This is a genomic window from Candidatus Salinivivens marinus (assembly GCF_965655845.1).
Lineage (GTDB): Bacteria > Pseudomonadota > Alphaproteobacteria > Rhodobacterales > Rhodobacteraceae > Salinivivens > Salinivivens marinus.
Genome location: NZ_CBFHHX010000002.1, coordinates 173,015 through 230,685, shown reverse-complemented (window position 1 = coordinate 230,685; position 57,671 = coordinate 173,015). Strand labels below are relative to the sequence as shown.

Below are 57,671 nucleotides of genomic sequence, written 5' to 3'. Positions count from 1 at the left end.
TTGATGGCTAAAAAACTAGTGGGCACACTTAAATTGCAAATACCTGCAGGTCAGGCTAACCCTTCACCGCCAGTTGGTCCGGCGCTTGGACAGCGTGGCATTAATATTATGGAATTTTGCAAAGCATTCAACGCAAAGACCGGGGATATGGAGCAAGGCGCACCTTGTCCAACCATAATAGAGTATTTTCAGGACAAATCGTTTTCAATGGAAATCAAAACCCCGCCAGCATCCTATTATCTCAAAAAAGCTGCGAAGTTGAAGTCTGGAGCCAATACTCCTGGTCGGGAAACTGCGGGATCTGTAACGGTTGCCCAAGTTAAAGAAATAGCTGAGGCAAAAATGAAAGATCTAAATGCAAACGATATCGATGCTGCAATGCAAATCATTTTGGGTTCAGCAAGGTCAATGGGTATTGAGGTGAAGTAAATGGGAAAAGTGGGTAAAAGAACAAAAAAAGCAATGGAAGCCTTCAATGGTAAAAGTAACGTATCAATTGAAGAGGCTGTAAAATTAGTTAAATCCAATGCAACTGCTAAGTTTGATGAAACAATAGAGATAGCAATGAACCTTGGTGTCGATACGCGCCATGCAGATCAAATGGTTCGAGGTGTGGTTGGTTTGCCAAATGGTACCGGTAAGAGTATGCGTGTGGCAGTTTTTGCGCGTGACGCAAAGGCGCAGGAGGCAAAAGATGCGGGAGCTGATATTGTTGGAGCAGAGGATTTAATGGAAACTGTCCAAGCCGGCACGATCGATTTTGACCGTTGCATAGCTACACCTGATATGATGCCAATTGTCGGACGTTTAGGTAAAGTATTGGGTCCAAGAAATTTAATGCCGAACCCAAAGGTGGGAACAGTGACTGTTGATGTGACTGAGGCTGTAAAAGCTGCAAAGGGCGGTGAAGTTCAATTCAGAGCTGAAAAGGGCGGTGTTGTGCACGCGGGTATCGGTAAAGCCTCTTTCGACGAGAAGCAGCTGGTAGAAAATGTAAATGCCTTTATTGATGCAGTTGCAAAAGCAAAGCCGACTGGTACAAAAGGATCCTACATGAAAGTAATTACTTTGAGCTCAACCATGGGGCCAGGCGTAACCGTAAGTATAGATAAATCAGCGGGTTAGTGTTTTTAAAGAATGTACTTGAAGCAGGCAAAATTTTATATCTGCTTTGAATTCAATGGTATTCGGTAATATTTTTGGAAATGCCTCTTGTTTATTTGGCAAAAATCTCATAGATAGCCGGCGAGAATCGTGTAAAGGTTCTCAACTGTCCGAGATGGAGGGTTGGCGTAAGCTGATAATTCCTTCCTGAGATGGGAACGAGATATAAAGGTCGCAGGGCTCTTGTGATCTTAACCGCTCAGAATCCTATTTCTAGGACTCGAATGCCGGAAATTATTCCGGCAAAATTGAGCTGGGGAATATCCCCAAATTTGGAGTGAAACTGTGGATAGAGCGCAAAAAGAAAAGGTGGTCGAAGAACTTGGCCAAATTTTTGAGAGCTCTGGCGTTGTGGTTGTTGCACAATACACAGGCCTAACGGTTGCCGAGATGCAAGATCTTAGAGCGCGTGCTAGTGAGGCGGAAGCATCTGTGCGCGTGGCAAAGAATAGACTTGCTAAAATAGCTCTGAATGGAAAATCATGTGAAAGCATGGGTGAGTATTTATCTGGAATGACGGTTCTTACCTATTCTGAAGATCCTGTTGCCGCAGCAAAAGTTGCGGAGCAGTACGCTAAAGATAATAGTAAGTTTCAAATTCTCGGTGGATCAATGGGCGAAAACGCTCTTGATCGTGTCGGCGTAGAGGCTTTATCGAAAATGCCTTCTCGAGATGAACTTATTTCTTCCATTGTTGGATGTATTGGGGCACCTGCAGCAAATGTTGCTGGTGTTCTTGGTGCTCCATCGAGCAACATTGCAAGTATCATTTCTACAATTGAAGAAAGAGCTGCATGAGGCAACTGAAGGGCGTGTTATTCGTAACGAAGCACGTTGGAACACAACTTAAAACGGAAAGAGTCGAAAATGGCTGATCTGAAAAAACTGGCAGAAGAGATCGTTGGTCTTACCCTGCTTGAAGCACAGGAACTAAAAACTATCCTCAAAGATGAGTATGGTATCGAACCCGCCGCTGGGGGCGCAGTAATGATGGCAGGACCTGCTGGAGATGCTGGTGGTGCAGCAGCGGAAGAAAAGTCTGAGTTTGACGTAGTTCTTAAGAGTGCGGGCGGTAACAAAATTGCTGTCATAAAAGAAGTTCGTGGCATTACTGGTCTAGGCTTGAAAGAGGCTAAAGACCTTGTAGAGGCTGGCGGAAAATTAAAAGAAGGTGTGGAGAAGGCTGAAGCTGAAGAAATAAAATCTAAGCTTGAAGCTGCTGGTGCTGAAGTAGAGCTGGCATAAACTCACATTTGAACTACTTACTGGCTGGGCGTGATATTTCAGGCCCAGCCACGTCTGTCTTATAAAGCATCATTTGACAGGGTGTTTCATAAGGAAGAATGGAAGAACCGGGAGACTTTCTAACGGGAAGAAAGTCAAGAATAGGTTTTCGTAGTTCCTCTCTCGTGTGGGAATACATCTGGAACCCGACAGATTGTATTACCGGTGAGATAAATAAAAAGGTGTGTAATATCATGGCACAAACCTACATCGGCCAAAAACGTCTTAGAAAGTATTACGGAAAAATTAGAGAAGTTTTAGATATGCCGAACCTAATTGAGGTTCAGAAATCTTCTTATGACCTATTTTTAAAATCTGGCGATCAGTCTGAACCTCTCGATGGCGAGGGGATAAAAGGGGTCTTCCAGTCTGTTTTTCCAATCAAGGATTTTAACGAAACTTCGATACTTGAGTTTGTAAGTTATGACTTGGAAAGTCCTAAATATGATGTGGAAGAGTGCCAACAGCGGGATATGACTTACAGTGGCCCACTTAAGGTAAAACTCAGATTAATCGTTTTTGATGTTGATGAAGATACTGGGGCTAAATCGGTAAAGGATATTAAAGAGCAAGACGTGTTCATGGGTGATATGCCTCTTATGACCCCGAATGGTACATTTGTTGTTAATGGCACTGAGCGTGTAATTGTTTCACAGATGCACAGATCTCCTGGGGTATTTTTTGATCATGATAAAGGGAAAACGCATAGTTCTGGAAAATTGCTCTTTGCCTGCAGAATCATTCCATATCGAGGCTCCTGGTTAGACTTCGAATTTGATGCGAAAGATATTGTTTACGCTCGAATTGATCGTCGTAGAAAGCTGCCCGTAACAACCTTGTTGTATGCACTTGGCATGGATCAAGAGCGTATAATGGATGCTTATTATGAAACAGTACCCTACAGACTAAACAAGAAAAAAGGATGGGTAACCAAGTTTTTTCCTGACCGAGTAAGAGGAACCCGTCCTGCCTTTGATCTAGTGGATGCGGCCACGGGAGAAGTAATTGCTGAAGCAGGAAAAAAAGTAACACCGAGAGCCGTAAAGAAGCTTAAAGATGAGGGTAAAGTAACTGAGTTATTAATTCCCTATGACCAAATTATTGGTCGTTACGTTGCCAAAGACATAATAAACGAAGATGATGGAGCTATTTATGTAGAGGCAGGAGATGAGCTTACTGCTGAATATGATAAAGAAGGTGTACTAATCGGTGGCACGCTTAAAGATCTAGCGGATGCCGGTGTAGATGAGATACCTGTTTTAGATATCGATAATGTCAATGTTGGGGCTTACATACGTAACACCATGGCTCAGGACAAAAATTTGAACCGAGATACGGCATTATTAGATATATATAGGGTAATGCGCCCTGGTGAGCCGCCAACAGTCGAGGCTGCGTCTGCACTGTTCGATACACTATTTTTCGATAGTGAACGTTATGATCTCTCTGCTGTTGGGCGTGTTAAAATGAATATGCGTTTGGCACTTGATGCCGAAGATACTCAACGCACCCTTCGCAGTGAAGATATTGTTGCTTGTATAAAAGCTCTGGTAGAGCTTCGCGATGGTCAGGGAGAGGTAGATGACATCGATCACTTGGGAAATCGGCGGGTCCGGTCTGTAGGTGAGTTAATGGAAAATCAGTATCGCGTTGGTCTACTTCGAATGGAAAGAGCGATCAGAGAGCGCATGTCTAGTGTTGAGATAGACAATGTGATGCCTCAGGATTTGATTAATGCTAAGCCTGCTGCTGCCGCTGTTAGAGAATTTTTTGGATCTAGTCAGCTGTCTCAGTTTATGGATCAAACTAATCCTTTATCAGAAGTCACTCACAAGAGGAGACTTTCGGCTTTAGGGCCTGGTGGACTAACTAGAGAACGTGCAGGTTTTGAAGTGCGTGATGTTCATGCAACTCATTATGGTCGTATGTGTCCGATTGAAACACCAGAAGGGCCGAATATTGGTTTGATTAACTCTTTGGCCACTTTTGCTCGTGTCAATAAGTATGGGTTTATTGAAACCCCATACCGAATAGTCAAGGATGGGCAGGTCACCGATGAGGTGCATTATTTATCGGCTACGGAGGAGATGAGACACACTGTTGCCCAGGCCAACGCGAAGCTGGACCAATCTGGGAAATTTATCAGCGATTTAGTATCTACCAGGCAGAATGGTGATTATACATTGGCACCGAATGAAAGCGTGGACCTGATAGACGTGAGCCCCAAACAGTTAGTTTCTGTCGCGGCGTCGCTTATACCATTTTTGGAAAATGATGACGCAAATAGGGCCCTAATGGGTTCTAACATGCAGCGTCAGGCGGTACCTTTGCTAAGCGCGGAAGCTCCGTTAGTGGGCACAGGTATGGAAGGCGTGGTCGCAAGAGATTCTGGTGCTGCTATTATGGCAAAGAGGGCCGGAATTATTGATCAAGTTGACGCACAACGTATAGTTATAAGGGCGACTGATGATCTTGAGTTAGGTGACGCTGGAGTTGATATATATCGACTCAGAAAGTTTCAAAGGTCAAACCAGAATACTTGTATCAATCAGCGCCCATTAGTTAAGGTTGGGCAATCAGTTGGTAAAGGTGAAGTAATTGCGGATGGCCCCTCAACTGATTTGGGCGAATTAGCTCTTGGTAAGAATGTAGTCGTGGCATTTATGCCGTGGAATGGATACAACTATGAGGACTCAATTCTTATCTCTGAGCGAGTCGCGAGAGATGATGTGTTTACATCGGTACATATAGAAGAGTTCGAGGTCGCCGCTCGTGATACAAAATTGGGTCCCGAGGAAATAACCCGCGATATTCCTAATGTTGGCGAAGAAGCTCTTAGAAATCTTGATGAGGCAGGGATTGTATACATCGGCGCAGATGTCGAACCTGGCGATATTCTGGTTGGCAAAATAACGCCAAAAGGTGAGAGCCCAATGACACCGGAAGAAAAATTGCTCAGAGCGATCTTTGGGGAAAAGGCTTCTGACGTAAGAGATACGTCCCTTCGGGTAAAGCCTGGTGATTATGGTACCGTTGTAGAGGTGCGCGTGTTTAATAGGCACGGGGTCGAAAAAGATGAGAGAGCACTTCAGATTGAGAGAGAAGAAGTAGAGCGTTTAGCTAGAGACCGGGATGACGAACTAGCGATATTAGATCGTAATATCTATGCAAGGCTAAAAAACACATTAGTTGGTAAGAAGGTCGTTAAAGGGCCGAAAGGCGTCAAACCAAATACTAAAATCGATGATGAAGTGCTTGCTTCGTTAACGAAAGGACAGTGGTGGCAGCTTGCGCTATCAGAGGAAAAAGACGCTCAAATCGTTGAGGCATTGAATGACCAGTATGACGCTCAAAAACGCGCACTGGATGCTCGCTTTGACGACAAAGTAGAGAAAGTGCGTCGTGGGGATGATTTACCTCCAGGCGTTATGAAAATGGTGAAGGTTTTTATAGCGGTAAAGCGCAAGCTCCAGCCTGGTGACAAAATGGCGGGGCGTCATGGAAATAAAGGTGTAATATCCAAAGTTGTCCCGATGGAGGATATGCCGTTTCTTGAGGACGGAACCCCAGTCGATTTTTGCTTGAATCCGCTTGGTGTTCCTTCTCGAATGAACGTGGGTCAGATTTTGGAGACGCACATGGGGTGGGCTGCAAGAGGGCTTGGCTTGCAAATAGACGAGGCTCTCCAAGATTACCGTAGAACTGGTGATTTGTCCCCGGTCAAAGAGGCCATGCGCCTTGCGTATGGACAAGACGTTTACGATGAGGGTTTAAGTGGTATCGATGATGAGTTATTACTTGAGGCAGCTGGAAATGTAGCTCGGGGTGTCCCTATTGCTACCCCAGTTTTTGATGGCGCCAAAGAGGGTGATGTTGATGATGCTCTCCGACGAGCTGGATTTGATCAGTCCGGGCAATCTATCCTGTATGATGGCCGCACAGGTGAACAATTTAGCAGACCTGTAACCGTTGGAATTAAGTATCTTCTTAAGCTTCACCATCTTGTTGATGACAAAATCCATGCTCGGTCCACAGGACCTTATTCGCTTGTGACGCAACAGCCGCTAGGTGGTAAAGCTCAATTTGGCGGTCAGCGTTTTGGGGAAATGGAAGTTTGGGCTTTAGAGGCTTATGGTGCTGCTTATACTTTGCAAGAAATGCTTACAGTAAAATCTGACGATGTGGCTGGTCGCACAAAAGTTTACGAGTCCATCGTCAAAGGTGAAGATAATTTTGAGGCTGGCGTTCCTGAGTCATTTAACGTTTTAGTTAAAGAGGTTCGTGGACTAGGGCTCAACATGGAACTTCTTGATGCAAAGGAGGACGATTAAAGCAACTAAGCTTTATTTAAGATAATCCTATTGCTCATATCGAGGTATAAAAAATGAACCAAGAAATTACAAATAATCCTTTTAACCCTCTGGCCTCCCCCAAGGTTTTTGATGAAATAAAAGTTTCTCTAGCATCACCTGAACGAATTCTTTCATGGTCTTATGGAGAAATCAAAAAGCCTGAGACGATTAACTACAGGACTTTTAAACCAGAACGAGATGGTTTGTTCTGTGCTCGTATCTTTGGCCCAACCAAAGATTATGAATGCCTTTGTGGTAAATATAAGCGTATGAAATACAGGGGTGTCGTCTGTGAAAAATGTGGTGTCGAAGTTACTTTGCAAAAGGTTCGGCGCGAAAGGATGGGACATATAGAGCTTGCGTCGCCTGTTGCTCATATTTGGTTCTTGAAGTCGCTTCCATCACGGATAGGACTAATGCTAGATATGACCTTGCGAGATCTTGAACGTGTCCTCTACTTCGAAAATTATGTAGTAATAGAACCTGGCCTTACCGATCTCTCATATGGACAAATGCTCTCAGAAGAAGAGTATATGGATGCCCAGGATACCTATGGCATAGATGCGTTCACCGCAAACATTGGTGCTGAGGCTATTCGCGAAATGCTCGCTGTAATAGATCTGGAAGCTGAGGCTGACCGCTTAAGAGAAGAGCTGAAAGAAGCTACGGGAGAATTAAAGCCAAAGAAAATTATAAAGCGTCTAAAAGTTGTTGAAAGTTTTCTTGAGTCTGGAAACCGTCCTGAGTGGATGATTTTGACAGTGGTACCAGTTATCCCGCCGGAGTTGAGGCCGTTAGTACCGTTAGATGGTGGTCGCTTTGCTACATCGGATCTTAACGATCTATATCGCAGAGTTATAAACAGAAACAATCGCTTAAAGCGTTTGATAGAACTTAGGGCACCGGATATCATAGTACGTAATGAAAAACGGATGCTTCAGGAATCTGTTGATGCTCTTTTTGACAATGGTCGGAGGGGACGTGTAATCACTGGAACTAACAAGCGCCCACTTAAATCTTTATCGGATATGCTTAAAGGTAAGCAGGGCCGTTTTAGACAAAACCTTTTAGGTAAACGTGTTGATTTTTCTGGCAGATCGGTAATTGTTACAGGACCGGAGCTGAAACTACATCAGTGTGGGCTTCCCAAAAAAATGGCATTGGAACTCTTTAAGCCATTCATTTATTCTAGGCTTGAGGCTAAAGGGCTTTCATCTACAGTAAAGCAGGCTAAAAAGTTAGTCGAAAAAGAGCGGCCGGAAGTTTGGGATATCTTAGACGAAGTGATACGTGAGCATCCGGTTATGTTGAATAGGGCTCCTACGCTTCACCGTTTAGGCATTCAAGCTTTTGAACCAGTTTTAATTGAAGGAAAAGCTATTCAGCTCCATCCTCTGGTATGTGCTGCCTTTAACGCTGATTTTGATGGAGATCAAATGGCAGTTCACGTGCCTTTAAGCCTTGAAGCTCAATTAGAGGCCAGGGTATTGATGATGTCGACAAACAATGTTTTGTCGCCTGCAAACGGAGCTCCCATTATCGTTCCGTCTCAGGACATGATACTTGGATTATATTATACAACTATAGAGCGTGAAGGTATGAAAGGTGAAGGAATGTCTTTCAGCTCTACTGAAGAAGTTCAGTATGCGCTAGATACTGGAACAGTACACCTTCATGCAAAGATTCAAGCTAGAATTGGTCAGATTGATGAAGAGGGAAATGAAATTTTCAAACGGTTCGATACCACTCCAGGCCGTGTAAGAATTGGATCACTGCTTCCAAAAAATGCAAAAGCACCTTTTGATTTGGTTAACAAACTTTTGCGTAAGAAAGACGTCCAGAGCGTAATCGATAATGTGTATAGATATTGTGGTCAAAAAGAATCTGTAATTTTCTGTGATCAGATCATGGGAATGGGGTTTAAAGAGGCTTTTAGAGCAGGGATATCATTCGGAAAAGACGATATGGTTATCCCAGAAGATAAGTGGGGGTTAGTTGAAGAGACTAGAAGCCAGGTAAAGGATTTTGAGCAGCAATATATGGACGGCCTTATAACTCAAGGTGAGAAATATAATAAAGTAGTGGATGCATGGTCAAAATGTAATGATAAAGTTACCGATGCAATGATGGGAACAATTTCGTCTGGTACCCGTGATGAGGGCGGTGCGGAAGCAGAACCAAACTCAGTTTACATGATGGCACATTCTGGCGCTCGGGGTTCAGTTACTCAAATGAAGCAGTTAGGTGGGATGCGCGGTTTAATGGCTAAGCCAAATGGAGATATTATCGAGACCCCTATTATTTCGAACTTTAAAGAGGGTCTAACTGTTTTGGAGTATTTTAATTCTACTCACGGGGCAAGGAAAGGCTTATCTGACACAGCTCTAAAGACTGCTAACTCCGGGTACCTAACACGCCGTCTGGTGGATGTGGCGCAGGATTGCATAGTACGAATGCAGGATTGCGGTACCGAGAATTGTATAACTGCAGAGCCAGCAGTGAATGATGGAGAAGTTGTCGCTTCGTTATCAGAGCGTGTCTTGGGCCGTATCGCTGCGGAGGATATTTGTAATCCAGAGAATGACGAAGTCATAACCGCCAAGGGTGATATGGTAGACGAGCTCATGGCAGATCGTATTGATGAGTGTGGATTGCAGTCAGCACGAATACGAAGCCCACTGACCTGTGAGGCGGAAGAAGGTGTCTGTGCAAATTGTTACGGTCGCGATCTTGCTCGAGGTACGAAAGTAAATGTTGGAGAAGCGGTAGGAATTATAGCAGCACAGTCTATTGGTGAGCCTGGTACTCAGCTTACAATGAGAACCTTCCATATTGGTGGCGTAGCTCAAGGTGGGCAGCAATCATTTCTGGAAGCTAGCCAGGATGGTGTCATATCTTACGAAAATCCCATGACACTTAAGAATTCCTCCGGAGAAACATTGGTTGTTGGTAGAAATATGAAGCTTCGAATTGTTGACGAGCAGGGAAATGAAAGAGCAAGTCACAAACTTGGCTATGGTTCAAAAATCTTTATAAAAGAGGGTGCTAAGGTATCGCGTGGTGATAAGTTGTTTGAGTGGGATCCATACACGCTACCTATTATTGCTGAAAAGGCGGGTACTGCTAAATTGGTTGACTTAGTAAACGGTATTGCAGTGCGAGAAGAAACCGATGATGCAACCGGTATGACACAAAAAATTGTTGTCGATTGGCGTGCTGCTCCCAAAGGAAATGATTTGAAGCCTGAAATAATATTAGTGGATAAAGCCGGGGAGCCTGTTCGCAATGATGCTGACAACCCAATAACTTATCCGATGTCTGTAGATGCTATTTTATCTATTGAAGATGGTTCGGAGATTAAAGCTGGCGATGTGATCGCCCGAATACCACGGGAAGGGGCTAAAACCAAAGATATCACAGGTGGTTTACCGCGTGTGGCTGAGTTATTTGAGGCTAGGCGTCCGAAAGATCATGCAATTATAGCCGAGATAGACGGTTACGTAAGATTTGGGCGTGATTATAAAAATAAAAGGCGCATTACAATAGAGCCTGCTGATGAAACATTAGAGCCCGTGGAATATATGGTGCCAAAAGGTAAGCATATACCAGTGGTGGAAGGTGATTTCGTTCAAAAAGGCGATTATATTATGGATGGTAATCCTGCGCCACATGATATTCTTGCAATTATGGGTATAGAAGCGCTTGCAAATTATATGATTGACGAGGTTCAGGATGTTTATCGTTTGCAGGGTGTTAAAATCAACGATAAACATGTAGAAGTTATTGTTCGTCAAATGCTACAGAAATGGGAAATTGCTGAAAGCGGTGACACAACCCTACTTAAAGGAGAGCATGTTGATAAGGCTGAATTTGTTGCTGCTAATGAAAAGTCTCTCGCTAAAGGTGGACGACCAGCACAAGGTGAGCCTATCCTGTTAGGTATTACTAAGGCGTCTTTGCAGACACGCTCATTTATTTCCGCAGCTTCTTTTCAGGAAACTACTCGGGTACTAACCGAGGCATCTGTTCAGGGTAAAAAGGATAAGCTCGTTGGTTTGAAAGAAAATGTGATTGTAGGAAGATTGATACCGGCGGGTACTGGCGGTGCAGCATTAAGAGTTCGGCGTATAGCTAGTGCGCGAGATAAAGTCGTGATAGACGCTAGGATTGAGGAAGAAAATGCTGCCGCTCAGTTGGAGGCTCCCTCTTCGGAAGAAGTTGTTGGGTCAGAGGCAGAATAAATAGAAAAAAGTTTATAAAAACCCGTGGTCTTGCCGCGGGTTTTTCTATAAGTGTCTAACAATCGTTCTCACGTTCTACTAGTCGGGGCTCGTTCAGTGCTCTTTTAATTAATTGAGACTGTAATAGCTTATTTTCTGTATTCTGCTGGTCATCTGCCATTTAATTATTTGATAAATAAAAAATTCCCCACTGTTGACAAATTAACCGACTCCTCATATATGCACGCGTAATTCGGATGGGTATCTCATTTCGTATCCAAATATGTAGTAGTCAAGATCCGGGTAGTTCCCCGATCCTCTGGAAACCTACCGCTTAGTTCTCGCAAGAATGGGAGCAAAAGCGGCATTTGCGTTTGTGTGAACATAAAGCGCGAAAAATTCGTCGCATCTAGCTTTTGGTAGGTGCAAAATAAAATGTAAGAGCCAAACGGGGAATGCCTGAATGCCTACAATACAGCAGCTGATACGTAAGCCACGACAGCCAAAGATAAAGCGTTCCAAGTCAATGCACTTAGAACAGTGTCCTCAAAAGCGGGGTGTGTGCACCAGAGTGTACACAACTACACCAAAAAAACCAAACTCTGCCATGAGAAAAGTGGCGAAAGTTAGGCTTACTAACGGATATGAAGTTATTTCATACATTCCTGGTGAAAAACATAACTTACAAGAGCACTCAGTTGTTCTCATAAGAGGTGGCCGTGTTAAAGATTTACCTGGTGTACGTTATCATATTTTGCGTGGAGTGTTGGACACCCAAGGCGTAAAAGATAGAAAGCAACGTCGTTCGAAGTACGGCGCCAAGCGGCCTAAATAGGGGGAATAGAATATGTCTCGACGTCATGCGGCCGAAAAACGTGAAATTCTTCCAGATGCAAAATTTGGAGATCGTGTGCTTAGTAAGTTCATGAATAATCTCATGGTGGATGGTAAGAAGTCTATAGCCGAGAAAATTGTATATAATGCTCTTGACCGTGTTGAGGGAAAACTAAAGCGTGCTCCGGTAGAAGTGTTCCATGAGGCCTTGGATAATATCAAGCCGACAGTAGAGGTCAGGTCTAGACGGGTAGGTGGTGCAACTTACCAAGTCCCTGTAGAGGTTCGCCCTGAGAGAAGAGAGGCTTTGGCTATTCGCTGGTTAATATCTGCAAGCCGTGGCCGAAATGAAAATACTATGGAAGAGCGTCTGGCTGGAGAGTTGATGGATGCGGTTAATTCAAGGGGCTCTGCAGTTAAAAAACGCGAAGATACACACAAAATGGCTGATGCGAACAAGGCATTTAGTCATTATCGCTGGTAAAGGTAGGGGCAGAAAAAATGGCACGAGAATATCCATTAGAGTTATATCGTAATTTTGGTATCATGGCTCACATTGATGCTGGCAAAACAACCTGTTCTGAGAGAATTCTGTACTACACAGGAAAATCCCACAATATAGGTGAGGTGCATGACGGCGCTGCGACCATGGATTGGATGGAACAGGAACAGGAGCGTGGTATCACAATTACTTCTGCCGCTACGACTACGTTTTGGGAGCGAACCGAGGATGGAGAGAAAGCAGACACCCCTAAGCATCGTCTCAACATTATCGATACTCCTGGGCACGTAGATTTCACTATCGAAGTTGAGCGGTCTTTGGCAGTTCTAGATGGTGCTGTATGTGTTTTGGATGCTAATGCAGGCGTCGAGCCACAAACTGAAACGGTTTGGCGTCAAGCTGATAGATATAAGGTTCCGCGGATCGTTTTTGTGAATAAAATGGATAAAATTGGTGCAGACTTTTTCAATTGCGTAAACATGATCGAAGATCGGACTGGAGCGCGGGCAGTGCCAGTAGCAGTTCCAATTGGTGCGGAAACAGAACTGGAAGGTCTTGTGGATTTAGTCACAATGAAGGAATGGTTGTGGCAAGGCGAAGATTTAGGAGCATCGTGGATTCAGGCTGATATTCGTGATAGTCTCAAAGGTATGGCAGAAGAGTGGCGCGGTAAGATGATCGAGGCTGCTGTCGAAATGGATGATGATGCCATGATGGCATACCTGGAGGGTGAGGAGCCTGATGTCGGCACACTAAGGGACCTTTTAAGAAAAGGGACTCTGAGTCTTTCATTCGTCCCGGTCTTAGGCGGCTCTGCTTTCAAAAATAAAGGGGTTCAGCCACTTTTGAATGCCGTTATTGACTATCTTCCGAGTCCGTTGGATGTCGTTGATTACATGGGCTTTGCACCCGGGGATGATGCGGAAGAACGCAACATTGCGCGCCGAGCGGATGACGGCATGCCATTTTCCGGACTTGCGTTTAAAATAATGAACGATCCTTTCGTAGGCTCTTTAACGTTTACCCGTGTTTACTCCGGGGTTCTGAACAAGGGTGATACTGTTCTGAATTCAACTAAGTCCAAGAAAGAACGTATTGGGCGAATGATGATGATGCACTCAAATAACAGGGAAGAGATAGACGAGGCCTTCGCTGGAGATATTATTGCCTTGGCTGGCCTTAAGGACACAACTACTGGTGATACTATTTGCGATGCAAAAGAGGCTGTTGTCTTGGAGACCATGACGTTTCCAGAGCCAGTGATCGAAATTGCGGTAGAGCCCAAAACCAAAGGTGACCAAGAAAAAATGTCTCAAGGTCTTGCAAGACTGGCAGCCGAAGACCCTTCTTTCAGAGTAGAGACTGATATGGAGTCGGGTCAAACCATTATGAAGGGGATGGGGGAGCTCCATCTCGATATTTTAGTTGATCGATTGAAGCGTGAATTCAAAGTTGAGGCTAACATTGGTGCACCGCAGGTGGCCTACAGAGAAACAATTTCGCATGAAGTTGAGCATACGTACACTCATAAAAAGCAATCAGGTGGTTCTGGTCAGTTTGCAGAAGTTAAAATGATAATTACACCCACAGCGCCAGGCGAGGGATATTCATTTGAAAGCCGTATCGTGGGTGGAGCAGTTCCGAAAGAGTATATTCCTGGGGTTGAAAAGGGAATAAATTCTGTCATGGACAGCGGTCCGTTGGCCGGCTTCCCCGTTATCGATTTTAAAGTAGCCTTGATCGATGGAAAATTCCATGATGTAGATTCTTCTGTCCTTGCATTCGAAATTGCTGCGCGGATGGGAATGCGAGAGGGCATGAAAAAGGCTGGTGCAAAGCTTTTGGAGCCTGTGATGAAGGTAGAGGTTGTTACTCCTGAGGAATATACAGGCGGAATAATTGGTGATTTGACTTCTCGACGGGGCCAAGTAACTGGTCAGGAGCCTCGGGGTAATGCTGTGGCAATAAATGCTTTCGTACCTCTTGCTAATATGTTCGGATATATAAATAATTTGCGTTCGATGTCGTCAGGACGAGCTCAATTTACAATGCAATTCGACCATTATGATCCAGTGCCGCAAAACATCTCGGACGAAATTCAAGCGAAATTTGCATAATTAGAAATCTGCCACTGAGGTCATCTCGAAGGCAAAACTTAAAAGGAGGCCACGATGGCAAAGGAAAAATTTGATCGTAGTAAACCGCACTGCAACATTGGAACGATTGGTCACGTTGACCATGGTAAGACGACATTGACAGCAGCGATTACAAAATACTTTGGTGATTTTCAGGCATATGACCAAATTGATGGTGCCCCGGAGGAAAAAGCGCGTGGGATAACAATCTCAACTGCTCACGTTGAGTATGAGACTGATAATCGTCACTATGCGCACGTCGACTGCCCAGGTCACGCTGACTATGTTAAGAACATGATTACTGGTGCGGCCCAGATGGATGGAGCCATTTTGGTTGTTAATGCTGCAGATGGTCCAATGCCGCAGACACGTGAACATATTTTGTTAGGTCGCCAAGTTGGTATTCCTGCGATGGTTGTTTTCATGAATAAAGTAGACCAAGTGGACGATGAAGAATTGCTTGAATTGGTTGAAATGGAAATTCGTGAATTGCTAAGTGCGTATGATTTTCCAGGTGACGATATTCCAATCATAGCTGGCTCTGCGCTAGCAGCGATGGAAGGTCGTGACGCAAATATTGGGGAAGATAAAATCAAAGAGCTTATGGCTGCTGTTGATGAATATATTCCACAACCACCACGTGCAGTTGATGAGCCATTCTTAATGCCGATTGAAGATGTGTTCTCTATCTCTGGTCGGGGTACTGTTGTTACAGGTCGTGTTGAGCGCGGTGTAATCAATGTTGGTGACGAAATAGAAATCGTTGGTATCCGTGACACATCAAAAACAACTTGTACTGGTGTTGAAATGTTCCGCAAACTACTTGATCGTGGTGAAGCAGGTGACAATATTGGTGCGTTACTTCGCGGTGTTGACCGTGAGGGCGTTGAGCGTGGTCAGGTTTTGTGTAAACCAGGTTCAGTTACACCTCACACCAAGTTTGAGGCAGAGGCATATATTTTGACTAAAGATGAAGGTGGAAGACATACGCCATTCTTTGCAAATTACCGTCCTCAATTTTACTTCCGTACCACTGACGTAACTGGGACTGTAGTATTACCAAGCGGAACTGAAATGGTTATGCCGGGTGACAACTTGAAGTTCACTGTTGAGCTGATAGCGCCTATCGCAATGGAAGAAAAACTAAGGTTTGCTATTCGAGAAGGCGGACGTACCGTCGGATCAGGCGTCGTCGCCAAAATTATCGAATAGTCATCAAAATAATATGTAAAGCTCACTTCAGTGAGCTTTACTAAACATTGGGGAAACCCATTTCTTAAAGTTTGTTTGTAAGATCTGGTACTGCGTCAAACAGATCAGCTACTAAACCCAAATCAGCAACCTGAAAAATTGGCGCTTCTTCATCTTTATTAATCGCAACTATAACCTTACTATCTTTCATTCCTGCAAGGTGCTGGATTGCACCGGATATACCTACCGCAACGTATAAATCTGGGGCTACTACCTTACCAGTTTGGCCGACTTGCCAGTCGTTCGGAGCATATCCACTATCAACAGCTGCCCGTGAAGCCCCAACCGCAGCGCCCAATTTATCAGCAAGTTTTTCAATCATTGCAAAGTCAGTGTCTGACCCGACACCTCGTCCACCCGATACTACTGCGCCGGCAGATGTTAACTCTGGTCTGTCTGACGCTGCGACTTTATCTTCCATCCACTCAGAAAGAGAAGAAACGACCTCAGAGTTTATATTTTCAATATTTGCATTACCAGATGCTGCAACAGCTTCAAAATTTGCTGTTCGAACCGAAATAACCTTTTTCTGATCAGAAGATTCAACCGTTTGAATTGCATTTCCTGCGTAGATAGGCCTTTCGAAAGTGTTGGAATTAATAACTGCCGTGATATCGGTAATTACCATCACATCCAAAAGCGCGGCTACTCTGGGCAGTATGTTCTTCGCAGAGTTCGTGGCCGGTGCGATAATATGTTCATAATCATCAGATATAGAAACAACTAAATCGGCGATTGGTTCAGCCATGCCGTTACCAAAAACTCCACTATCAATGCATAAAACTTTAGCCACGCCACTCAATTTTGCTGCCGATTGCGCTGCGCCAGAGCAATCAGATGAGGCGCATAAAATATGAACCTCACCAAGTTCCTTGGCAGCAAAAACTGCTTTTGCAGTTGCATCCTCAGACAACTCATTTCCATTTAATTCAGCTAAAATTAGAACTGCCATTACACCGCTCCCATTTCTTTAAGTTTTTCGACCAGTTCATCCACAGAACCAACTTTTATACCCGCCGCACGCGCTTCGGGCTCTCCAGTATTTTTAATTTTCAGTCGAGGCGATACATCGACCCCTAAATCCTCAGCACTCATTACGTCTAACGGCTTTTTCTTTGCCTTCATTATATTCGGTAGGGATGCATATCGTGGCTCGTTCAGCCTTAAATCGACAGTTACAACGCTGGGCAGGTTGACCTTTATTGTTTGAAGGCCCCCATCCACTTCTCGAGTTACGATCGCTTTGTCCCCCTCAATACTTAGTTCTGAGGCAAAGGTCGCCTGAGACCACCCTAATAAAGCTGAAAGCATTTGCCCTGTCGCGTTCAAGTCATTATCTATTGCCTGCTTCCCACAAATAACTATGCCTGGTTCTTCTTTTTCAACAATATTTTTAAGTATTTTTGCAACTGCCAGCGGCTCAATATCATTGTGAACATCGTCAGTAGCCACAATTAATATTGCACGATCTGCGCCCATAGCTAATGCAGTACGTAAAGTTTCTTGCGCTTTTTCAACGCCAATAGAAACGACCACCACTTCATCCACTTTTCCCGCTTCTTTAAGTCTTATTGCCTCTTCGACCGCAATCTCATCAAACGGGTTCATGGACATTTTTACATTTGCAAGGTCAACCCCTGCACCATCCGCTTTGACGCGCACTTTGACGTTATAGTCAATCACTCTTTTGACAGGCACAAGCACCTTCATTGTCATTATCTCCTTGTATCGCCAATTACACTTTAAGCCAAACTTTCCGACTTATCTCCTATCAAAGTAGACCTGCGGTAAATAGCGAAAAAGCGTCGACTCGTTAACAATCGACGTCGCGTAACATTATTTTATTTCGATTTCAAATACCAAAGAGTCACGGCAGTTCTTATCGATTTGCCCCTGGAATCCATTTTAAATCATCAACTCCATTATTATTTGCAGCTCGAGATGCAACAAAAAACCAATCTGAAAGTCGGTTCAAGTATTTAGTTGCCTCTGGGTTTACATGATCATGAAACGCCAGCTCTACTGCTAAACGTTCTGCTCTTCGGGCGACCGTACGACAAACGTGAAGATGCGCTGCAAGTTGACTTCCCCCTGGCAAAATAAATGTTTTTAGTGGTTCAATGGGCTCGTTCATAGTGTCAATTTCCTGCTCAAGCCTCTCCACTTGCGAACGGACTATACGCAAAACTTCATAATCAGCTTCTACATCCTTATCCATATTTGGCCTGCATAAATCTGCACCCAAATCAAAAAGATCATTTTGAATAGACGATAATTTAGCAGCCATATCACCTGTAGAAACAAGCCTTGCCATTCCAAGATGAGAATTCAATTCATCAACCGTTCCATAAGCTTCAACTCGCAAATCATATTTGGCTACACGCTCAAAATTCCCCAGAGACGTCTCGCCGTCATCTCCAGTTTTTGTATAAACTTTGTTTATTGTGACCATTTTTTATCCCCTTGATCCGCTTAAATACACAAATAATAAAATAATTGCGACTGCTAAAAACTGAGCAAGAATCCTTAAACGCATAAGTTTATTTGCATATTTTCTATTGAACTCACCGCCTCTTCCAAAACCACCGATTCCAATCATTAGAACAATAAGAACAGCAGCCATAGAAAGAATGACAAGAATAAATAATGGATCTTGAGACATGAGATTTCCTAATAGTCGGTTTTACCACTGTGAATTTAGTGGTAATTTGGCAAAAGTGAACACGTGATGCTGACTTAAATAAATTAAATTTTGACAAGCAGTTTTTCCAACCAAATAGTTGGCAATATGCGACGCATCAGAGCCATGAAATACGTCGGTTTCGTTATATAGTATGCAGGTGCTGGTTTTTTACTTTCTAATGCTAATACAAGTTTTTTTGTTACCGCTGATGCAGGTAGTTCGAATTTATTTATAGAACTTTTTTGCCTCAGACGACCAACAAGCGTCGCTTTGTAGTGCTCCGCTCTTTTTGAATTTTCCCAGTCAATCCATTTTTCGAAATGTGGTATAGAATTTTCTCGAATTTTAGAAGTCACAGGACCCGGGTTAATTAATATCACTTTAACCGGAGTATCTCGCATTTCGAGCCTGAGTGTTTGCGTAAGCCCTTCAAGAGCAAACTTTGTCGCATTATAAGCGCCGCGCCATTTTAAAGGTACTATACCGAGAACCGATGAACAATTAATTATTCTTCCATATCCCTGAGCCCTCATAATAGGAATGATTTCTCGTGTTAATTCATGGTAACCAAAAAGATTAGTTTCAAATATTGCTCTTAGAGCATCTCGCGGAAGATCTTCTAGAGCGCCTGGGCATGCAAATGCCCCATTGTTAAACAGAGCGCCCAAAACACCGTTGTTATTATTAAGAATATATTCAACACCAGACTGAATTGAGGTAGTATCATCATAATCCAACCTAAAACTTTCTAAGCCCTCTTTACGTAGGTTCTCGCAGTCCACCTCATTTCTGCAAGTTGCAAAAACTCTCCACCCTCTTGCTTTTAGTCCATGTGCAGCATCATAACCAATTCCTGAAGAGCAACCAGTGATAAGTATAGAACGATCCATCAAGTAAACCTTTCATACGCTTTAATATTAGGACGATGCATCCAATAATATTTGAAATATTTTTTTGAATTCATCAGTCTTCTCCTTTACCCCACTGTCAAGCTTGTTTATCAAACAAATCATGAGTGAAGTATCAGATGAATTGAACGATAAAGGTATTCTAGCAGAACCGCTGGGCCGCGCCATTGGCGAACGATATCTCACCTACGCTCTTTCCACAATAATGAACAGAGCCCTTCCTGATGCAAGAGATGGCCTAAAACCAGTTCATAGACGCATTCTTTATGCAATGCGTGAATTAAAACTTACTGCGAACGGTGGGTTTCGTAAATCTGCTAAAATTAGCGGTGACGTTATGGGTAATTATCATCCTCATGGGGATGCCGCGATATATGACGCAATGGCTAGGCTTGCTCAAGAATTTAATGTTAGATACCCACTGGTCGATGGGCAAGGTAATTTTGGTAACATAGACGGAGACAATCCGGCCGCTAGCAGATACACAGAAGCAAGGATGACTACGGTCGCTGAAGCTTTACTTGATGGATTAAATGAAGATGCTGTAGATTTCAGAGAAAATTATGACGGAACTTTGTCCGAACCCATAGTTTTACCTGCCAGCTTTCCTAACTTACTCGCAAACGGATCAAGCGGAATTGCTGTAGGTATGGCGACTAATATACCACCTCACAATATTTCAGAACTTTGCGATGCGTGTCTCCATATGATAAAAAACCCCGAAGCGCGCGTAGAAACATTATTGAAGTACATTCCCGGCCCAGACTTTCCAACCGGTGGGACTATTGTCGAACCTTATGAAAGTACACTTAACGCTTACAAAACTGGCAGGGGCTCGTTTCGACTAAGAGCGCGTTACTCAGTTGAGGATTTAGGGCGCGGTCAATGGCAAATAGTAGTCACAGAAATACCATTTCAAGTCCAAAAATCAAAACTGATAGAGAAAATTGCAGAGCTAATTCAAACAAAGAAAATACCAATATTAGAAGATATTCGAGATGAGAGTGCAGAAGATGTTCGAGTAGTACTGGAACCAAAAAGCAAAAATATAGATCCAAACATTTTAATGGAGACGTTATTCAAAATTTCTGATCTTGAAGTTCGCTTTTCCCTCAATATGAACGTTCTCATAGACGGCCTAATACCAAAAGTTTGCAATTTGAATGAGGTGCTCAGGGCTTTTCTGGATCACAGACGCAATATTTTAAAACGTAGGTCCAACTTCCGGTTGAACAAAATAGATATCAGACTGGAAATATTAGAAGGTCTTATTATAGCTTTTTTAAATTTAGATCGCGTAATTGATATTATTAGATATGATGAGAGTCCCAAACTAGCACTTATGTCCGAAGACTGGGGGAAAAAGCACGAACGGGCTCAAGATGAAGCAGACTATAACAGACCCGATGTCTCAATCGAAGGTGAGCTAAGCGAAGCACAAACTGAAGCAATTTTAAACATGCGACTACGCTCTCTTCGCAAATTAGAAGAAGTAGAATTGGTTAAAGAGCGGGATAGTTTGATGGAAGAAAGAGCAAACTTGGAAGATTTGCTCGCTGATACAATGCAACAATGGAATAAAATTGCCGAAGAAATTCGCGAAACAAAAAAACAGTTTGGCCAAAATTTTGTGGCTGGAGCAAGACGCACTGATTTTGCAGAGGCACAAGATTTCGAAGAGGTGCCAATCGAGGCAATGATTGAAAAAGAGCCAATAACAGTAGTTTGCTCAAGCATGGGATGGATCCGAGCTATGAACGGGCACATAGATCTTGAAAGAGAGTTAAAGTTCAAAGATGGCGATGGTCCCGGAATTATTTTTCATGCTCAAACCACTGATAAACTAATTGCATTAGGGTCTAATGGTCGATTCTACACAATTCTGGCTTCTAATCTGCCTGGCGGACGGGGCATGGGTGAACCGATTAGGTTAATGGTAGATATCCCAGACGAAGCCAAAGTAGTGAATATAATACCATATATTTCCAACCAGAAACTATTGGTTGCTTCGTCGGCTGGGGACGGTTTTATAGTCAGACATGACGACGTAATTGCCCAAACCAAGAGTGGAAAGCAAATTCTAAATGTAAAAGATAATTCCACAGCAAAAGTCTGTTGTAATATTAATGGGGATCATATTGCAGTAGTTGGAGAAAATAGAAAAGTATTGATCTTTCCAATTTCTGAACTTCCAGAAATGGCTAGAGGCAAAGGTGTTAGACTACAAAAATATAAAGATGGAGGCTTGTCAGACTTAACCACTTTCGATCTTTCAGACGGACTAACTTGGTTAGACCCCGCGGGCAGAACGCGAACTGAATCAAACCTAGCGGATTGGACGGCTAAAAGAGCTAGTGCTGGACGCATGGCTCCGAGAGGTTTTCCTAGGGATAATAAATTTAAGTAATATTTATATAAGTTAAAACGTACTACACAGTTGTTTTTCTTTACACTTTAATCATTCCGCGGCCATATTGCTTTTAACCTGCCTCAGCGCTTCTAAGATCATTTCTGCAATACTTTTACAATCATCAACGCTAAGTCGAGCCGGAAGCCGTACATCGCAGGCGTTCATTAACATTCCTCGCGTTTTTGGTAAATTATATCTTTCTGGTAAAAAATCCCAATTCCAGAAGGCCCTGGCATTATCCTTTGAATTGCCAAAAACCTGAAGTGCAACGCCCATTCTATTTATCAGATCACAAAACTGACTAACCTCCGACGGCGTTAATCCAACCAGGTTGAATTGTATTGAGTCTGGCGCACGAGCTTCTTGCTCAAATTTTTCAGGGACATGTATCCATTCACTATGACTCAGCTTTTTCGCAGCAATATCGTGATTACGGCGTCCATTCTCAATTCTTTCATCCAAATAGGGTATCTGTGAGTCCACGATTAAAGCAGACAGATTATTCAACCGCATGTTGTAGAGCGGTAATTGATTTTGCCATTTCTCAAAAAACTGTCTTTCCCCATGATGTTTCTCCCAATTATGCTCGTAGGCTCCAGACATCACAACAGCTTTAGCAAAGCAGTCTGGATCATCTGTAATCAACATCCCACCTTCACCAGAGTTCAATAGTTTGTAAGATTGGAACGAAAAACAGCCAAGTCTTCCAAAAGTACCAATATTTTTACCCCTCCAAGACGTACCTAGTGAATGAGCCGCGTCCTCGATAACAGGCACACCTAATTTTTCACAGTTTGATAAGATTTTATCCATGTCGGAAGTATGACCACGCATATGACTTATCAGTACAGCATCCACAAGTTGAAGTTTGACTAAAAAATCATCCAGATCGATACGATAATCCGTTCCACACTCACATAACACAGGAATACAATTCGCATGCACTACTGCCGATGGTACAGCGCCAAAGGTGAAAGCTGGTATAAGAACCTTGGGATTTGCAGGGAGATTTAAGGTTTTCAAGGCTAAAAACAGAGCTGCTGAGCATGAAGATACAGCCAGTGCATACTTTGCACCAATCTTACTGGCAAAATTCTGTTCTAATTTGAATACAGCCGAGTTTTCGTTAGTGTAGCGGAACAGGTCACCTGTTGATAATAAGTTTTCTATATCAGACCGCGCTGCTTCTGGGATAGGGTCAGCCTGGGTTATTTTTGGAATATTACTCAACTTTAAACTCCCACAATAAGTCTAACCGATAAAACAATTCGAAGCTAGGTAGTATACAGCCAATTTTAAATAGCATTCTGCTAAGTTTAATAATTATTATTTAAAGGTGGTCTGTAAATAATCTTTTAAACTTTTTTTGATTTTTACGCGATGAGTTAGATTTCATCAAGTTAGTCATGACTTTTATGTTTAAACGCGGCAAAATGAACCAGCTGGCCATACAGTGGGTATATTTCTGGACCTATTTTAAAAAATGTTTTAGCGTCTATTATATTGTTCGAATAAAACAACTCTATAGCAAGGTATTCTCATGGATGGCACTTTGAATCAAAACGACATTAGTCATGTTGTTGAGGCCGATAGGGCTCACATCTGGCACCATTTAATACAGCATAAGCCTTTCGAAAATGGTGAACCAAGGATCATCGTTGAGGGCAAAGGTATGCGAGTTTGGGATCAAAATGGAAAAGAACACATTGATGGCGTTTCGGGAGGTGTGTGGACGGTTAACGTAGGATATGGCAGAGAAAGCATAGCAAATGCAGTGCGCGATCAATTGCTAAAGTTGAACTACTTTGCTGGAGCAGCTGGATCAGTGCCTGGAGCTTTATTCGCTGAAAAACTAATTGAAAAAATGCCGGGACTATCCCGAGTTTATTATTGCAACTCAGGATCTGAGGCCAACGAAAAAGCTTTTAAAATGGTCCGCCAAATTGCTCATAAAAAATATGGTGGTAAAAAAAATAAGATTCTCTATCGAGACCGTGATTATCATGGGACGACAATAGCTGCACTTTCAGCCGGTGGGCAGGATGAGCGAAATGCTCAATATGGGCCATTCACTCCAGGTTTCATCCGTGTTCCTCATTGTTTGGAATATAGGGCTCAATGGGATTTGAGCGGCGAAGCATATGGGAAGCGTGCTGCTGATGCGATCGAAGAAGTTATATTAGCAGAGGGTCCCGACACAGTGGGCGGGTTGTGTCTTGAGCCCGTAACAGCGGGCGGTGGAGTAATCACACCCCCAGAAGGATATTGGGACCGAATTCAAGAAATATGTCAAAAATATGATATACTTCTTCATATTGATGAAGTCGTATGCGGCCTTGGCAGAACAGGTACATGGTTTGGATACCAAAACTATGGAATTAAGCCCGATATGGTCACAATGGCAAAAGGGGTAGCTTCTGGCTATGCTGCTATTGCATGTTTAGTTACCACAGAGGAGGTATTTGATAGTTTTAAAGATAACCCTAGCGACAAAATGAATTATTTCAGGGATATCTCTACCTTTGGCGGATGTACCGCTGGACCAACAGCAGCTATCGAAAACATGCGAATAATTGAAGATGAAAATTTATTGGAAAATACAATCAAAATGGGTGCTCGAATGATCGATAACCTTAATCATCTGGCAGAAAAACATCCAGTAATTGGCGATGTGCGCGGCGCAGGATTATTTTGCGGAGCTGAGTTGGTTAAAGATCGGCATACAAAAGAACCTGAGGATGAAAAATTAGTTCAAGCTGTGGTAGCTGACTGCGCGGCACAAGGTGTATTGATTGGGGCAACCAACCGTTCACTTCCGGGCCTCAATAATACTCTATGTTTTAGTCCAGCACTTATTGCAACTCCCGATGATATCGACCAGATCAGCGACGCAGTAGACAAGTCACTTGCGAAAATATTTGGATAAAGACCACTATAAAGAAACTTAAAACGACACAATCTAAATAGTTTTAAAAACAGAATATTTTTAATAACTTATACCCACCACGCTGGCAGTGCTAGGGCAGTGATGAAAGGAATGTTATCTGAAGTAAAATGAGTGTACCAGTCGAAACATTTTTCATGGATGAAAGCGTTGAGGGTACTCTTCAATCTCGGTTACAACAAATAATTGCTAGAGGGATACTATCTGGAAGGTTCAGGAAAGGAGAAAAACTCCCATCCACCAGAAAACTTGCTAAACATTTGGGAGTTAGCAGGATAACTGTAACCCTTGCTTATACGGAACTACAATCTAATGACTATTTGTCCTCTAAAGGCAGATCCGGTTTTTATGTTTCACAAAATGCTCCCGAAGCCCCTCAATTTAAAATTACAAAGTCGCAAAACCCAGAAACGCTGGTTGACTGGAATAAAGCCTTAGGTCAACGGTTCAGTGGGAAATTTTTATCAGAAAAAAGAAGTGATTGGGCTGGATATAAATATCCATTTATTTATGGGCAAGTGGACGCAAATTTATTTGATCATGCAAATTGGCGTCTATGTGCGCTGCAGGCTCTCGGAACTAAGGACTTTAGAAGTATGACATCCGATTTTTATGATCAGGATGATCCAAAACTTTTGGAATTTGTTGCGCGCCATACCTTGCCACGGAGAGGTATCATCGCAGATGAGGATGAAATTCTTATAACTTTAGGTGCTCAAAACGCACTTTGGTTATCAACTCAGATCTTGTTAACACAGAGAAGAAAAGCCTTGATTGAAAACCCATGCTACCCGGCACTCCTAGATATTCTGAGCCAATCTAGATGTAATATTGAGGCAGTAGACGTCGATCACCAAGGTCTGCCGCCTGAAAAGCTTGATGATGACATAAATGTAATTTTTACAACTCCCAGCCATCACTGCCCCACCGCCGCAACGATGCCACTGTCCAGACGCAAACATCTAATTGAGAAGGCTAGAGAGCTTAATGCAATAATAGTAGAGGATGACTATGAATTTGAAATGTCCTTTTTAGAACCGGCGTTACCGGCGCTTAAATCGTTGGATGAAGATGGCAGGGTAATCTACGTGGGGAGTTTCTCAAAGTCACTATTTCCTGGGATGAGACTTGGCTATCTAGTAGGTCCCGCCCCATTTATCAAAGAGGCCAGAGCCCTTAGAGCATCAGTTCTTCGACACCCCCCCGGGCACATTCAAAGAACTGCGGCATATTTTCTGAGCCTGGGTCACTACGATTCTCTAATCAAAAGAATGTCTAAACAGTACGAAGAGCGACATCTGGAGATGGAGAAAAGCCTGATAAAATTTGATTTAAAAATTTCTGGAAAGGCAAAACATGGTGGGTCTTCTTTTTGGATTGAAACTCCAAAACATATAAAAGCTATCGAATTAGCGCAAAATCTACTTAATATGAATGTAGTGATCGAGCCAGGCGATCCATTCTTTGTAGGAGAAAATTATCCCCAAAATTTCATTAGATTAGCTTACTCGTCAATCCCGACCAGCAAAATTGCGCCGGGTATAGAATTGATTGCTCGGGCAATTTCAGATACTGGACCTATAACGGCATAACTTTTGGCCCTATTAGTATCTTGAAAGAGTAGTACATAACATCTTGAAATAAAAAACACTATGACCCAATGATTCCAATTTTTTAGGAGAAAGAATATGAAAATGACAACGGAGGAAGCGTTTATAAAGGTGCTTCAAGCTCATGGAATACAGCATGCTTTTGGCATCATCGGTTCAGCATTTATGCCAATTTCAGACCTATTCCCAGCAGCTGGTATTAATTTTTGGGATTGTGCTCACGAAGGCTCTGCTGGAATGATGGCGGACGGATACACTAGAGCAACCGGGAAAATGGCTGTAATGATTGCTCAAAATGGACCAGGAATTACCAACTTTGTAACTGCGGTTAAAACAGCATATTGGAACCACACACCCCTTCTTTTAATAACCCCTCAAGCTGCGAATAAAACAATAGGACAAGGTGGCTTCCAAGAAGTAGAACAAATGAAATTGTTTGAGGACATGGTCGCCTATCAAGAAGAGGTTCGAGACCCAACTCGTATAGTTGAAGTTCTCAATCGTGTTATAATGAACGCAAAACGGGCTTCCGCTCCGGCTCAAATCAATATACCGCGAGATATGTGGACCCAAGTAATAGACATTGATCTTCCTGCGATGGTTGAATTCGAGCGCCCAAGCGGTGGTGATAATGCAATTTCAGAGGCTGCTGAAATGTTATCTTCTTCGAAAAACCCTATAATCTTGAACGGAGCAGGGGTTGTTTTATCTGAAGGAGCGATAGATGCATCGAAAGCGCTCGCCGAGCGCCTGGATGCAGCAGTATGTGTTGGATATCAACACAATGATGCATTTCCCGGTTCACACCCACTATTTGCTGGTCCCTTAGGATACAATGGGTCCAAGGCTGCAATGGAGTTGATCACAGATGCTGACGTTGTTTTATGTTTGGGAACAAGATTAAACCCATTTTCTACACTGCCAGGCTACGGGATCGATTATTGGCCAAAAGACGCAAAAATAATTCAGGTAGATATTAACCCTGACAGAATAGGTTTAACTAAGAAGGTAAGTGTAGGTATCATTGGTGACGCGTCACTGGTAGCGAGCAAAATTCTATCTAAGCTATCTGACACTGCGGGTGATTTTAATCGCACTGAAAGAAAACAGAAGATCGCAGAAATAAAATCTCGATGGGCACAACAACTAAGCTCTATGGACCATGAAGAAGATGATTCCGGCACAACCTGGAATCAACGAGCACGGGCAGATAAACCTGACTGGATGTCCCCGCGAAAGGCATGGCGAGCTATACAAGCTGCGCTTCCCAAAGAAGCAATAATATCTTCCGACATCGGAAATAATTGCGCTATTGGAAACGCCTATCCAACATTTGAGGAGACAAGAAAATATTTAGCACCAGGCCTTTTTGGCCCATGTGGTTATGGATTACCATCAGTCGTTGGCGCCAAGATCGGCCGACCAGACGTTCCAGTAGTAGGTTTTTCAGGAGATGGCGCCTTTGGAATTGCCGTAAATGAATTAACTGCAATTGGAAGAGAAGAGTGGCCAGCGGTAACACAGATCGTTTTCCGAAACTATCAATGGGGTGCCGAGAAACGAAACTCAACACTTTGGTACGACGACAATTTTGTTGGTACAGAGTTAGATACTCAGGTTTCGTATGCTGGTATTGCCAAAGCCTGTGGTCTACAAGGGGTCGTAGCAAAAACAATGGATGAACTGACCGAGGCACTTCACACGGCGATCAAAGATCAGATGGAAAATGGGAAAACGACGTTAATTGAAGCAATGATTAATCAAGAACTGGGCGAACCCTTTCGTCGTGATGCAATGAAGAAACCAGTTGCAGTTGCCGGTGTTTCTGCTTCAGACATGCGCGAACAAGTGGTTTAAAACAGTAATGCAACCGGGTCTAAAAAGACCATTGGATCTGGCTATGGAAATAACCAGATCCAGCCCATTCAAAATCTCTCTGAGTGAAGGCGCCGAACCAAGAGTGGTTGAAGCGGCAGTGAAGGCGGTAAATCTCGGCATAGCCAAAATAATTTTAGTAGGACACTTAGCTAAAATCAAAGAACAGCTTGAACAGTACTCATGTTCAAAGCCTGATCATATTGAACTGCACGATCCAATAACATCTCCATTGAAAGAGGAATTTTCAAAGTCTTTTTATAATTTGAGAAAACATAAAGGGATCACAAGGTCTCAAGCCGAAAAACAAGTTGCATCAAATCTTGTATATGCTGCCTTACTTGTAAAACACGGATACGCTGACGGCACTTTGAGCGGCTCAGTAGAGACTACATCAAATGTCGTAAAAACAGCTTTATGGGTAATTGGAAAAGCGACAAACGTGAATACAGTTTCAAGCTGTTTTTTAATTTTTCCAAAAACATATGAACCTATGATCTATGCAGATTGTGGCCTGGTTATAGAACCTAATGAAAGTGAGCTAGTAGACATAACAATGGCGGCCAGTCAAACTTGTAGAGCCCTTTTAAAGTCCGACCCGAGAGTTGCATTACTATCTTTCTCGACCAAAGGGAGCGCAAACCATAGAAATATAGAAAAAACAGTAGGAGCAATGAAAAAATTAAAAGCACTCCTGCCAGATTTACTGATAGACGGAGAACTACAATTCGACGCGGCAATTGATTCTGTAGTTGGAAGCAAAAAGGCACCTGCCTCAAAAGTTGCAGGAAATGCAAATGTAATGATCTTCCCAAATTTAGATGCAGGAAATATAGCATATAAAATCACGCAAAGGCTCGGTGAAGCTGAAGCATACGGGCCAATTCTCCAAGGATTAGAAAAACCCGCGAATGACCTATCACGCGGTGCATCGCCGCATGACATTACTCAAATGATAGCAGTTACTGTACTTCAGGCGGCTGCACGATTACAACCTGACTTTAAGTAAGCCATTTTTATCAAAGCCAAGCAAAGGGTGTACATGAAGGACCAACCATATTTGGACACATCACCAAAGGTAAGCGACGAAATTCGCAAAACCACTTGTTATATGTGCGCCTGCCGCTGTGGCATAAATGTGCACGTAAAGAATAACAAAGTTTCTTACATTGAGGGAAATAAGGACCATCCTGTTAATAAGGGAGTGTTATGCGCAAAAGGGTCTGCTGGGATTATGCAGATAAATGCGCCTTCGCGACTAAAATCTCCCCTTAAACGGGTTGGGCCAAGAGGGTCAGGTGAATTTGAGGAAATCACATGGGAAGAAGCTTTAAATTTAGCGACAACATGGTTAAAGCCTATCCGTGAAAAAAATCCAGAAAAGTTGGCATTTTTTACTGGTAGGGATCAATCTCAATCCTTTACATCTTTTTGGGCACAAAACTTTGGCACGCCTAATTATGCGGCGCATGGTGGTTTTTGCTCGGTTAATATGGCTGCAGCAGGCATCTATACAATGGGTGGCGCGTTTTGGGAGTTTGGACAACCAGACTGGGAGCATACAAAGCTTTTTATGCTGTTTGGGGTCGCAGAGGACCATGATAGCAACCCGATTAAAATGGGCATAGGAAAACTAAAAGCCAGAGGAGCAAGAATTATCGGCATTAACCCGATAAGAACTGGGTATAGTGCTGTCGCTGATGACTGGGTGGGTATTACACCAGGAACGGACGGCTTATTTATAATGTCACTTATCCACCTTTTGTTAAAGGCGGGAAAAATTGATTTAGCGTACTTAAGCCAATTCTCAAATGCACCTGTATTAGTGGATAATGACACGGGCCTGTTGTTAAAAGATAAAAATAATAAGGAGCTTGTGATAGATCAAAAGTCTGGAAAGCTCGTTACCTACGACACGAAAAATATAAGTCCAAGCCTAACTGCAAGCCATAACGGTCACCAAACAGTATTTTATCATATGATAGAGAAATACTTATCAGATGAGTTCAGCCCTGAGTCAGTTGCAGAGCGAACGGGGATCAAGGCTGGGAAGATTAGGGCTATTGCGACTGAAATTGCTAGAGTGGCATTTGAACAAAGTTTCGAGATCGCTGAACCGTGGACAGACTTTAGAGGTAAAAAGCATAAAACAATGGTTGCAAGACCAGTTTCTTTTCACGCTATGCGTGGAATATCAGCACATTCCAATGGATTCCAAACTTGTAGGGCTTTACATGTCCTGCAAATTATTCTTGGAACGGTTGAAGTTCCTGGAGGCTTTCGATTTAAGCCTCCTTACCCTAAGCCGAGTTCGATACATCCAAAACCACACTGTAAAGTAACGCCAGGGGCTCCTTTAGACGGCCCTCACTTAGGTTTTGTGCATGGACCTGAGGATCTATGCCTTAAGCAAGATGGTTCTCCAGCTCGCATTGACAAAGCATTCACTTGGGAAAATCCTATGTCAGCACATGGGCTGATGCATATGGTAATTTCGAATGCACATGCAGGTGACCCCTATAAAATTGATACCCTCTTTATGTACATGGCAAATATGAGTTGGAACAGCTCGATGAATACAAAAGGTGTCATCGAAATGCTAACCGATACGACTGATAGCGGCGATTATGTAATACCTCACATTATTTACTCTGATGCTTATAGTTCAGAAATGGTTGCCTATGCAGATCTGATTTTGCCAGATACAACCTACTTAGAACGACATGATTGTATTAGCTTACTCGATAGACCTATTTGTGAAGCTGATGCTGTCGCAGACTCCATTCGGTGGCCAGTAATCAACCCGGACAGAGATGTCAGAGGGTTTCAAAGTGTGTTGTGTGATTTGGGCGCACGGCTAAAACTACCTGGTTTTATAGATGATGACGGTAATGCAAAGTTTAAAGACTATGCAGATTATATAGTAAACCATGAAAGAAAACCTGGGATTGGCCCGCTAGCTGGCTGGCGTTCAAAATCAGATACGGGTAAGGGTCCACCCAATCAAAAACAACTCGAACTATACATTAAAAATGGTGGCTTTTGGACAAAACATGTGCCCAAAAATGCTAGATACTACAAGCCATGGAATCTTGGATACCAAAATTGGGCCGTAGAAACGGGTTTATATGATAGTCCTCAGCCATATTTATTTTCGTTATATGTTGAACCGATGAGGAAATTTCAATTAGCAGCTATGGGGCATGGAAAGCAGCAACCACCAGAACACCTACGTGAACGTATTCTAACGAGTATGGATCCCCTTCCAATTTGGTATCCACCTTTCGAAGAGACAGTAACAGATAATGATGAATTTACTCTCCATGCTTTAACTCAGCGGCCAATGGCTATGTACCATTCATGGGGAACACAAAATGCTTGGCTGCGTCAAATCCATGGCGTTAATCCTCTATATGTTCCATCAAAACTAATGAAGTCGCATTCTTTAAAAGACGGAGATTGGGTCCGGTTAACGTCTATTCACGGAACAATAACTGTACCTGTAGCTGAAATGGCTGCTCTTAATGAGCATACTGTTTGGACGTGGAATGCAATTGGAAAACGTAGAGGAACTTGGGCACTAGATAAGAACGCTCCAGAGGCAACAAAAGGATTTTTACTGAACCATCTGATACATGAGCTTTTACCCTCAAAAGGAGATGGTTTACGATGGTCAAATTCAGACCCTATTACTGGGCAAGCTGCTTGGTTTGATCTCAAAGTTAGATTAGAAAAGGTTAAACCACCTTCTTCAAGCGAACCTGTGTTTCAAGAAATTAAATCTCCAGTGGAGCCAGGACCAAACATTATTCTACAGGGACAAAGTTAACAAATGGCATTTCTATTAAATATTAAGTCAGAAATGACTATTAGGTATTAGTATGACGACATTACCAGAAAAAACAGAAAGAAAATTAGGCCTTGTGATTGACCTGGATACTTGCGTTGGGTGTCACGCATGCGTCGTTTCTTGCAAAGGATGGAATACTGAAAATTACGGCGCACCACTCGCTGATGTAGATGCTTACGGACAAAACCCTGTAGGAACCTTCCTTAATCGTGTTCACTCATATGAAGTCACACCAGAAGAAGGAACTCCCCAATTAGTACACTTTCCAAAGTCTTGCCTACATTGCGAGGATGCCCCATGCGTTACAGTTTGTCCCACTGGGGCAAGTTATAAGAGATATGAAGACGGAATTGTACTTGTTAACGAAAGCGATTGCATCGGGTGTGGTTTGTGTGCGTGGGCATGTCCATACGGCGCACGTGAAATGGATAGCGTCGAAAAAGTAATGAAAAAATGCACCCTGTGCGTAGATCGGATTTATAATGAAAATTTAGAACCAGATGATCAAATTCCTGCATGTGTTCGTACCTGTCCAGCCGGGGCTAGACACTTTGGCGATTTCAATGACCCTGAAAGCCAAGTGAGTAAATTAGTAACAGAGCGTGGCGGAATTGATTTGATGCCAGAACAAGAAACAAAACCAGTAAACAAATATTTGCCGCCGCGGCCAAAAGATACTTTGGAGGAAATAGATATACTCGCACCATTGCTTAAGCCTGTTGCAGAGAAACCTGATACTTTCATTGGTTGGCTGAATAAACAATTGGATAAGATTTAATGCACCCAACTCCATCCGTAATAATATTTACAGCACTTTCTGGTCTAGGATTTGGTCTTTTAGTATTTTTAGGCTTACAAATGCCTGATGTGACGGGTGGTGCTGCATTTATCTTTTTTGCCATCGGATTTGGGCTAGCCGTTGGTGGTCTTATTTCATCAACTTTCCATTTGGGACGGCCTGAAAGATCACTAAAGGCATTCAAACAATGGAGAAGTAGTTGGCTCAGCAGGGAAGCTATAGCAGCAATTTTTACACTTTCTGTAATGGCAATTTATGCGATAGGCAGAATATTTTTCGACTATGACATTCGAATACTTGGAGTTTTAGGCGCCATTATGTCCCTTGTGACAGTATTCACTACTTCAATGATCTACGCTCAATTAAAATCGATACCAAGATGGAACACAAAATTAACTCCTGTATATTTTTTATCATTGTCCGTGGGCGGTGGTGCACTTTTGGCAGGCCAAATTAAAGTTTGTCTTTTCTTACTTATCATTGCAGGCTTATTTCAGTTGATAGTTTGGATAAAAGGTGACCGGGCATTGGCGTTATCTGGGACCACTATTGGAAGTGGTACTGGTTTGGGTACCCTTGGAGACGTTCGTGCTTTTGAACCGCCACACACTGGTACCAATTATTTGCTAAAAGAATTTGTTTACATTGTTGGTCGTAATCATTCCGCGAAGTTGAGAATAATAACACTTATTTTAATGATTGGGACACCGGTTTTGCTGCTTTCTTTACCGTTTTCCCATCTACTCGCTGCACTAGCAGTTATAAGTCATGTAGTGGGTTTGTTCATTTCTCGTTGGTTATTTTTTGCCGAAGCTGAACACGTGGTCGGGCTTTATTATGGGAAACGATAAGGCCCATCTAAACTTTTGCGAGCCCTATCCCTATACGCAGCAAACGATATTTAATCTTAGATTGCAAAACTACGGAAGCAACTCGCTGGAATCGTCTTACTTATCTAATGAAGTTTATTTTCGATTTCTAGGATTCCAGCATCAATAAGTTTATTGGACTCGGCTGAAGTAAGCTGTTTCGCAACCACTTCACTTGCAGCCGCTATAGCAACTTTAATCGCAGCATCCCGCACTTCTTTCTCAGCAGATGCCTGTGCTGTTGAAATACGCTCTTCAGCAGCAGCCATACGCCTTGCCACAGAGTCTTTAAGGTCAATCTTAGCTTGCTCAGCTGCTGCAGATGCGTCAGCCTTTGCAGTTTCCAGAATTCGTTCGGCTTGCTCCATTGCTTCTTTCTGTTTGCGCTCATAAGACGCCAGAAGAGACTGAGCTTCGTCTCTTAAAGACCGCGCTTCATCAATTTCTACCTGGATACCAGCAGATCGCTTATCTAGCATTCCCCCCAATAACTTTGGTACTTTAAAATAAAAAAGAATTGCTACGAATAGTAAAAACGATAATAAAACTACAAAATCCGTATTTTTCAATGAAAAGAATGGACCTGACGCAGCAAATAGCGGACTCGCTGTAACTGAAAAAGAGAGTAGTAAAGTGTAACGCATGTCTAGCCCTTCATTTTTGAGGAAACAGCAGCATTGATTGTTTTAGCGTCTGCTTTGGCACCCAAAGCTACAACAATTTCTTTAGCAGTATCTTTTGCGACCTTCTCAATGCTAGCCATAGCGTTATTTCTAATTTCGGCTATAGATTTCTCACTTTCACCGACCTTAACGCTTATCTCTGCATCCGCCTTGTTAATGGCAGCCTGCAATTCTTTTTTCATTTCTGCTTTTGAGGCGTCCAATAAACGTGAGGCCTCGCTGCGTGCATCATTTAAAGCCTGCGTGTAAGCGCGCTCCGCCTCTTCTGCTTTTGATTTTAATTCTTCAGACGCGGTTAAATAATTGGTAATTGTGCTTTGCCGGTCTGCCAGCACTTCTGCAATTCGCGGCAACGCTATTCTCGAAAGAATTAAAAAGATTATTACTAGCGTAACAACTAACCAAAAAATTTGGTTGGCCATCCAATCACCACAAAGTTGCGGCATACCAATGGCACTACCGTACCCGTCAATACATTTACTAGCAACCTGATCTGTACTCGCAGCCATAACAAACTCCTGTACTACTTTTTGTAGGACAGAGCGCAGACTGGCTCATGTCCTTGCAAAGTAGAAACCTTATACGGCAAACATTAACAACAATGCTACTAAGAATGAAAAGATTCCAAGTGCTTCAGCAAACGCTATACCAATAAACATTGTGGCCGTTTGGCCAGCTGCTGCTGAAGGGTTTCTGAGTGCGCCAGAAATGTAGTTTCCTACAACATGACCAACACCGATAGCAGCACCACCCATGCCAGTACAAGCTAAACCTGCACCCACATAAGCACCCATTTGAACTATATCGCCTTCCATTCGAAATCTCCTTGATTTTTAAACTGATTAATGATGAGGGTGAAGTGCATCTTTAAGATACACACATGTTAAAATCGCAAACACATACGCTTGTATAAAAGAAACCAACGTTTCAAGGGCATACATTGCTGTTATAGCCACCACAGACAATGGCGAAATCAATGCCACACCTGCAAATGCAGCAAAGACCTTTATAACGGCATGACCTGCCATCATATTTCCAGCCAGTCGAATTGAATGACTAACTGGTCTAACAAAATAAGAAATAATTTCTATCAGTGCCAATGCCGGACGAAGTGCTAATGGCGCTGAAGATATCCAGAAGAGAGAGAAAAATCCAACGCCGTTTTTCACGAATCCAAGGACTGTAACGGCAAGAAAAACGGCAATTGCCATCACTGCAGTGACCGCTATATGAGATGTTGTTGTGAAAGACATAGGCAAAAGACCTAGGAAATTCGATAGAACGATAAACATAAACAACGTCATTATGTAGGGAAAATATGGAACTGCGTCACGACCCGCTACGTCCTCTACCATTTTATGCACAAATCCATATGCAAGCTCACCAATAGATTGTGCTCTTCCTGGAACTAGCGCTCTTTTGGATGTCCCTACCAACATAACCAAAACAAGGGCAACTACACTCAAACCCATCCACAAAGTCACATTTGTAACAGTATACCAATGAATAGGACCTGACCCAAACAGAGGTTGTACAATAAATTGATCCATTGGGTGAAATACAAGTCCATCCGATTTTTCTGACGGTTGCGCTGCTGCAGCCACTTATTTATTCCTCTCACTTTTCTCAGATCGATTTATGACCTGGTCTTTTTGAATCTCGCGCGCCGTTGACAACATGGTTCTAACACCCGCCACAAAGCCAAGCAGCGTAAAAACAATCATTAATATGGGCAACGTCCCAAATAAAACATCTAATCCATACCCAAGACCGAAGCCAATAGCCATGCCGCTTACCAGCTCAATTACCATCCTCCAGGCATGTTGCAACCCCGAATGGTGGCCTTCAACCTTTGGCTCAACCTCATAGCTCTTCTTTGCAGACTGAATCTTTTGCCCAAGGTCTTTTAATGGATCATTGTCCGACATGAACGAATTTCCAAATTTACCTTGTAGTTATTATTTCATTCGATTACTGTCAACCTCTGGTTTAAGCTTATCCATCAAATTTTAACCGATTGTTTTTATTTGGTTTTTATACAAAAAACTGTTCCCACCTGCGACTTTTTCAATAAAGTTGAAATTTTATTATATTTAACCATATGGTTAAGTATTGATAAAAGGATAAGACCAGTATGCAAGCAAAGTTAAATGAACTATTTTCTGCACTCTCAGATGCTACCCGCAGAGAAATACTTATAATGTTGTTGGAGGACGATATGGCAGTAACCGACGTAGCACATCCTTTTGATATGTCGCTGCCAGCCATATCCAAGCATTTAACTATCCTTAGTAATGCAGGTCTTATTACACAAGAAAGGCGCGGAAGAGTTAATTGGTGCAAACTAGAGCCAGATGGAATTCGTGACGCTAGTGTTTGGATGCTTAGTTTTGGTCAATTTGATATTCCAGATATTGAAGACCTTGAGAGGCTAATTGAATCACACATCGACCTAACAAAAAAAAATTAGTTGTCACTAAGTGAATAGAATGGAAAACTTTACTCTGCTTCAAGCCTTGACTTGATACTGAATCTGGAATAAGCGGCAAGTAATTCAGGGAAGTGTGAAACTTCCGGTTCTGTCGAACATGGAATCGACCCCCGTCAGCGAGTTTCGCCCACGGGGGCGTTTGTTGTTTCACATCCAGAGTGCTAAGGGTGAAAGATAGATTTAAAAAGGTCAGTTCATGTTTGAAAATTTGTCAGAACGGTTATCTGGCGTATTCGGTCGCCTTACCAAGCAAGGTGCCTTATCAAACGAAGATGTGGTGACCGCACTTCGAGAAGTTAGGATAGCACTTTTAGAGGCCGATGTTTCCTTACCAGTCGCCCGAGATTTTATAAAATCTGTTGAATCAAAAGCAACTGGTCAGAATGTAACAAAGTCCGTCACACCTGGTCAGCAAGTGGTAAAAATTGTTCATGACGAACTGGTAGCTATGCTGACGGGCACGGGTACAGATGAAAATTTAAAAATTGACCATCCACCGTCACCAATATTGATGGTCGGCTTGCAAGGATCTGGCAAGACAACCACGTCAGCGAAATTAGCCAAACGTCTAAGAGATAAGGATAATAAGCGCGTTTTAATGGCTTCACTTGATGTAAATCGGCCCGCTGCAATGGAACAATTACAAATCCTTGGCTCACAAATCGGTATCGATACACTACCCATAGTTAAAGGCGAGGACCCGCTAACTATAGCAAAAAGGGCTAAAACTCAAGCAGCGCTTGGAGGCTATGACGTATATTTATTGGACACTGCTGGCAGGCTACACATTGATCATGAGCTAATAAATCAGGCAGCAGCAATCCGCGATATTGTAAAACCACGAGAAACCTTGCTCGTAGTTGACGGCTTAACAGGACAAGACGCTGTCAACGTGGCTACAGAATTCAATGATAAAATAGGTGTTTCAGGCGTCATACTTACAAGGATGGATGGCGATGGACGTGGAGGAGCTGCTCTGTCGATGCGTGCTGTGACGGGTCAGCCAATTAGATTTGTGGGTGTTGGCGAAAAAGTCGACGCCCTCGAGACTTTTGAACCTGAACGCATCGCAGGTCGAATACTGGGTATGGGTGATATTGTAGCCTTAGTTGAAAAGGCTCAAGAAACAATTGAAGCCCAGCAAGCCGAAAAAATGATGAAGCGATTTCAAAAAGGCCAGTTCAATATGAATGACCTTAAGTTACAGCTTGAGCAAATGATGAAAATGGGCGGCATGGAAAGTATTATGGGAATGATGCCTGGTGCCGCAAAAATGGCTAAACAAGCTTCTGAAGCAGGTATGGATGATAAGGTATTTAAGCGGCAAATTGCCCTTATCAACTCTATGACAAAAAAGGAAAGAGCTAACCCTCAAATTTTACAAGCCAGTAGGAAGAAAAGGGTTGCGATAGGTTCCGGCATGGAAGTTAGTGAACTGAATAAGCTTCTAAAGATGCATCGTCAAATGTCGGATGTAATGAAGAAAATGGGTCGAGGAGGAATGCTCAAACAGGCCATGCGTGGGATGTTTGGGAAAGGTGCTGACCTCGAAAACTTTAATCCTAAAAATATGGATGCGAAAGACCTGGAAAAAGCTGCAAAACAATTAGGGGGAAGCCTTCCATCGGGGAAATTACCCGGTTTAGGTCTTCCACCAGGTCTTTCAGGGCTCGGTAAAAGAAAATGATTACCTTTTTAATTGCAAATTGGTCTTTAGGTCAGGTTTCACGAGATTTCTCTAGAGTTAAAAAATAATATAATGTCACTAACAAACTCTCCAGTAATAGAAACTCAAAATTTAATCCTACGTGGGCCAGAAAAGGTCGACATAGAGCCTACCATAGCTTTTTTACAAAACGAGGAACGCTCGATCTTCTTTGGTGCTTTGTTAAACCGCGGAGACGCATGGCGCTGGTTTGCATTAAATATTGGACACTGGCATCTGCACGGTTTTGGCTATTTTACAATAGTAACGAAGGGAAAAGAAATAGCCGGTCTCTGTGGGGTATGGTTTCCCGAAGGTTGGCCAGAACCCGAGTTAGGATGGGTTGTTTTCGAAAATTTTGAAGGGAAAAGTGTTGCTTTCGAGGCTGCAAAAGCTGTGAGATCTTGGGCCTATTCTAACTTAGGGTTTACCACGATAACAAGTAACATTGTACCAGAAAACAAACGTTCAATTGCTTTAGCGAAAAGACTAAATGCTACTTATGAGAAAGAGTACCATAATGACAATATGGGGCATTGCTACATGTATCGTCATCCCTCCGCTGAAGATATGAAAACTAATTAAATTTATTATGACCAAAACAGTAGCATATTACTAAAATTTTTATTTTTGCTCTACCTTAAGGATCTAAGACATTGACAATAGAAAATAACTCAGAAAGAGCTGAAAGAATTTTAAAAGATCATCGGAAAAGTATAGATCGGCTTGACGCTATATTGATTTATACTCTTGGTGAAAGATTTAACCACACAAAGGCTGTCGGAAAACTGAAAGCCGAACACAATCTTCCACCATCCGATCCACTTCGAGAAGAAGAACAGATCAAACGTCTTTCGCAACTTGCAGTTGAAGCAAACCTGGATCCTAAATTTGCAAAAAAATTTCTGAGTTTCATTGTTGAAGAAGTTATTCATCACCATAAACAACAACAAAATTAATTTAAATTTCTGAAGGAGATAAACAAATGTCAATGAAAATTCGCTTAGCCCGAGGGGGCAGTAAAAAGAGGCCATTCTATAGAATAGTTGCTGCAGATAGCCGCATGCCTCGTGATGGTCGTTTTATAGAAAAGCTTGGGACGTACAACCCACTTTTGCCCAAAGACAGTGAAGATAGGGTGAAAATGGATATGGATAGAATTAAACATTGGCTGGGTCACGGAGCTAAACCCACAGATAGAATAGCACGGATGCTAGAAGCAGCAGGTGTTCTTCCCAAAACTGAGAGAAACAATCCAAAGAAAGCAGAGTTGGGCACTAAAGCAAAAGAGCGCTTAGAGGCAAAAGCAGCAAAATCTGAAGAAGCAGCTGCAGAGGCACCAGCAGAAGAAGCAGCTGCAGAGGCACCAGCAGAAGAAGCAGCTGCAGAGGCACCAGCAGAAGAAGCGTCGGGAGACAATAAAGAGGCAGCCGCCACTTGAAGAAAATAGATATGTTTTAATCCATATCTCATCCATGCTTATGATATTTTTAGGCTAACTGATCTTACTTATAGAAATATAATAAAGGTAAATTATTGATAGACGGGTCTAAATTAATATGTGTTGGCGCTTTGGCTGGAGCTTTCGGAGTAAAGGGAGAGGTGAGGCTTAAATCCTTTACTTCGAACCCAAACGATATTGCGAATTATGCTCCATTACAGACAGAAAATGGAGATAAATGCTTCGAGATTGTGGTCACTGGACGGTTGAAAAATGGCCTGGCGGCCCGTCTCTCTGGCATAGTGAATAAGGAACAGGCAGATGACCTAAAGGGCACAAAGCTTTTTGTTCCGCGCGACCGTTTGCCATCGTTGCAAGAGGATGAATTTTACTACAGTGACCTGATTGGAATGATGGTTTATGATACTGGAGGGAAGGAATTGGGAAAAGTTCAGGCTGTCTTAAACCATGGTGCCGGAGACCTTTTGGAGATTCATGGAGTAAATTTGAAAACGAGTATATTGATTCCGTTTACCAAAGAAGCAGTCCCCACAGTGGACATCGCGGCTCGGCGCATTGTAACTGATCCACCAGATGGGCTATTGCCGGGAGCTTAGAATGGTAAAAGAGGCAAAATCGCACGGACTTAAAAGGATAAGTTTATCCGAAAAACCGACATCGCTAATTACCAACAATGAAGTTATAAACAGCTCATGGAAAGCACAAATCATTACTTTATTCCCTGAAGCATTTCCGGGAGTTCTGGGTTTAAGTCTGACCGGAAAAGCTTTGCAACATAGAATTTGGACTTTATCTACTATCAATCTGCGAGATTTTGGCATTGGGAAACATAAAAAAGTTGATGATACTCCAAGTGGTGGTGGTCCCGGACTAGTCATACGGGCAGACGTTCTGGGACCAGCTATAGAAAAAGCATTATCTCACGCAAAAACCTCTACGCCATTGGTATACCTATCGCCTCGTGGAAAAACTTTTAATCAGTCACTAGCACAAAACTGGTCAAAGACTGAAGGCATCATTTTGATATGTGGTAGGTTTGAAGGAATAGATCAACGTGTTATAGATCACTACGGGGTTGAAGAAGTTTCTATGGGTGATTTTGTGATGACAGGTGGTGAGATAGCAGCTCAGGCTATGATCGATACCACGGTTCGATTATTACCAAATGTAATAGGGAATCAAGATAGTCTGATGACTGAAAGTCATAGCAGCGGCCTATTAGAACATGATCAATTTACGCGCCCAGATGATTGGAAAGGGAAAAAAGTACCGAAGATACTTACTTCTGGTCATCACGGCAAAATCGAATCGTGGCGAGCAAATCAATCTAAATCAAATACTAAGAAATACAGGGCTGATATGTGGGAAAAAGCTAACCCAATAAATAGTAAGGGTTAGAACTTATCGGATAAACGTTTATCTAGATTTTACAAAGTGCTTGTATTTTTCATTTGCGGCTACTATACGCTGTCCAACCTGAGTGAGCATTATGTATGTATTCTTGGGAGCAATGAGCTTAATGCTTTCTTCGGCATAAAAGGGCGAATTGTGATGAATTAATAATGGTTGTTTTATCTCTGGCGGACTGACTTAATGTTGGGATCCGAATGAAGACCAAGAGCTCTTAAACACTTCAATTTTGTGGGCAAACCACATATCGACAGGAGATCACAATGGATCTTATCGCTAAACTAGAAGCCGAACAGGTAGAGGCGCTTGGGAAAAAAATTCCAGATTTTAAAGCTGGCGACACAATTCGTGTTGGTTACAAGGTAACCGAAGGAACTAGAACAAGAGTTCAAAATTACGAGGGCGTTTGTATTAGTCGCAAAAACGGCGGTGGAATAGCCGGTTCGTTTACTGTAAGAAAAATTTCATTTGGTGAAGGCGTTGAACGTGTTTTCCCTTTACATTCTACGAACATTGAGAGCATCACTGTTGTAAGACGAGGTAGAGTGCGCAGAGCAAAACTTTATTATTTACGCTCTCGGAGAGGTAAATCCGCAAGAATTGCTGAAGATTCAAATTATAAACCAGCCGATAATCAAGCCTGAGGAGTGCGGCTATGAAAAAAGATATACATCCAGACTATCATTTTATCGATGTAAAGCTTACCGACGGCACGATTGTGAAAATGCGATCTACCTACGGTAAGGATGGAGACACACTTTCGTTAGATATTGATCCCAGCTCGCATCCAGCTTGGACGGGCGGTAATACTCGTTTAATGGATCAAGGCGGACGCGTGTCAAAATTTAAGAAAAAGTACGAAGGTTTGGGATTTTAATTTTATATTCTCAAAAGGCCACCATCAGGTGGCCTTTTCTACGCTGATAGTTTGAGTTAAAAACCCTTATGCTATCAACTAACTTCAAAGATTTACACAATGCTAGCTCCAAAGTTTTGGTATCCAGAAAACAATGAAAAAAGTTTTTCTAGCCTAGCACTTGTCCCTTTCGGGCATATCTATTCACTTCTTTCAAAGTTAAGAATGTCAAAAGCTGTAAAGAAGCAATTTGATATTCCTATTATTTGCATAGGCAATCTAAATGCTGGCGGCACCGGGAAAACTCCAACAACCATATCAGCAGCTGAGTTTTTAAAAGACAGAAAGTACAATGTTCATATAGTTTCCCGTGGATATGGGGGTAATGCCATGGGTCCTCTATCTGTCAATGACAAAGAGCACTCAGCAAATGACGTAGGCGATGAGGCCTTGATGCTATCAGCCTTTGCACCCACATGGGTAGCCACCAAACGGTCAGAGGGAATACAAAGCGCAATTAAAGAAGGTGCTGATATAATTTTGCTAGATGACGGCTTTCAAGATCCAAGTGTTTACAAGGATCTATCTATTTTGACCGTAAATGCAAAAAAGGCCTTCGGAAACAACCGATGCATTCCTGCTGGGCCATTGAGAGAAAAACTAAGCAGTGGCTTGGAGCGGGCAGATGTTTTAATTTCAATCGGGAACGAAACATCTCAGAAAACATTCAAATCCATATATAAAAGCTACATTAATATACCACTAGGAATAGCAAATCTTGAGGTTTTAAATACAGGGTTATCTTTGGAAAATATGAAAGTTTTGGCATTTGCGGGAATTGCCCATCCAGAAAACTTCTTCGATACGCTCCGAGCTCAAGGCGCAGAGATAGTTGACTATCAGGCTCTTGCGGATCACCAGAAACTTTCTTCAATAATTATGAAGCGCTTGATCGTAGGCGCTCGAGCAGAAAATGCTCAACTTATTACCACGGAAAAGGATTATGTGCGATTACCAAAGGAGTTTAGAAGCGAGGTAATGACCTTGCCAGTTAGAATTAAATTAAATGAAACTTTGAGCTGGGAGAAAATTTTCAAACCTATTTTAAGTTGTCAGGGAAAATAACAGAATTATGTTCGCCCAAATTTGGGGACGGCTTATCTAAAACTAATTCACTTTCGCTGAACTTTATTGGGCTACGGATACTGGGTATACCCTCCAAAGTAAGTTTCATTCCACGATGGATGATATGCTCATCTGCAAAAACTTCATCTAATGAGTTAATCGGTCCAGCTGGAATACCATTTTCCTCACACTGTTCTAATAAATGCAACTTTTCCCATTTTCTCGTTTTTTGACTAATAATATCGTCTAGCTCATATCGGTTTTCCACACGCTTGGCATTAGTTTCATATTTAGGATCTGTAGCGTGTTCTGGACATTGAAGAATACTGCAGAGCTTTTGATATTGTTGATCATTTCCTGTCGCAATTATAATATGACCATTGGAACATTCAAAAACTTGATAGGGACTAAGGTTTGGATGAAAATTTCCAATTCTACCGGGAGGGCTTCCGGTAGATAGGTAATTCATGCCCTGATTTGCTAATATGGCCACTGCAGAGTCTAAAAGCGACATATCAATATGCTGACCCCTGCCTGTTTCTTTGCGTTGGTGAAGTGCTGCGAGTATGGCCGTTGAAGCGTATATGCCAGTAAAAATATCTGTTACTGCAACGCCTGTCTTTAAAGGACGCCCACCCGGTTCGCCTGTTATTGACATCAGACCTGACATCCCTTGGATTATATAGTCGTATCCTGCTCTAGTGGCATACGGACCATCCTGACCGAACCCCGTTATTGAGCAATAAATAAGCCCTCTATTAATAGCATTCAGGTTTTCATAGTCTAAACCGTATTTCTTAAGACCCCCTACTTTAAAGTTCTCAATTAAAATATCAGAATTTTTTACCAATTCCTTGATGCGATCTTGACCTTTTGAGGTACTTAAGTCGACAGTTACGCTTTTCTTACCTCGATTGCACCCATGAAAATAAGAAGCTGAAATGTCATTCTCTCGCTCAATAAATGGCGGGCCCCATGCCCGCGTATCATCACCTTTTTCTGACTCAACCTTGATTACATCAGCTCCAAGATCCGCCAGCAACTGACCCGCCCAGGGTCCGGCCAGAATACGAGCTAATTCAACTACTTTTATTCCTTCAAGTGGGGCTGCCATTACTGGGAAATTTTACTTTCTATAATCGACGAGAATTCATCATAACCCATATTTGAAAACTTTTCTCCATTAATTACAAAAGATGGAGTAGATTTGATTTCATCATTTGAAGCGTTTGTCTTGAACCACTCAACAAGCGCGCGTAATTTTTCTGTATCTTTGAGACAAGTATTAATTTTCTGGTCGTTTAGCCCAGCAACTCTCGCCAATTTAGATAGCTCGTTTACAATTGCAGCATCATCACCAGCTCGGGTCCATTTTTCTTGTGACTTATATATAAGATCTGTTAAGCCAAAGAATTTTTCTGGGCCTGCACAACGCGCTATCATAGAAGCCCATAATCCATATTTATCAAAGTAAACCTCCCGGTATGTGAAACGGACTTCACCCGTTTCAATATAGTCTTTTTTTAACCTCGGATAAATTTCGGTATGAAATGTGGCGCAATGCGGACATGTATACGAAGCATATTCCACAATATGTACTTCTGCCTCCTCGCTGCCTAGTGTCATCTCAGCGATAGTCACCTCGGCATTTTCATCAGCAAAAGCTAGTAGTGATGAATAGTTTTTGTGACTTTTTCCAATCGAATTTAAATTTGGCTGTTGTAACCAAAAGATGGCGCCGATCACTAAAAAAAATAATCCTGTAGTTCTTATAAATTTCAATCCCATACTATTGCTTTCTAGATGATTTACTTTCTTCAGATTTTGTTAATACTTTTTCTTCCAAATCTGCAAGAGCTTCTCTCAAGTCTTTGTCTTGCACACTTTCTACCTGTTGACTTGTTTTTACCTTCTTACGAATAATTGACGGATTTGGATCCCAATCCTGTCCCTCACTAGACACACCAAGCTTTGTAAACTCGAAGCCTATTTCGGCGGTCTGTGTAATATTTATTCTTGTTACTGCATTATATCCATATGCGGCATTCACCTTTTCTTTGATTTGAGTTTTCATCATTTCAACCTCTAAAGCGTGAGGGCCTGTCGTTAGTATCGTTAGGGTAGCTCCTAATCCGCCGGACGAAAAACTAATTTTTACTGGATGTGTTTTTTCTGCAAGGCCATTACCTACAAAACTACTCCAATGCGTAAGGAGCCTAGTCTCAGAAAAACCCCTTCCCTCACTAGCTTGAGTTATCCTCCGCTTTAGAAGCTCAGACGTTCTTTTAAATCCACCAGATTTTTTACGCGAGTTTTGCATTTCAACATTCCTGCTTTACATATACCTTAAGCAAAAAAACTCGTTATGACAAAAAATATAAGAAAATGAACTTAAAAGTAAAACCTCCACTACTTTTAAATTGGTATGATACAAATGCTCGAGAAATGCCATGGCGTATAAGTCCCTCAGATAGGATAGCGGGTGTTACCCCCAATCCCTATCATGTATGGTTGTCAGAGATAATGCTTCAACAAACTACTGTTGCTACCGTTAAAAGTTACTTCATTAAATTTATTAGTAAATGGCCAACACTAGAAAAGTTGGCGCAAGCCGATGAAGGTGAAGTTACAGGAGCGTGGGCTGGGTTAGGATATTATGCAAGAGCCCGTAACTTACTTAAGTGTGCCAAAATAATATCTTCTGATTACGGTGGTAAATTCCCAAGCGACTATAAAACGCTCCTCAAACTGCCAGGTATCGGCCCCTACACAGCGGGAGCTATTGCTTCTATCGCCTTCGATAAAAAGGAGGTTGTTGTCGACGGTAACGTAGAAAGAGTAATTTCAAGATTGTTTGATATCAAAATACCTTTGCCAGAGTCTAAGAAGGAGATAACAAAAATTGCCAAAAACTTAACGCCTTCAGTTAGACCAGGCGACTACGCCCAAGCTGTGATGGATTTAGGCGCAACTGTATGTACTCCCATTGCACCTAAATGTTTGGTTTGTCCGCTTCAGCAGCATTGCCTCTCCTACAAAAATGGATCACAAAATTTAGTACCTTTCAAACGCAAGAAGGAGAAAAAGCCAACCAGATATGGATATATGTATATTGTCAAACGAACTGATGACGCCTATCTTTTAGAAAGGCGGCCGGACAAGGGTTTATTGGCCGGCATGCTCGGATGGCCTACTTCCGAATGGTCACAAAACCCCGAAGAGTCTCCCCCAATCGTCTCTGAATGGAAAACTCACAAAACAAAAATACGCCATACTTTTACGCATTTTCATCTTGAAATAACGCTTAAGACTGCTTTCGTTAATCTCAATTGCAAACCCAAAAGAGGTTTTTTTGCACTTGTGGGTGAATTTAATTCTAACGAATTACCAACCGTTTTTAAAAAAGCTTTCGACGTTCATCAAGAGGCATAGAAAAAACTAGACCGCAACCATTTCATCACGAATTTGTTGACGCAACTGGTCAATCAAAACTCTTTTACCATCCCGTTTGAAACACCAATAAGTCCAACCGTTACAACTCGGAGCACCCTCCAGTTTTGCACCTACTTGATGAATGGAACCTACCACACTATCGCCAGCAAGAGTTCCGTCAGCCCTTACTCTTGCTGTAAAACGCCCGTTGTTGGACATGAGCCGTTCTCCCGGTCTTAGCATTCCTCTTTCTAACAGCTGACCAAAAGGTATTCGGGGTTCTGAACGTTTCCCCGCTGAAACCTTCAGAGCTGAGTTATCTAAGGATCTAGTATTTTTAATTCTCTTTTCTGCTACTTTTGCGTAACTTTCCTCACGCTCCAACCCAATAAAATTACGACCCAGCATTTTGCACACTGCACCAGTCGTACCAGTGCCAAAGAAAGGGTCTAGAACAAGGTCACCCACGTTTGTTGTCCCGAGCAAAACACGATAAAGTAAACTTTCAGGTTTTTGGGTTGGGTGAGCCTTTTCACCTTTCTCATTTTTCAAACGTTCGTGACCAGTGCATATGGGCAGCGTCCAGTCACTTCTCATCTGCGTACCCTCATTAAGCGCCTTTAGTGCCTCATAATTGAAAGTATATTTTGACTTGTTAGATTTAGATGCCCAAATTAAGGTTTCATGAGCATTTGTAAAACGCATACCCCGAAAATTAGGCATTGGATTGGACTTTCGCCACACAACATCGTTTAAAATCCAAAAGCCTTGATTTTGAACAGCGGACCCAACTCTAAAAATATTGTGATAAGAACCAATTACCCAAATAGCTCCATCCTTTTTTAAAATTCTCCTGGCAGCTGACAACCAAGCATTCGTAAAGTCATCATAAGCTCTAAAACTATCAAATTGATCCCAATGGTCGTTTACTGCATCAACACGCGAATTATCTGGTCTATGTAAATCGCCTTTAAGCTGAAGGTTATATGGTGGATCTGCAAAAATTAAATCTACTGAACATTCTGGAAGAGAATTCATTAATTCTACGCAATCTCCAACCAAAATCCGATCAGTTGGAAGGCTACTCGCCATCCGCTGCAAAGGTTTACTCATTTTACTGCCTCATTAACCGGCGCTTATGCGCTCTTTAATTGTCACTAAAATGATTCATCGACACGAATCCGTCAATTCGTTTTTGAATTAAATCTCTGATTGTTTTAACCACACAAGATATTGTGTATCGGCTTAAATGAACGTCTATGATGAGGGGTAATACCATACTTAAGTATTGCATTCATGTGACACTTTGTGGGGTATCCAGAATTCTTGGCCCACTCATAAACAGGAAAGTCTGAATCCAGATCACGCATTAACCTGTCTCTAGTTACTTTTGCAATTATTGAAGCGGCTGCAATTGATGCAACCTTACTGTCTCCCTTGACTATTGCGGTGGCCATACCACTTAATTGTTCCGGAACTTTATTTCCATCAATTAATATGTGGTTTGGTGTCACGTTTAATTTAGAAACAGCATTTACCATTGCCAACAACGAAGCTTGCAAAATATTAAGCTTATCAATTTCTTCCGGTGAGACGTGTGCAATTGCAAAAGTAGAACTATACAGAAGCTCTTCGTATATTTTTTCTCTTTTTTTCAAACTTAATAATTTTGAGTCATTTAAATTTTCTGGAATATTTAGCGGGTCTAATATCACTGCTGCGGCAGTGACAGGACCTGCTAAAGGTCCTCGGCCAACTTCATCAACACCTGCAATTATTGAGTAACCACTGTGGATTAAATCTTTTTCTAATAAGAAATTTGGAGACACGTTTAAAATTCTTTCAACAATCTTATAATCCAATCCTAACTCTAAGAGATAGATTAATAAAAGTTGATTTTACAATCAAATTACTACCCATTATGAACCAAACCTTTACCCTCTAATATGGGAAATATATTTGACAGTCTCGCCACAGAAGTAATAGATTTATTTACCGCGTGCATCGACGATGGTATACTACCAATAAATAGTTTCTATTCTCTTGGGAAGTTCCAAAAATGCCAAATGACGATTTTCATGCTTGGTCCTATTTTAATCCCGTGAATATAAAATTTAATGTGTCCGCCAGCACTGAATTAGCAACTGAATTAAGAGGCCATCGATATGCCGTTGTAACATATGATGAACCATATTTTGCCAAAATTCGTAAGGAATTAGAGGATTTGGTAGGGCCTGCTGAATGTACAATTAATGATGTGCAGCCTAATCCTGATTGCCAAATACTGCATGATCAATGTGAACGGCTAAACTCTAAGGTGACTAATATAGAAATAATTGTGGCACTAGGCGGTGGTTCAGTAATCGATACAGCTAAAGTGCTTTCCGCTTCAACTCTTGGATTCAGCAATGTTTTAGACTTTGTTACCAATGAAAAAAAAGAACTAAATCTGCCTCCTATTCCAATTATTGCTGTTCCCACTACGGCTGGAACTGGCAGCGAAGTTACATGCTGGGCGACAATATGGGACGAAACAGAGCAAAAGAAATATTCACTAGCTCATCCTGATCTATACCCAAAATATGCTATTATAGATCCATCCCTCATGGTAAATAAACCAGTTGATCTAACAATGGCGACCGGACTTGACGCTCTGTCACACGCGTTAGAGAGTATTTGGAATTGCAACGCTAATCCAGTTTCGGCACGTTACGCTATATTTGCAGCAAAAACCATTATACGCGATTTACCAGAATTGCTTTCGATGCCAAAAAATCTAGCTCTCAGAGAAAATCTCGCTGAAGCCGCATTAATGTCGGGATTGGCATTTTCAAACACAAAGACAGCGATTGCCCATAATTTGAGCTACCCCATTACTCTAAAGTATGGCGTGACACATGGAATTGCATGTTCATTCACACTTCCAACAATTCTAAGGTCAGTTGCTAAAATTGGTGGATTTCGAAGAGAAGCTTTGCAAGAGATCTTTGGCACAAACCTGTTGAAGGGAGCTGATATGTTAACTTCAACCTTAAGTGCTATGCAAGTAAAGATGCGCTTCAGGGATTATGGAGCAAACCAAGAAGAGACTACCAATATTATAGATGCAGCTTTCTTAGGTCAGCGGGGTAAAAACTTTATAGGTAGTAAAGAAGATTTTTTAGTTTCGGCACGAGCGGGCAACTTAGTTTGATGGCCGATTAAAAAATATTTTTTAACTACATACTTGTTGGCGACCCCGGCAGGATTCGAACCTGCAACCTGCCCCTTAGGAGGGGGCTGCTCTATCCAGTTGAGCCACGGGGCCTTTGGTAAGGTATAAATACAAGAAGCTTCGGTCACAATAGCAGTTAGGTTTGTGCTTCGTTCCAAGGATTATAGGATTCTGGTAAATTTAGCAGAGTTTGTCTATCTAAATAATCCCACAATAAATAATTAGATCCTCATTTTACTTTGACTTGTAATGTTTGATCTGTTTGATCTACAACTAAACTATAAAGACAATCTCACAAATAAAAGGACAAGATTTGGCATCAACGAGCAAGCGCCCACTTACGCTAAGGGATGTTTCAGAAGCTTCAGGTGTTTCAGAAATGACCGTTAGTCGAGTATTAAGAGGAAGAGGCGACGTTTCTCAAACTACGCGAGATCGAGTTCTACAAGCTGCAAAGGATTTGGGTTACGTACCAAATAAAATAGCCGGAGCACTGGCAAGCCAGCGTGTAAATCTGGTAGCCGTAATTATTCCAAGTATGTCAAATATGGTATTTCCCGAAGTTATGATGGGAATAAACTCTGTTTTGGAAAATACCGATCTACAACCTGTAGTGGGAATTACAGATTATATTCCTGAAAAGGAAGAAACAGTCCTATATCAAATGTTATCATGGAGACCCGCGGGAATAATTATTGCTGGGTTGGAACACTCGGAGACATCACGTTTGATGCTTAAGAACTCAGGAATACCCGTTGTTGAAATTATGGATGTTGACGGTGATCCTATCGATGGAATGGTTGGGATATCACACCGGCGAGCGGGTAGATTAATGGCTCAGGAAATAATTACATCCGGATACAAAAAAATCGGTTTTTTGGGTACAAAGATGCCACTAGACCATAGAGCACAAAAGCGCTTCGAAGGTTTATCCGATGCACTCAAGGCTAATAACATGGAAATAGTTGGAACAGAGTTTTATTCGGGGGGTTCCGCTCTTGCAAAAGGTCGAGATCTAACTGAGTTAATCTTGAACAAACATAGTGATTTAGACTTTATTTATTACTCAAATGACATGATTGGCGCAGGGGGGTTACTTCATTTACTAGATTGTGGGAAAAATATTCCGGAAGAAATAGGTTTGGCAGGTTTTAATGGTGTAGAATTATTGGACGGATTACCTATGAAGCTCGCTACAATGGATGCATGTCGTTATGAAATTGGGCAAAAAGCTGCTGAAATTATTGCGGCAAGACTTTCCGAGACTGCTACTGCTGAGGGCCAAATAATTGAGTTAGAACCAAATTTTAATCGTGGCGAAACAATACGCAGGAACAAAAATTGAATATCAGAAATTTATTTTCTGAAACTAAATTATATTTATTAAGCTTGAAGGCGGGAAATTTCTTCTTTGATTTTTAATTTCCGCTTCTTCATCTCCGTAACATGTAGATCATCAGTAGCTAAGCCTCTTTGGGCCTCTTCTATTTCTTCTGAAAGTTCTTGATGTTTTTTACGAAGGGTGAGGACATGGGAAGAAACTGTCATCTATTATCTCCTGTAAAAACTTACCTCTTAAGTTGAGCATATAAATGTCTTCATGTCACCTCCGAACTTTCTTTAAACTAATATTTTTAAAGATTTCTTGCATTAAGTTAATTATTTTTGATCCAAGAAGTTAATTCCCCTCGGCCACGCAGAATATCTTCGACCTTATTGGTATAATCATTGCAATCGGCAAGATGCTTGCCACCCTTGTGCAAACATAAGGGCGATTCTAACCGCAAAGCTGCTTTACCAGATTTTCTCATGTGAATTATTATGAGCTCAGCATCTCTACCTGCCCTCGGCACAATAGGTGTCAAAACGAAGCTTCCAAAACGAGCGTTTAATAAAGGGAACAGTTTATCAAATCGGTCAACCCGATATATTAAATGAGCCCAACCTTTTTGCTTCAGCCGCTGAGCCATCACCAATACCCAATCTGCTAACGGGGTATTTATTATTCGCGAAGTATCGCGCCCTTCGTTAAGTGATGCAGTTGAGGATAGTCCATCAAAATAGGGAGGATTTGCAATAATATGGTCAAATTGCATCTGCCTCAAAGATTCAGGCAAATTAGCAATATTTGTATTTATTATATTTAAATCCAGGGAATTTAATTTTGAATTCTCACTCGCCAAAGCGGCATAGTCACTTTGGATTTCAATCCCATAGATATTCAATCCAGAAATCCGCTGGGAAAGACACAAACTTGCGACCCCTACTCCACAACCAAGATCAAGTATATCTTCGCCTTCATAGGCATTTACAGATGCTGCTAGCAAGACAGGGTCAACACCAGCACGATAACCTCGCAAAGGTTGCTTAATTTTAAGCCTGCCCCCTAAAAACTCATCGATAGAAAAATCATTTACCATTAGAAAAATCTGCATCTACACCATTCGAAATAAGGGCATCCAGCGCCGCGTCAAATTCTTGATCAACTACCAGAAGTCGGCGTGGAAGAACTCCATATAAATTGCTTATATTTACGTCCGCTTCAAAGCTAGTTATACCAACGCTGTCTAATACTGTCTTGGCATAAAGTATGACGGTCGGATCCTGTGTTCGCAGTAGCTCTTTCATTGGACAATAGTAGAAATAAAATTAAGTTATGTCGAGTTTACACTGAGGATAAAATGGCGTCAGACCAAAACAATCAAAAGCCGCACGATTTGCTTTCTGAACTTCTAAAGAAAGAGCTAGATGCAGTAGATAAATTAATTCATGAGCGGATGATATCTGAGTATGCACCTCGAATACCGGAGATAGCATCACACTTGATAAACGCAGGCGGTAAAAAGTTAAGACCGTTATTGACCTTAGCATCAGCAAAAATGTGTGGATATGAAGGGCAATATCATATTCACTTAGCTTCAATTGTAGAATTTATTCACACTGCAACTCTTCTTCACGATGACGTCGTAGACGAAAGTAAAAAACGCCGGGGCAAACCTTCCGCTAATCTTTTATGGGATAATAAATCTTCTGTTCTAGTCGGGGATTACTTGTTCTCTAGATCCTTTCAACTAATGGTTGAGACGGGATCATTGGAGGTTCTAAATATTTTAGCAAATGCATCTGCTACTATAGCAGAAGGTGAGGTTCTGCAGCTAACTGTTTCGCGGGATATTAGTACCGATGAAGGAATTTACTTAAAAGTTATACGTGGCAAAACAGCAGCACTGTTTTCTGCCGCCACACAGGTTGGAGCTGTAATTTCTGGGTCTGAGGAACCAATAATCAATGCTCTTTATAAGTACGGGGATGCACTAGGAGTTGCATTTCAAATAGTTGATGATCTTTTAGATGTCGCTGGTGATAGTAAAATAATCGGCAAAAATAATGGCGATGATTTTCGCGAACGCAAGCTAACTCTACCTTTTATTAAAGCCATTTCATCTTGTAATCAAAACGAAAAAGACTTCTGGAAGCGAACCATTGAGAAAGGCGATCAGACATCTGAAGACTTCAATAAAGCACTCGAATTAATGCAAAAATATGAAGCAATAGAAAGAACGAGATTGGATGCCCTAAAATGGGCGAAAACAGCAAAGAATTCTTTGGATGCCGTTCCTGATAATGATATAAAAATAATACTAACAAATTTAGCAGATTACGTTGTAGATCGCGTCAAATAAGTTGACCTTTTTCACACCAGAAAGATGGACAATCTTTTCTAATTTTATCTTTTGCATCCTGCAATAGGTCAAAATTTTCGAACAAGGCAAAACATGTAGCCCCTGAACCAGACATTCTAACCACCTTAGCACCATCGCAAGTAACAAGTTTATCCAGAATGAATCTAATTTCTGGAACTAGATTTATCGCAGAAGAAGTGAGATCATTTCGCATTGAGTTAATCCAATCAAACCATAAATTGAGCTTATCTTCCATGAAAGTATGCGACTTAACTCCAGAGTTGTTTTTCTTTTTGACAGCGTTGAATACCTCGGATGTCGAAAGGGCTTTTCGAGGATTAACTAATAGAATTCCAACGTTTGGAGCAGGAGATAAATTTATAATCTTTTCGCCGACACCCATCATTCGAACAATTCCTTTATGCATACAAACTGGCACGTCAGCACCCAATGAGATTAGTTTGTTTATTGGAGGTTTTGGCTCATCATAAACTTTAGAAATTAGCCGAACTGTTGCAGCAGCATCTGCAGAACCGCCGCCAATACCTGATGCCACTGGAATGTTTTTTTCTAACGTTATCTGAGGAAGTCTTACATTACCGAATATTTCAACCGCTTTGAAAACTAAATTGTGATTGGAACTAGGGAGATCTTTTGCGAAGGGTCCCTCGACAATTAACCCACTTGATCCTCCTGGTGTCATGCGTAAAGTATCACCAACATTTACAAAAGAAACGATACTATCAAGCAAATGGTAGCCATCACTTTTTTGCCCTACAAGGTGCAGTGACAAATTAATTTTTGCTGGAGCAAATTCATTTATCATTAGTGTATAAATCAGATGTTGGCTTTAAACCTTCATTTACAAGAACCCTGTCGAGACCAATCCGTAATTTTTCTCTTATTCTAGTTGCATCCTTTAGCTCAGGATCGAAGGATAATGCCCGTCTCCACTGGAATTTTGCCTCCAGTTGCCTACCCACTGCCCAGTACAAATCACCAAGATGATCCGTAACAATTGGGTCCACAGGCATTAACTCAGCGGCCTTTTCCATATGTGGAATTGCAGTCTCATACTTACCTAATTTAAAAAGGCCCCATGCTAAGCTATCCACTATGTAACCACTTTCCGGCTGTAAGCTGACCGCTTTTTCTATCATTGTCATTGCTTCATCAAGCTTTTCACCTCTATCAATTAAAGAGTACCCTAAATAGTTTAGGACATTTGCCTGATCTGGATTAATAGTGAGAGCGTTCCTAAAATCCGCTTCTGCTTTATCCCATTCCTGCAATCTTTCATGTGTTATACCTCGAGCATACAAAACGAGCCAGGAAACATTATTATTTTCTCTATATATATCAACGGCTCTGTCATATGCTATTTTTGCTTCGCTATAGCGTTCTTCCCGTCGCAGAAAGTCGCCCAAAGAATTATGAACAATGCCACTATCTGAAAACTCTCTAGATAAATAATATAAAACCTCAAGAGCAGCTTCAGTCTTTCCTCCATCACGAAGTGCGCCAACACGACCCAACTCCGAACTTAAAAAATAAGAGCTTGATAGAGAAATTTTTGCATACTCTGCTACTGCCATATCATATTGTCCCATTTGCTCCAACAAATCAGCAGCTAACAATATAGCCTTCTGACTATTCTCGTTGAGGTACTGGGCGAGGCGAACATATAAAAGTGCAGTATTTGGATCTGCATCGTCTTTAAGAATGTCAGCGATTGCATAAAAGGCGTATGCAATACCTGCTTCAAGTGACAGACTTTCTTCAATAGCATAAGCATTTGGATGATCTTCAACTTGCATACGCAAATTTGCTGCGTCAGAATTTACCCCATCACCAAAAATCTTCGAAAAGTACTCAGTAGCTTCCTCTTTATTATCCAGTTTTAAGAGCAGTTGGACTTTCAATGCTCGCGTATCGATAGAGATTCGGTTTGAGTTTTTTTCTAAGTTCTCAATAGTATTTAATGCACTTTCATATCGTCCATAGGCAGCCAGCATTGATGCTTTCTGCATTTGAGAAAACTGAGCAAGCGAGGAACCTTTACCTATCTCATCAAAAATAGTTTCTGCATCTTCAAAATTGCCCTGATCAGCAAAAGCCCACCCGGTTACTATTTTGTCCAATAGCGGATTTATCCCTTGCTCATTCTCAATCTGTTGTTTTGCATTATCAAAATCCCGATTACGTAATTGGATTGCGATCTTTACCATGTTTGATAGTTGGGTTTGAACGCCTAGTAAGTCTAAGTTATCTGAGGAAATCTTTGCTGCACCAATATCCCCTAGTGACACTTGTACACTAATTAGACCATTTAATAGCTCCGGGTTTTCAATGTCATCTTCAATAGCTCTCGATAAATATGTTGAAGCTGCATCGAAGTCTTTTGTAGAAAGTGCATGGCGCCCTGCTAAATATCCTCCAAAACTAATTTCTGCTCTAACCATGCCAGCTATACTTAAAATGATAAGTAGGAAAATAGAATGAGGTAAAAATTTCAACATTTTTGCTTTTTAGTTATTTTTTCAAAAATTTTACAGCAGTTTTTACTGAAAATTAGTGAATTTGCATCGTAGGTTATGTACTCACCAGTAAAGCTCGTAGTTTACATGTTGGGGTAATTAGGTCCATCACCCCCTTGGGGAGTCGCCCAAGTAATATTTTCACTGGGATCTTTGATATCGCAGGTTTTACAGTGAACACAATTCTGAAAGTTAACTACAAATCTATTCTCGTTATCTTCTTCTACAACTTCATAAACGCCAGCTGGACAATACCGTTGAGCCGGCTCAGAGTATTTAGGTAAATTAACATTAATTGGAATTGTATTGTCACTTAGCCTAAGATGAGGTGGTTGAGCTTCTTCATGGTTTGTCATGCTGAATGATACATTTGTGAGCCTATCAAAACTAAGGACACCATCGGGCTTTGGATATGAAATTTCTTTATGATCCTTCGCCTTTTCGGTACTCTCTGCATCTGATTTTCCATGCTTTAAAGTTCCAAGCATTGAAAACCGAAAAATAGATTGAAACCACATATCAAAACCACCAATCAATAAACCGGCTAGTGGACCAAACCGACCGTTTAAGGGTGCTACGTTTCGCACCTTTTTTAAGTCCTTACCAATTGGGCCTTTTTTGAGGCTCTCTTCATACTCATGCAAAATATCCCCTGCTCTACCATCACTGATCGCCTTGAAGGCCGCATCTGCTGCATCAATTCCCGAGTGCATAGCATTGTGGTTACCTTTAATTCGCGGAAGGTTCACTAACCCTGCAGAACATCCAAGAAGCGCACCTCCTGGAAAGGCTACTTTTGGGATTGATTGTATACCTCCCTTAGTGACGGCCCTCGCCCCGTAAGCCACCCTTTTTCCGCCTTTGAGCATCTTTGCAATTTTAGGATGATGTTTAAATTTTTGAAATTCCATATAAGGAAATAAATATGGATTCTTATAATTTAAATCTACTATGTAGCCGACGTAGACTTGGTTGTTGTCCAAATGGTAAACAAATGAGCCTCCAGAACTCTTAAACCCAAGTGGCCAGCCAAGTGTATGTGTGACTTCGCCCTCATTATGGTTTTCTGGAAGTACCTCCCATATTTCTTTCATTCCAAGTCCATATTTCGGAGCATCACTATCCGTGTCCAAAGAATATTTTTTTATCAGTTTTTTTGATAATGAGCCCCGAACCCCTTCTGACAAAAACACATATTTACCATGTAATTCCATGCCTGGTTCGTACGCATCGGTTGGCTTGCCGTCCGGCCCCAGGCCAAACTCTCCTGCAACAACACCCATAAGTTCATCATTCTCACCAAAAACCAAATCTGAACATGCCATTCCAGGAAATATTTCAACACCCAATGCCTCTGCCTGCTCCGCCATCCATCTACATACG

At 41.9% G+C, this 57,671-nt stretch carries 54 protein-coding genes and 1 tRNA gene (1 of these 55 cut by a window edge); 32 read left to right on the top strand and 23 right to left on the bottom strand.

Features of this window, described 5'->3' with window-relative positions:
• The first annotated feature begins 3 nt into the window (after positions 1 to 3).
• From rplK to tuf, 10 genes are all read left to right on the top strand, one after another.
• The gene (gene rplK, locus ACTF5Q_RS03350; RefSeq protein ID WP_153692277.1) at positions 4 to 429 is read left to right on the top strand and encodes a 50S ribosomal protein L11; all 426 of its coding nucleotides are present in this window, start codon (positions 4 to 6) and stop codon (positions 427 to 429) included.
• Positions 430 to 1,125, top strand: a complete 696-nt coding sequence (gene rplA / locus ACTF5Q_RS03345; protein ID WP_438953272.1) for a 50S ribosomal protein L1 — start codon at positions 430 to 432, stop codon at positions 1,123 to 1,125. It begins immediately after the preceding gene.
• A 324-nt stretch (positions 1,126 to 1,449) separates the two neighbouring features.
• Positions 1,450 to 1,962, top strand: coding sequence for a 50S ribosomal protein L10 (gene rplJ, locus ACTF5Q_RS03340; RefSeq protein WP_438953271.1), 513 nt, complete (start codon positions 1,450 to 1,452; stop codon positions 1,960 to 1,962).
• Between the two features lie 69 nt (positions 1,963 to 2,031).
• Positions 2,032 to 2,409, top strand: coding sequence for a 50S ribosomal protein L7/L12 (gene rplL / locus ACTF5Q_RS03335; protein WP_153692274.1), 378 nt, complete (start codon positions 2,032 to 2,034; stop codon positions 2,407 to 2,409).
• Positions 2,410 to 2,642: 233 nt separating this feature from the next.
• Complete coding sequence (gene rpoB / locus ACTF5Q_RS03330) at positions 2,643 to 6,779, top strand: DNA-directed RNA polymerase subunit beta (protein ID WP_438953321.1); 4,137 nt, start codon at positions 2,643 to 2,645, stop codon at positions 6,777 to 6,779.
• Positions 6,780 to 6,832: 53 nt separating this feature from the next.
• Positions 6,833 to 11,041, top strand: coding sequence for a DNA-directed RNA polymerase subunit beta' (gene rpoC / locus ACTF5Q_RS03325; RefSeq protein WP_438953270.1), 4,209 nt, complete (start codon positions 6,833 to 6,835; stop codon positions 11,039 to 11,041).
• A gap of 442 nt (positions 11,042 to 11,483) precedes the next feature.
• Positions 11,484 to 11,855: a 30S ribosomal protein S12 gene (gene rpsL, locus ACTF5Q_RS03320; protein WP_153692272.1), complete on the top strand. Its 372-nt coding sequence runs from the start codon at positions 11,484 to 11,486 to the stop codon at positions 11,853 to 11,855.
• Positions 11,856 to 11,867: 12 nt separating this feature from the next.
• On the top strand, positions 11,868 to 12,338 hold the full coding sequence (rpsG, locus tag ACTF5Q_RS03315) for a 30S ribosomal protein S7 (RefSeq protein WP_153692271.1): 471 nt from the start codon (positions 11,868 to 11,870) through the stop codon (positions 12,336 to 12,338).
• A gap of 17 nt (positions 12,339 to 12,355) precedes the next feature.
• The gene (gene fusA / locus ACTF5Q_RS03310) at positions 12,356 to 14,473 is read left to right on the top strand and encodes an elongation factor G (RefSeq protein WP_438953269.1); all 2,118 of its coding nucleotides are present in this window, start codon (positions 12,356 to 12,358) and stop codon (positions 14,471 to 14,473) included.
• Positions 14,474 to 14,527: 54 nt separating this feature from the next.
• Entirely contained in the window at positions 14,528 to 15,703 is a 1,176-nt protein-coding gene (tuf, locus tag ACTF5Q_RS03305; RefSeq protein ID WP_438953268.1) for an elongation factor Tu, read from the top strand.
• A gap of 64 nt (positions 15,704 to 15,767) precedes the next feature.
• Here tuf and ACTF5Q_RS03300 read toward each other — a convergent pair whose 3' ends face one another.
• The 5 genes from ACTF5Q_RS03300 to ACTF5Q_RS03280 all read right to left on the bottom strand — a co-directional run bounded on the left by ACTF5Q_RS03300 (position 15,768) and on the right by ACTF5Q_RS03280 (position 19,318).
• Positions 15,768 to 16,694, bottom strand: a complete 927-nt coding sequence (locus ACTF5Q_RS03300; RefSeq protein WP_438953267.1) for an electron transfer flavoprotein subunit alpha/FixB family protein — start codon at positions 16,692 to 16,694, stop codon at positions 15,768 to 15,770.
• On the bottom strand, positions 16,694 to 17,452 hold the full coding sequence (locus ACTF5Q_RS03295; RefSeq protein WP_438953266.1) for an electron transfer flavoprotein subunit beta/FixA family protein: 759 nt from the start codon (positions 17,450 to 17,452) through the stop codon (positions 16,694 to 16,696). The genes ACTF5Q_RS03300 and ACTF5Q_RS03295 overlap by 1 nt, the downstream gene beginning before the upstream one ends.
• Before the next feature lie 169 nt (positions 17,453 to 17,621).
• On the bottom strand, positions 17,622 to 18,194 hold the full coding sequence (locus tag ACTF5Q_RS03290) for a cob(I)yrinic acid a,c-diamide adenosyltransferase (RefSeq protein ID WP_438953265.1): 573 nt from the start codon (positions 18,192 to 18,194) through the stop codon (positions 17,622 to 17,624).
• A gap of 3 nt (positions 18,195 to 18,197) precedes the next feature.
• Positions 18,198 to 18,404 (bottom strand): twin transmembrane helix small protein, encoded by a 207-nt coding sequence (locus ACTF5Q_RS03285; protein ID WP_164377073.1) that lies wholly within the window; start codon positions 18,402 to 18,404, stop codon positions 18,198 to 18,200.
• 83 nt (positions 18,405 to 18,487) lie between these two features.
• Entirely contained in the window at positions 18,488 to 19,318 is an 831-nt protein-coding gene (locus ACTF5Q_RS03280; RefSeq protein ID WP_438953264.1) for an SDR family NAD(P)-dependent oxidoreductase, read from the bottom strand.
• A gap of 118 nt (positions 19,319 to 19,436) precedes the next feature.
• On the opposite strand from ACTF5Q_RS03280, the gene parC reads away from it, so the two are divergent.
• Entirely contained in the window at positions 19,437 to 21,740 is a 2,304-nt protein-coding gene (parC, locus tag ACTF5Q_RS03275; protein ID WP_438953263.1) for a DNA topoisomerase IV subunit A, read from the top strand.
• Positions 21,741 to 21,791: 51 nt separating this feature from the next.
• On the opposite strand, the gene ACTF5Q_RS03270 is transcribed toward parC, so the two are convergent.
• Complete coding sequence (locus ACTF5Q_RS03270; RefSeq protein WP_438953262.1) at positions 21,792 to 22,973, bottom strand: DegT/DnrJ/EryC1/StrS family aminotransferase; 1,182 nt, start codon at positions 22,971 to 22,973, stop codon at positions 21,792 to 21,794.
• A 310-nt stretch (positions 22,974 to 23,283) separates the two neighbouring features.
• Here ACTF5Q_RS03270 and ACTF5Q_RS03265 point away from each other — a divergent pair, with 310 nt between their 5' ends.
• The 7 genes from ACTF5Q_RS03265 (at position 23,284) to ACTF5Q_RS03235 (ending at position 33,672) form a co-directional block, all read left to right on the top strand.
• Complete coding sequence (locus ACTF5Q_RS03265) at positions 23,284 to 24,669, top strand: aminotransferase family protein (RefSeq protein ID WP_438953261.1); 1,386 nt, start codon at positions 23,284 to 23,286, stop codon at positions 24,667 to 24,669.
• Positions 24,670 to 24,797: 128 nt separating this feature from the next.
• Positions 24,798 to 26,279, top strand: a complete 1,482-nt coding sequence (locus ACTF5Q_RS03260) for a PLP-dependent aminotransferase family protein (RefSeq protein ID WP_438953260.1) — start codon at positions 24,798 to 24,800, stop codon at positions 26,277 to 26,279.
• Between the two features lie 96 nt (positions 26,280 to 26,375).
• Positions 26,376 to 28,154, top strand: coding sequence for a sulfoacetaldehyde acetyltransferase (gene xsc / locus ACTF5Q_RS03255; protein ID WP_438953259.1), 1,779 nt, complete (start codon positions 26,376 to 26,378; stop codon positions 28,152 to 28,154).
• 43 nt (positions 28,155 to 28,197) lie between these two features.
• Positions 28,198 to 29,181 carry a phosphate acetyltransferase gene (gene pta, locus ACTF5Q_RS03250; protein ID WP_438953258.1) on the top strand — a complete coding sequence of 328 codons (984 nt, stop codon included), beginning with the start codon at positions 28,198 to 28,200 and terminating at the stop codon, positions 29,179 to 29,181.
• Between the two features lie 33 nt (positions 29,182 to 29,214).
• A complete protein-coding gene (locus ACTF5Q_RS03245) occupies positions 29,215 to 32,001 on the top strand; it encodes a molybdopterin oxidoreductase family protein (protein ID WP_438953257.1) in 2,787 nt (928 codons plus the stop codon).
• 52 nt (positions 32,002 to 32,053) lie between these two features.
• Complete coding sequence (locus tag ACTF5Q_RS03240) at positions 32,054 to 32,800, top strand: 4Fe-4S dicluster domain-containing protein (RefSeq protein WP_438953256.1); 747 nt, start codon at positions 32,054 to 32,056, stop codon at positions 32,798 to 32,800.
• A complete protein-coding gene (locus ACTF5Q_RS03235) occupies positions 32,800 to 33,672 on the top strand; it encodes a dimethyl sulfoxide reductase anchor subunit family protein (protein ID WP_438953255.1) in 873 nt (290 codons plus the stop codon). The genes ACTF5Q_RS03240 and ACTF5Q_RS03235 overlap by 1 nt, the downstream gene beginning before the upstream one ends.
• 104 nt (positions 33,673 to 33,776) lie before the next feature.
• Here the strand turns inward: ACTF5Q_RS03235 and ACTF5Q_RS03230 are convergent, their stop codons facing one another.
• From ACTF5Q_RS03230 to ACTF5Q_RS03210, 5 genes are all read right to left on the bottom strand, one after another.
• Positions 33,777 to 34,334, bottom strand: a complete 558-nt coding sequence (locus ACTF5Q_RS03230) for a F0F1 ATP synthase subunit B (RefSeq protein WP_438953254.1) — start codon at positions 34,332 to 34,334, stop codon at positions 33,777 to 33,779.
• Between the two features lie 2 nt (positions 34,335 to 34,336).
• Positions 34,337 to 34,882, bottom strand: a complete 546-nt coding sequence (locus ACTF5Q_RS03225; RefSeq protein WP_438953253.1) for a F0F1 ATP synthase subunit B' — start codon at positions 34,880 to 34,882, stop codon at positions 34,337 to 34,339.
• 69 nt (positions 34,883 to 34,951) lie between these two features.
• On the bottom strand, positions 34,952 to 35,188 hold the full coding sequence (locus tag ACTF5Q_RS03220) for a F0F1 ATP synthase subunit C (RefSeq protein WP_153693781.1): 237 nt from the start codon (positions 35,186 to 35,188) through the stop codon (positions 34,952 to 34,954).
• Between the two features lie 27 nt (positions 35,189 to 35,215).
• The gene (locus ACTF5Q_RS03215) at positions 35,216 to 35,923 is read right to left on the bottom strand and encodes a F0F1 ATP synthase subunit A (RefSeq protein WP_438953320.1); all 708 of its coding nucleotides are present in this window, start codon (positions 35,921 to 35,923) and stop codon (positions 35,216 to 35,218) included.
• Positions 35,924 to 35,977: 54 nt separating this feature from the next.
• Positions 35,978 to 36,301, bottom strand: a complete 324-nt coding sequence (locus tag ACTF5Q_RS03210) for an AtpZ/AtpI family protein (RefSeq protein ID WP_438953252.1) — start codon at positions 36,299 to 36,301, stop codon at positions 35,978 to 35,980.
• A 206-nt stretch (positions 36,302 to 36,507) separates the two neighbouring features.
• Between ACTF5Q_RS03210 and ACTF5Q_RS03205 the strand changes: the two genes are divergently transcribed.
• The 10 genes from ACTF5Q_RS03205 (at position 36,508) to lpxK (ending at position 43,422) form a co-directional block, all read left to right on the top strand.
• Positions 36,508 to 36,843 (top strand): ArsR/SmtB family transcription factor, encoded by a 336-nt coding sequence (locus ACTF5Q_RS03205; protein ID WP_438953251.1) that lies wholly within the window; start codon positions 36,508 to 36,510, stop codon positions 36,841 to 36,843.
• A 217-nt stretch (positions 36,844 to 37,060) separates the two neighbouring features.
• Entirely contained in the window at positions 37,061 to 38,551 is a 1,491-nt protein-coding gene (gene ffh / locus ACTF5Q_RS03200; protein WP_438953250.1) for a signal recognition particle protein, read from the top strand.
• A 72-nt stretch (positions 38,552 to 38,623) separates the two neighbouring features.
• Positions 38,624 to 39,154 (top strand): GNAT family N-acetyltransferase, encoded by a 531-nt coding sequence (locus tag ACTF5Q_RS03195; RefSeq protein ID WP_438953249.1) that lies wholly within the window; start codon positions 38,624 to 38,626, stop codon positions 39,152 to 39,154.
• A gap of 77 nt (positions 39,155 to 39,231) precedes the next feature.
• Entirely contained in the window at positions 39,232 to 39,528 is a 297-nt protein-coding gene (locus ACTF5Q_RS03190; RefSeq protein WP_438953319.1) for a chorismate mutase, read from the top strand.
• Positions 39,529 to 39,554: 26 nt separating this feature from the next.
• Positions 39,555 to 40,010, top strand: a complete 456-nt coding sequence (rpsP, locus tag ACTF5Q_RS03185) for a 30S ribosomal protein S16 (protein ID WP_438953248.1) — start codon at positions 39,555 to 39,557, stop codon at positions 40,008 to 40,010.
• 98 nt (positions 40,011 to 40,108) lie between these two features.
• The gene (gene rimM, locus ACTF5Q_RS03180; RefSeq protein WP_438953318.1) at positions 40,109 to 40,627 is read left to right on the top strand and encodes a ribosome maturation factor RimM; all 519 of its coding nucleotides are present in this window, start codon (positions 40,109 to 40,111) and stop codon (positions 40,625 to 40,627) included.
• 1 nt (position 40,628) lies between these two features.
• The gene (gene trmD / locus ACTF5Q_RS03175; protein ID WP_438953247.1) at positions 40,629 to 41,429 is read left to right on the top strand and encodes a tRNA (guanosine(37)-N1)-methyltransferase TrmD; all 801 of its coding nucleotides are present in this window, start codon (positions 40,629 to 40,631) and stop codon (positions 41,427 to 41,429) included.
• Between the two features lie 275 nt (positions 41,430 to 41,704).
• A complete protein-coding gene (gene rplS / locus ACTF5Q_RS03170) occupies positions 41,705 to 42,085 on the top strand; it encodes a 50S ribosomal protein L19 (protein ID WP_154034016.1) in 381 nt (126 codons plus the stop codon).
• A gap of 11 nt (positions 42,086 to 42,096) precedes the next feature.
• Positions 42,097 to 42,318, top strand: coding sequence for a 50S ribosomal protein L31 (gene rpmE / locus ACTF5Q_RS03165; protein WP_153693772.1), 222 nt, complete (start codon positions 42,097 to 42,099; stop codon positions 42,316 to 42,318).
• A gap of 99 nt (positions 42,319 to 42,417) precedes the next feature.
• Complete coding sequence (lpxK, locus tag ACTF5Q_RS03160) at positions 42,418 to 43,422, top strand: tetraacyldisaccharide 4'-kinase (protein WP_438953246.1); 1,005 nt, start codon at positions 42,418 to 42,420, stop codon at positions 43,420 to 43,422.
• On the opposite strand, the gene ACTF5Q_RS03155 is transcribed toward lpxK, so the two are convergent.
• The 3 genes from ACTF5Q_RS03155 to ACTF5Q_RS03145 are packed head-to-tail and all read right to left on the bottom strand — an operon-like array spanning position 43,397 to position 45,742.
• Positions 43,397 to 44,536, bottom strand: a complete 1,140-nt coding sequence (locus tag ACTF5Q_RS03155; protein WP_438953245.1) for a CaiB/BaiF CoA transferase family protein — start codon at positions 44,534 to 44,536, stop codon at positions 43,397 to 43,399. The genes lpxK and ACTF5Q_RS03155 overlap by 26 nt on opposite strands.
• Positions 44,536 to 45,210 (bottom strand): DsbA family protein, encoded by a 675-nt coding sequence (locus ACTF5Q_RS03150; RefSeq protein WP_438953244.1) that lies wholly within the window; start codon positions 45,208 to 45,210, stop codon positions 44,536 to 44,538. The genes ACTF5Q_RS03155 and ACTF5Q_RS03150 overlap by 1 nt, the downstream gene beginning before the upstream one ends.
• Before the next feature lies 1 nt (position 45,211).
• A complete protein-coding gene (locus ACTF5Q_RS03145) occupies positions 45,212 to 45,742 on the bottom strand; it encodes a DUF721 domain-containing protein (protein ID WP_438953243.1) in 531 nt (176 codons plus the stop codon).
• Between the two features lie 65 nt (positions 45,743 to 45,807).
• Between ACTF5Q_RS03145 and mutY the strand changes: the two genes are divergently transcribed.
• Positions 45,808 to 46,854, top strand: coding sequence for an A/G-specific adenine glycosylase (gene mutY / locus ACTF5Q_RS03140; RefSeq protein ID WP_438953242.1), 1,047 nt, complete (start codon positions 45,808 to 45,810; stop codon positions 46,852 to 46,854).
• Positions 46,855 to 46,860: 6 nt separating this feature from the next.
• Here mutY and ACTF5Q_RS03135 read toward each other — a convergent pair whose 3' ends face one another.
• Positions 46,861 to 47,967 (bottom strand): site-specific DNA-methyltransferase, encoded by a 1,107-nt coding sequence (locus tag ACTF5Q_RS03135; RefSeq protein ID WP_438953241.1) that lies wholly within the window; start codon positions 47,965 to 47,967, stop codon positions 46,861 to 46,863.
• Positions 47,968 to 48,071: 104 nt separating this feature from the next.
• Positions 48,072 to 48,716, bottom strand: coding sequence for a ribonuclease HII (locus ACTF5Q_RS03130; protein WP_438953240.1), 645 nt, complete (start codon positions 48,714 to 48,716; stop codon positions 48,072 to 48,074).
• 197 nt (positions 48,717 to 48,913) lie between these two features.
• Between ACTF5Q_RS03130 and psrA the strand changes: the two genes are divergently transcribed.
• Complete coding sequence (gene psrA / locus ACTF5Q_RS03125) at positions 48,914 to 50,047, top strand: iron-containing alcohol dehydrogenase PsrA (RefSeq protein WP_438953239.1); 1,134 nt, start codon at positions 48,914 to 48,916, stop codon at positions 50,045 to 50,047.
• 37 nt (positions 50,048 to 50,084) lie between these two features.
• Here psrA and ACTF5Q_RS03120 read toward each other — a convergent pair.
• Positions 50,085 to 50,161 (bottom strand) — tRNA-Arg (locus tag ACTF5Q_RS03120).
• Between the two features lie 220 nt (positions 50,162 to 50,381).
• Between ACTF5Q_RS03120 and ACTF5Q_RS03115 the strand changes: the two genes are divergently transcribed.
• On the top strand, positions 50,382 to 51,413 hold the full coding sequence (locus ACTF5Q_RS03115) for a LacI family DNA-binding transcriptional regulator (RefSeq protein ID WP_438953238.1): 1,032 nt from the start codon (positions 50,382 to 50,384) through the stop codon (positions 51,411 to 51,413).
• 38 nt (positions 51,414 to 51,451) lie between these two features.
• Here the strand turns inward: ACTF5Q_RS03115 and ACTF5Q_RS03110 are convergent, their stop codons facing one another.
• The 3 genes from ACTF5Q_RS03110 to ACTF5Q_RS03100 all read right to left on the bottom strand — a co-directional run bounded on the left by ACTF5Q_RS03110 (position 51,452) and on the right by ACTF5Q_RS03100 (position 52,696).
• A complete protein-coding gene (locus tag ACTF5Q_RS03110; RefSeq protein ID WP_153902909.1) occupies positions 51,452 to 51,616 on the bottom strand; it encodes a YdcH family protein in 165 nt (54 codons plus the stop codon).
• A 107-nt stretch (positions 51,617 to 51,723) separates the two neighbouring features.
• A complete protein-coding gene (locus ACTF5Q_RS03105) occupies positions 51,724 to 52,488 on the bottom strand; it encodes a tRNA1(Val) (adenine(37)-N6)-methyltransferase (protein WP_438953237.1) in 765 nt (254 codons plus the stop codon).
• On the bottom strand, positions 52,478 to 52,696 hold the full coding sequence (locus ACTF5Q_RS03100; RefSeq protein ID WP_438953236.1) for a putative signal transducing protein: 219 nt from the start codon (positions 52,694 to 52,696) through the stop codon (positions 52,478 to 52,480). Before ACTF5Q_RS03100 ends, ACTF5Q_RS03105 begins: the two co-directional genes overlap by 11 nt.
• A 53-nt stretch (positions 52,697 to 52,749) precedes the next feature.
• On the opposite strand from ACTF5Q_RS03100, the gene ACTF5Q_RS03095 reads away from it, so the two are divergent.
• Positions 52,750 to 53,751 carry a polyprenyl synthetase family protein gene (locus ACTF5Q_RS03095; protein ID WP_438953235.1) on the top strand — a complete coding sequence of 334 codons (1,002 nt, stop codon included), beginning with the start codon at positions 52,750 to 52,752 and terminating at the stop codon, positions 53,749 to 53,751.
• Here the strand turns inward: ACTF5Q_RS03095 and ACTF5Q_RS03090 are convergent.
• The 3 genes from ACTF5Q_RS03090 to ACTF5Q_RS03080 form a co-directional block, all read right to left on the bottom strand.
• Positions 53,744 to 54,577 carry a 4-(cytidine 5'-diphospho)-2-C-methyl-D-erythritol kinase gene (locus ACTF5Q_RS03090; protein WP_438953234.1) on the bottom strand — a complete coding sequence of 278 codons (834 nt, stop codon included), beginning with the start codon at positions 54,575 to 54,577 and terminating at the stop codon, positions 53,744 to 53,746. The genes ACTF5Q_RS03095 and ACTF5Q_RS03090 overlap by 8 nt on opposite strands.
• Entirely contained in the window at positions 54,567 to 56,270 is a 1,704-nt protein-coding gene (locus tag ACTF5Q_RS03085; protein ID WP_438953233.1) for a tetratricopeptide repeat protein, read from the bottom strand. Before ACTF5Q_RS03085 ends, ACTF5Q_RS03090 begins: the two co-directional genes overlap by 11 nt.
• A 101-nt stretch (positions 56,271 to 56,371) precedes the next feature.
• Positions 56,372 to 57,671: the 3' portion of an electron transfer flavoprotein-ubiquinone oxidoreductase gene (locus ACTF5Q_RS03080; protein WP_438953232.1), read on the bottom strand. Its footprint extends 350 nt past the window's final position; only the last 1,300 of its 1,650 coding nucleotides appear in the window; its start codon lies off the right edge, out of view — the gene reads right to left on this strand; it ends in the stop codon at positions 56,372 to 56,374.

What these genes read in the sequence shown, in the direction of transcription:
- ACTF5Q_RS03300 (WP_438953267.1), bottom strand. Translation starts at nt 16,694, where the DNA reads ATGGCAGTTCTAATTTTAGCTGAATTAAATGGAAATGAGTTGTCTGAG.
- ACTF5Q_RS03230 (WP_438953254.1), bottom strand. Translation starts at nt 34,334, where the DNA reads ATGCGTTACACTTTACTACTCTCTTTTTCAGTTACAGCGAGTCCGCTA.
- rpsG (WP_153692271.1), top strand. Translation starts at nt 11,868, where the DNA reads ATGTCTCGACGTCATGCGGCCGAAAAACGTGAAATTCTTCCAGATGCA.
- ACTF5Q_RS03205 (WP_438953251.1), top strand. Translation starts at nt 36,508, where the DNA reads ATGCAAGCAAAGTTAAATGAACTATTTTCTGCACTCTCAGATGCTACC.
- rpoB (WP_438953321.1), top strand. Translation starts at nt 2,643, where the DNA reads ATGGCACAAACCTACATCGGCCAAAAACGTCTTAGAAAGTATTACGGA.
- ACTF5Q_RS03210 (WP_438953252.1), bottom strand. Translation starts at nt 36,301, where the DNA reads ATGTCGGACAATGATCCATTAAAAGACCTTGGGCAAAAGATTCAGTCT.
- ACTF5Q_RS03145 (WP_438953243.1), bottom strand. Translation starts at nt 45,742, where the DNA reads ATGCAAAACTCGCGTAAAAAATCTGGTGGATTTAAAAGAACGTCTGAG.
- ACTF5Q_RS03110 (WP_153902909.1), bottom strand. Translation starts at nt 51,616, where the DNA reads ATGACAGTTTCTTCCCATGTCCTCACCCTTCGTAAAAAACATCAAGAA.
- xsc (WP_438953259.1), top strand. Translation starts at nt 26,376, where the DNA reads ATGAAAATGACAACGGAGGAAGCGTTTATAAAGGTGCTTCAAGCTCAT.
- ACTF5Q_RS03095 (WP_438953235.1), top strand. Translation starts at nt 52,750, where the DNA reads ATGGCGTCAGACCAAAACAATCAAAAGCCGCACGATTTGCTTTCTGAA.
- rpsL (WP_153692272.1), top strand. Translation starts at nt 11,484, where the DNA reads ATGCCTACAATACAGCAGCTGATACGTAAGCCACGACAGCCAAAGATA.
- rpmE (WP_153693772.1), top strand. Translation starts at nt 42,097, where the DNA reads ATGAAAAAAGATATACATCCAGACTATCATTTTATCGATGTAAAGCTT.
- ACTF5Q_RS03240 (WP_438953256.1), top strand. Translation starts at nt 32,054, where the DNA reads ATGACGACATTACCAGAAAAAACAGAAAGAAAATTAGGCCTTGTGATT.
- rpsP (WP_438953248.1), top strand. Translation starts at nt 39,555, where the DNA reads ATGTCAATGAAAATTCGCTTAGCCCGAGGGGGCAGTAAAAAGAGGCCA.
- lpxK (WP_438953246.1), top strand. Translation starts at nt 42,418, where the DNA reads ATGCTAGCTCCAAAGTTTTGGTATCCAGAAAACAATGAAAAAAGTTTT.
- ACTF5Q_RS03260 (WP_438953260.1), top strand. Translation starts at nt 24,798, where the DNA reads ATGAGTGTACCAGTCGAAACATTTTTCATGGATGAAAGCGTTGAGGGT.
- psrA (WP_438953239.1), top strand. Translation starts at nt 48,914, where the DNA reads ATGCCAAATGACGATTTTCATGCTTGGTCCTATTTTAATCCCGTGAAT.
- ACTF5Q_RS03090 (WP_438953234.1), bottom strand. Translation starts at nt 54,577, where the DNA reads ATGATAAATGAATTTGCTCCAGCAAAAATTAATTTGTCACTGCACCTT.
- fusA (WP_438953269.1), top strand. Translation starts at nt 12,356, where the DNA reads ATGGCACGAGAATATCCATTAGAGTTATATCGTAATTTTGGTATCATG.
- ACTF5Q_RS03195 (WP_438953249.1), top strand. Translation starts at nt 38,624, where the DNA reads ATGTCACTAACAAACTCTCCAGTAATAGAAACTCAAAATTTAATCCTA.
- parC (WP_438953263.1), top strand. Translation starts at nt 19,437, where the DNA reads ATGAGTGAAGTATCAGATGAATTGAACGATAAAGGTATTCTAGCAGAA.
- ffh (WP_438953250.1), top strand. Translation starts at nt 37,061, where the DNA reads ATGTTTGAAAATTTGTCAGAACGGTTATCTGGCGTATTCGGTCGCCTT.
- ACTF5Q_RS03245 (WP_438953257.1), top strand. Translation starts at nt 29,215, where the DNA reads ATGAAGGACCAACCATATTTGGACACATCACCAAAGGTAAGCGACGAA.
- ACTF5Q_RS03135 (WP_438953241.1), bottom strand. Translation starts at nt 47,967, where the DNA reads ATGAGTAAACCTTTGCAGCGGATGGCGAGTAGCCTTCCAACTGATCGG.
- rplS (WP_154034016.1), top strand. Translation starts at nt 41,705, where the DNA reads ATGGATCTTATCGCTAAACTAGAAGCCGAACAGGTAGAGGCGCTTGGG.
- ACTF5Q_RS03265 (WP_438953261.1), top strand. Translation starts at nt 23,284, where the DNA reads ATGGATGGCACTTTGAATCAAAACGACATTAGTCATGTTGTTGAGGCC.
- pta (WP_438953258.1), top strand. Translation starts at nt 28,198, where the DNA reads ATGGAAATAACCAGATCCAGCCCATTCAAAATCTCTCTGAGTGAAGGC.
- tuf (WP_438953268.1), top strand. Translation starts at nt 14,528, where the DNA reads ATGGCAAAGGAAAAATTTGATCGTAGTAAACCGCACTGCAACATTGGA.
- rpoC (WP_438953270.1), top strand. Translation starts at nt 6,833, where the DNA reads ATGAACCAAGAAATTACAAATAATCCTTTTAACCCTCTGGCCTCCCCC.
- mutY (WP_438953242.1), top strand. Translation starts at nt 45,808, where the DNA reads ATGAACTTAAAAGTAAAACCTCCACTACTTTTAAATTGGTATGATACA.
- ACTF5Q_RS03105 (WP_438953237.1), bottom strand. Translation starts at nt 52,488, where the DNA reads ATGGTAAATGATTTTTCTATCGATGAGTTTTTAGGGGGCAGGCTTAAA.
- ACTF5Q_RS03155 (WP_438953245.1), bottom strand. Translation starts at nt 44,536, where the DNA reads ATGGCAGCCCCACTTGAAGGAATAAAAGTAGTTGAATTAGCTCGTATT.
- ACTF5Q_RS03220 (WP_153693781.1), bottom strand. Translation starts at nt 35,188, where the DNA reads ATGGAAGGCGATATAGTTCAAATGGGTGCTTATGTGGGTGCAGGTTTA.
- ACTF5Q_RS03235 (WP_438953255.1), top strand. Translation starts at nt 32,800, where the DNA reads ATGCACCCAACTCCATCCGTAATAATATTTACAGCACTTTCTGGTCTA.
- trmD (WP_438953247.1), top strand. Translation starts at nt 40,629, where the DNA reads ATGGTAAAAGAGGCAAAATCGCACGGACTTAAAAGGATAAGTTTATCC.
- ACTF5Q_RS03085 (WP_438953233.1), bottom strand. Translation starts at nt 56,270, where the DNA reads ATGTTGAAATTTTTACCTCATTCTATTTTCCTACTTATCATTTTAAGT.
- ACTF5Q_RS03215 (WP_438953320.1), bottom strand. Translation starts at nt 35,923, where the DNA reads ATGGATCAATTTATTGTACAACCTCTGTTTGGGTCAGGTCCTATTCAT.
- ACTF5Q_RS03285 (WP_164377073.1), bottom strand. Translation starts at nt 18,404, where the DNA reads ATGTCTCAAGATCCATTATTTATTCTTGTCATTCTTTCTATGGCTGCT.
- ACTF5Q_RS03290 (WP_438953265.1), bottom strand. Translation starts at nt 18,194, where the DNA reads ATGGTCACAATAAACAAAGTTTATACAAAAACTGGAGATGACGGCGAG.
- ACTF5Q_RS03100 (WP_438953236.1), bottom strand. Translation starts at nt 52,696, where the DNA reads ATGAAAGAGCTACTGCGAACACAGGATCCGACCGTCATACTTTATGCC.
- rplK (WP_153692277.1), top strand. Translation starts at nt 4, where the DNA reads ATGGCTAAAAAACTAGTGGGCACACTTAAATTGCAAATACCTGCAGGT.
- ACTF5Q_RS03295 (WP_438953266.1), bottom strand. Translation starts at nt 17,452, where the DNA reads ATGAAGGTGCTTGTGCCTGTCAAAAGAGTGATTGACTATAACGTCAAA.
- rplL (WP_153692274.1), top strand. Translation starts at nt 2,032, where the DNA reads ATGGCTGATCTGAAAAAACTGGCAGAAGAGATCGTTGGTCTTACCCTG.
- rplA (WP_438953272.1), top strand. Translation starts at nt 430, where the DNA reads ATGGGAAAAGTGGGTAAAAGAACAAAAAAAGCAATGGAAGCCTTCAAT.
- ACTF5Q_RS03225 (WP_438953253.1), bottom strand. Translation starts at nt 34,882, where the DNA reads ATGGCTGCGAGTACAGATCAGGTTGCTAGTAAATGTATTGACGGGTAC.
- ACTF5Q_RS03150 (WP_438953244.1), bottom strand. Translation starts at nt 45,210, where the DNA reads ATGGGATTGAAATTTATAAGAACTACAGGATTATTTTTTTTAGTGATC.